Annotated in this window: 59 protein-coding genes; 38 read left to right on the top strand and 21 right to left on the bottom strand. The window is 68.2% G+C overall.

From position 1 onward, the window contains the following. Window positions 1–85 precede the first annotated feature (85 nt). Window positions 86–403 (bottom strand): Bug family tripartite tricarboxylate transporter substrate binding protein, encoded by a 318-nt coding sequence (locus ABD104_RS19585; protein ID WP_343928055.1) that lies wholly within the window; start codon window positions 401–403, stop codon window positions 86–88. Between the two features lie 308 nt (window positions 404–711). Here ABD104_RS19585 and ABD104_RS19590 point away from each other — a divergent pair, with 308 nt between their 5' ends. The 9 genes from ABD104_RS19590 (at window position 712) to ABD104_RS19630 (ending at window position 9,163) form a co-directional block, all read left to right on the top strand. Continuing rightward, window positions 712–1,686: a Bug family tripartite tricarboxylate transporter substrate binding protein gene (locus tag ABD104_RS19590; protein WP_165963361.1), complete on the top strand. Its 975-nt coding sequence runs from the start codon at window positions 712–714 to the stop codon at window positions 1,684–1,686. 34 nt (window positions 1,687–1,720) lie between these two features. Then, complete coding sequence (locus ABD104_RS19595) at window positions 1,721–3,274, top strand: sulfatase-like hydrolase/transferase (RefSeq protein ID WP_087836583.1); 1,554 nt, start codon at window positions 1,721–1,723, stop codon at window positions 3,272–3,274. Window positions 3,275–3,295: 21 nt separating this feature from the next. Next, entirely contained in the window at window positions 3,296–3,694 is a 399-nt protein-coding gene (locus tag ABD104_RS19600; RefSeq protein WP_087836584.1) for a 2Fe-2S iron-sulfur cluster-binding protein, read from the top strand. Window positions 3,695–3,716: 22 nt separating this feature from the next. Continuing rightward, on the top strand, window positions 3,717–4,661 hold the full coding sequence (locus ABD104_RS19605; RefSeq protein WP_087836585.1) for a catechol 2,3-dioxygenase: 945 nt from the start codon (window positions 3,717–3,719) through the stop codon (window positions 4,659–4,661). 163 nt (window positions 4,662–4,824) lie between these two features. Continuing rightward, complete coding sequence (locus ABD104_RS19610; RefSeq protein WP_087836586.1) at window positions 4,825–5,733, top strand: LysR family transcriptional regulator; 909 nt, start codon at window positions 4,825–4,827, stop codon at window positions 5,731–5,733. Between the two features lie 108 nt (window positions 5,734–5,841). Next, window positions 5,842–6,759, top strand: a complete 918-nt coding sequence (locus ABD104_RS19615) for a TauD/TfdA dioxygenase family protein (protein ID WP_087836587.1) — start codon at window positions 5,842–5,844, stop codon at window positions 6,757–6,759. Window positions 6,760–6,766: 7 nt separating this feature from the next. Further along, complete coding sequence (locus ABD104_RS19620) at window positions 6,767–7,966, top strand: alpha-hydroxy acid oxidase (RefSeq protein ID WP_087836588.1); 1,200 nt, start codon at window positions 6,767–6,769, stop codon at window positions 7,964–7,966. Next, on the top strand, window positions 7,954–8,730 hold the full coding sequence (locus ABD104_RS19625) for a fumarylacetoacetate hydrolase family protein (RefSeq protein ID WP_087836589.1): 777 nt from the start codon (window positions 7,954–7,956) through the stop codon (window positions 8,728–8,730). The genes ABD104_RS19620 and ABD104_RS19625 overlap by 13 nt, the downstream gene beginning before the upstream one ends. Window positions 8,731–8,734: 4 nt before the next feature. Next, on the top strand, window positions 8,735–9,163 hold the full coding sequence (locus ABD104_RS19630; RefSeq protein ID WP_165963360.1) for a nuclear transport factor 2 family protein: 429 nt from the start codon (window positions 8,735–8,737) through the stop codon (window positions 9,161–9,163). Here ABD104_RS19630 and ABD104_RS19635 read toward each other — a convergent pair whose 3' ends face one another. After that, window positions 9,164–10,162, bottom strand: a complete 999-nt coding sequence (locus tag ABD104_RS19635; RefSeq protein ID WP_087836591.1) for a Bug family tripartite tricarboxylate transporter substrate binding protein — start codon at window positions 10,160–10,162, stop codon at window positions 9,164–9,166. 131 nt (window positions 10,163–10,293) lie between these two features. On the opposite strand from ABD104_RS19635, the gene ABD104_RS19640 reads away from it, so the two are divergent. The 5 genes from ABD104_RS19640 to ABD104_RS19660 all read left to right on the top strand — a co-directional run bounded on the left by ABD104_RS19640 (window position 10,294) and on the right by ABD104_RS19660 (window position 14,854). Next, window positions 10,294–11,214 carry a LysR family transcriptional regulator gene (locus ABD104_RS19640; RefSeq protein ID WP_132980670.1) on the top strand — a complete coding sequence of 307 codons (921 nt, stop codon included), beginning with the start codon at window positions 10,294–10,296 and terminating at the stop codon, window positions 11,212–11,214. Between the two features lie 68 nt (window positions 11,215–11,282). Next, window positions 11,283–11,885: an NADPH-dependent FMN reductase gene (locus ABD104_RS19645; protein ID WP_176400618.1), complete on the top strand. Its 603-nt coding sequence runs from the start codon at window positions 11,283–11,285 to the stop codon at window positions 11,883–11,885. A 31-nt stretch (window positions 11,886–11,916) separates the two neighbouring features. After that, on the top strand, window positions 11,917–12,708 hold the full coding sequence (locus ABD104_RS19650) for an alpha/beta fold hydrolase (RefSeq protein ID WP_207958700.1): 792 nt from the start codon (window positions 11,917–11,919) through the stop codon (window positions 12,706–12,708). After that, complete coding sequence (locus ABD104_RS19655) at window positions 12,705–13,841, top strand: LLM class flavin-dependent oxidoreductase (RefSeq protein WP_087836593.1); 1,137 nt, start codon at window positions 12,705–12,707, stop codon at window positions 13,839–13,841. The genes ABD104_RS19650 and ABD104_RS19655 overlap by 4 nt, the downstream gene beginning before the upstream one ends. A 26-nt stretch (window positions 13,842–13,867) precedes the next feature. After that, complete coding sequence (locus ABD104_RS19660; RefSeq protein ID WP_087836594.1) at window positions 13,868–14,854, top strand: Bug family tripartite tricarboxylate transporter substrate binding protein; 987 nt, start codon at window positions 13,868–13,870, stop codon at window positions 14,852–14,854. A 34-nt stretch (window positions 14,855–14,888) separates the two neighbouring features. Here the strand turns inward: ABD104_RS19660 and ABD104_RS19665 are convergent, their stop codons facing one another. From ABD104_RS19665 to ABD104_RS19675, 3 genes are read right to left on the bottom strand one after another with little or no spacing between them, the layout of a single operon-like run. Next, window positions 14,889–15,320 carry a MarR family winged helix-turn-helix transcriptional regulator gene (locus ABD104_RS19665; protein WP_132980669.1) on the bottom strand — a complete coding sequence of 144 codons (432 nt, stop codon included), beginning with the start codon at window positions 15,318–15,320 and terminating at the stop codon, window positions 14,889–14,891. A gap of 59 nt (window positions 15,321–15,379) precedes the next feature. After that, window positions 15,380–16,411 carry a Rieske 2Fe-2S domain-containing protein gene (locus ABD104_RS19670; RefSeq protein ID WP_343928056.1) on the bottom strand — a complete coding sequence of 344 codons (1,032 nt, stop codon included), beginning with the start codon at window positions 16,409–16,411 and terminating at the stop codon, window positions 15,380–15,382. 13 nt (window positions 16,412–16,424) lie between these two features. Then, window positions 16,425–17,402 (bottom strand): Bug family tripartite tricarboxylate transporter substrate binding protein, encoded by a 978-nt coding sequence (locus ABD104_RS19675; RefSeq protein WP_087836595.1) that lies wholly within the window; start codon window positions 17,400–17,402, stop codon window positions 16,425–16,427. Between the two features lie 84 nt (window positions 17,403–17,486). Between ABD104_RS19675 and ABD104_RS19680 the strand changes: the two genes are divergently transcribed. Further along, on the top strand, window positions 17,487–18,425 hold the full coding sequence (locus ABD104_RS19680) for a LysR family transcriptional regulator (protein WP_165963358.1): 939 nt from the start codon (window positions 17,487–17,489) through the stop codon (window positions 18,423–18,425). On the opposite strand, the gene ABD104_RS19685 is transcribed toward ABD104_RS19680, so the two are convergent. Continuing rightward, window positions 18,422–19,375: a LysR family transcriptional regulator gene (locus ABD104_RS19685; protein WP_343928057.1), complete on the bottom strand. Its 954-nt coding sequence runs from the start codon at window positions 19,373–19,375 to the stop codon at window positions 18,422–18,424. The two genes, ABD104_RS19680 and ABD104_RS19685, sit on opposite strands and share 4 nt — an antisense overlap. Window positions 19,376–19,473: 98 nt before the next feature. On the opposite strand from ABD104_RS19685, the gene ABD104_RS19690 reads away from it, so the two are divergent. From ABD104_RS19690 to ABD104_RS19700, 3 genes are read left to right on the top strand one after another with little or no spacing between them, the layout of a single operon-like run. Continuing rightward, window positions 19,474–20,451: a Bug family tripartite tricarboxylate transporter substrate binding protein gene (locus tag ABD104_RS19690; protein ID WP_132980666.1), complete on the top strand. Its 978-nt coding sequence runs from the start codon at window positions 19,474–19,476 to the stop codon at window positions 20,449–20,451. A 32-nt stretch (window positions 20,452–20,483) separates the two neighbouring features. Continuing rightward, window positions 20,484–21,254, top strand: a complete 771-nt coding sequence (locus ABD104_RS19695; protein WP_243724693.1) for an SDR family NAD(P)-dependent oxidoreductase — start codon at window positions 20,484–20,486, stop codon at window positions 21,252–21,254. A 9-nt stretch (window positions 21,255–21,263) separates the two neighbouring features. Continuing rightward, window positions 21,264–22,109 carry a DMT family transporter gene (locus ABD104_RS19700; RefSeq protein WP_343928058.1) on the top strand — a complete coding sequence of 282 codons (846 nt, stop codon included), beginning with the start codon at window positions 21,264–21,266 and terminating at the stop codon, window positions 22,107–22,109. Between the two features lie 4 nt (window positions 22,110–22,113). Here the strand turns inward: ABD104_RS19700 and ABD104_RS19705 are convergent, their stop codons facing one another. Further along, entirely contained in the window at window positions 22,114–22,767 is a 654-nt protein-coding gene (locus ABD104_RS19705) for an alpha/beta hydrolase (protein ID WP_243724692.1), read from the bottom strand. 116 nt (window positions 22,768–22,883) lie between these two features. Here ABD104_RS19705 and ABD104_RS19710 point away from each other — a divergent pair, with 116 nt between their 5' ends. Next, window positions 22,884–24,419, top strand: coding sequence for a YifB family Mg chelatase-like AAA ATPase (locus ABD104_RS19710; protein ID WP_132980665.1), 1,536 nt, complete (start codon window positions 22,884–22,886; stop codon window positions 24,417–24,419). 170 nt (window positions 24,420–24,589) lie between these two features. Continuing rightward, complete coding sequence (locus tag ABD104_RS19715) at window positions 24,590–25,717, top strand: GGDEF domain-containing protein (protein ID WP_165963357.1); 1,128 nt, start codon at window positions 24,590–24,592, stop codon at window positions 25,715–25,717. A gap of 14 nt (window positions 25,718–25,731) precedes the next feature. Here ABD104_RS19715 and ABD104_RS19720 read toward each other — a convergent pair whose 3' ends face one another. Continuing rightward, a complete protein-coding gene (locus ABD104_RS19720) occupies window positions 25,732–27,420 on the bottom strand; it encodes a sensor domain-containing diguanylate cyclase (RefSeq protein ID WP_243724699.1) in 1,689 nt (562 codons plus the stop codon). Window positions 27,421–27,691: 271 nt separating this feature from the next. On the opposite strand from ABD104_RS19720, the gene ABD104_RS19725 reads away from it, so the two are divergent. From ABD104_RS19725 to kdgD, 3 genes are all read left to right on the top strand, one after another. Then, a complete protein-coding gene (locus ABD104_RS19725) occupies window positions 27,692–28,189 on the top strand; it encodes a DinB family protein (RefSeq protein WP_087836604.1) in 498 nt (165 codons plus the stop codon). Between the two features lie 80 nt (window positions 28,190–28,269). Further along, the gene (locus ABD104_RS19730; protein ID WP_132980663.1) at window positions 28,270–29,004 is read left to right on the top strand and encodes a FadR/GntR family transcriptional regulator; all 735 of its coding nucleotides are present in this window, start codon (window positions 28,270–28,272) and stop codon (window positions 29,002–29,004) included. A 111-nt stretch (window positions 29,005–29,115) separates the two neighbouring features. Next, window positions 29,116–30,027 carry a 5-dehydro-4-deoxyglucarate dehydratase gene (gene kdgD / locus ABD104_RS19735; RefSeq protein ID WP_343928059.1) on the top strand — a complete coding sequence of 304 codons (912 nt, stop codon included), beginning with the start codon at window positions 29,116–29,118 and terminating at the stop codon, window positions 30,025–30,027. Window positions 30,028–30,031: 4 nt separating this feature from the next. On the opposite strand, the gene ABD104_RS19740 is transcribed toward kdgD, so the two are convergent. From ABD104_RS19740 to ABD104_RS19750, 3 genes are all read right to left on the bottom strand, one after another. After that, entirely contained in the window at window positions 30,032–31,420 is a 1,389-nt protein-coding gene (locus tag ABD104_RS19740) for an APC family permease (protein ID WP_132980661.1), read from the bottom strand. Window positions 31,421–31,514: 94 nt separating this feature from the next. After that, window positions 31,515–32,498, bottom strand: coding sequence for a Bug family tripartite tricarboxylate transporter substrate binding protein (locus ABD104_RS19745; RefSeq protein WP_243724690.1), 984 nt, complete (start codon window positions 32,496–32,498; stop codon window positions 31,515–31,517). A 41-nt stretch (window positions 32,499–32,539) separates the two neighbouring features. Further along, the gene (locus ABD104_RS19750; protein ID WP_087836608.1) at window positions 32,540–33,496 is read right to left on the bottom strand and encodes a 3-keto-5-aminohexanoate cleavage protein; all 957 of its coding nucleotides are present in this window, start codon (window positions 33,494–33,496) and stop codon (window positions 32,540–32,542) included. A 180-nt stretch (window positions 33,497–33,676) separates the two neighbouring features. On the opposite strand from ABD104_RS19750, the gene ABD104_RS19755 reads away from it, so the two are divergent. After that, window positions 33,677–34,201 carry a MarR family winged helix-turn-helix transcriptional regulator gene (locus ABD104_RS19755; protein WP_087836609.1) on the top strand — a complete coding sequence of 175 codons (525 nt, stop codon included), beginning with the start codon at window positions 33,677–33,679 and terminating at the stop codon, window positions 34,199–34,201. Window positions 34,202–34,365: 164 nt separating this feature from the next. Next, window positions 34,366–35,274, top strand: coding sequence for an AEC family transporter (locus tag ABD104_RS19760; protein WP_371696316.1), 909 nt, complete (start codon window positions 34,366–34,368; stop codon window positions 35,272–35,274). Window positions 35,275–35,283: 9 nt separating this feature from the next. Here ABD104_RS19760 and ABD104_RS19765 read toward each other — a convergent pair whose 3' ends face one another. Continuing rightward, complete coding sequence (locus ABD104_RS19765) at window positions 35,284–36,249, bottom strand: helix-turn-helix domain-containing protein (protein WP_343928060.1); 966 nt, start codon at window positions 36,247–36,249, stop codon at window positions 35,284–35,286. Window positions 36,250–36,496: 247 nt separating this feature from the next. Between ABD104_RS19765 and ABD104_RS19770 the strand changes: the two genes are divergently transcribed. The 5 genes from ABD104_RS19770 (at window position 36,497) to ABD104_RS19790 (ending at window position 40,609) form a co-directional block, all read left to right on the top strand. Beyond that, on the top strand, window positions 36,497–37,030 hold the full coding sequence (locus ABD104_RS19770; protein ID WP_087836612.1) for a 2,4'-dihydroxyacetophenone dioxygenase family protein: 534 nt from the start codon (window positions 36,497–36,499) through the stop codon (window positions 37,028–37,030). A gap of 44 nt (window positions 37,031–37,074) precedes the next feature. Beyond that, window positions 37,075–38,286, top strand: coding sequence for an amino acid ABC transporter substrate-binding protein (locus ABD104_RS19775; RefSeq protein WP_087836613.1), 1,212 nt, complete (start codon window positions 37,075–37,077; stop codon window positions 38,284–38,286). 11 nt (window positions 38,287–38,297) lie between these two features. Continuing rightward, window positions 38,298–39,308, top strand: coding sequence for an acetamidase/formamidase family protein (locus ABD104_RS19780; RefSeq protein WP_343928061.1), 1,011 nt, complete (start codon window positions 38,298–38,300; stop codon window positions 39,306–39,308). Window positions 39,309–39,339: 31 nt separating this feature from the next. After that, on the top strand, window positions 39,340–40,101 hold the full coding sequence (locus tag ABD104_RS19785; RefSeq protein WP_279819512.1) for an SDR family NAD(P)-dependent oxidoreductase: 762 nt from the start codon (window positions 39,340–39,342) through the stop codon (window positions 40,099–40,101). A gap of 70 nt (window positions 40,102–40,171) precedes the next feature. Next, complete coding sequence (locus ABD104_RS19790) at window positions 40,172–40,609, top strand: hypothetical protein (protein ID WP_343928062.1); 438 nt, start codon at window positions 40,172–40,174, stop codon at window positions 40,607–40,609. A 42-nt stretch (window positions 40,610–40,651) separates the two neighbouring features. Here ABD104_RS19790 and ABD104_RS19795 read toward each other — a convergent pair whose 3' ends face one another. Next, on the bottom strand, window positions 40,652–41,665 hold the full coding sequence (locus tag ABD104_RS19795) for a LysR family transcriptional regulator (protein ID WP_343928063.1): 1,014 nt from the start codon (window positions 41,663–41,665) through the stop codon (window positions 40,652–40,654). A gap of 149 nt (window positions 41,666–41,814) precedes the next feature. Here ABD104_RS19795 and ABD104_RS19800 point away from each other — a divergent pair, with 149 nt between their 5' ends. From ABD104_RS19800 to ABD104_RS19835, 8 genes are all read left to right on the top strand, one after another. Next, window positions 41,815–42,330: a 4-hydroxylaminobenzoate lyase gene (locus ABD104_RS19800; protein ID WP_338616879.1), complete on the top strand. Its 516-nt coding sequence runs from the start codon at window positions 41,815–41,817 to the stop codon at window positions 42,328–42,330. Between the two features lie 108 nt (window positions 42,331–42,438). Continuing rightward, complete coding sequence (locus tag ABD104_RS19805) at window positions 42,439–43,566, top strand: ABC transporter substrate-binding protein (RefSeq protein WP_343928064.1); 1,128 nt, start codon at window positions 42,439–42,441, stop codon at window positions 43,564–43,566. A gap of 20 nt (window positions 43,567–43,586) precedes the next feature. Further along, window positions 43,587–44,165 carry an NADPH-dependent FMN reductase gene (locus ABD104_RS19810; protein ID WP_130356119.1) on the top strand — a complete coding sequence of 193 codons (579 nt, stop codon included), beginning with the start codon at window positions 43,587–43,589 and terminating at the stop codon, window positions 44,163–44,165. Further along, entirely contained in the window at window positions 44,162–45,076 is a 915-nt protein-coding gene (locus tag ABD104_RS19815; RefSeq protein WP_343928065.1) for a branched-chain amino acid ABC transporter permease, read from the top strand. Before ABD104_RS19810 ends, ABD104_RS19815 begins: the two co-directional genes overlap by 4 nt. 2 nt (window positions 45,077–45,078) lie before the next feature. Next, window positions 45,079–46,029, top strand: coding sequence for a branched-chain amino acid ABC transporter permease (locus tag ABD104_RS19820; RefSeq protein ID WP_343928066.1), 951 nt, complete (start codon window positions 45,079–45,081; stop codon window positions 46,027–46,029). Continuing rightward, window positions 46,022–46,780 carry an ABC transporter ATP-binding protein gene (locus ABD104_RS19825; RefSeq protein WP_343928067.1) on the top strand — a complete coding sequence of 253 codons (759 nt, stop codon included), beginning with the start codon at window positions 46,022–46,024 and terminating at the stop codon, window positions 46,778–46,780. Before ABD104_RS19820 ends, ABD104_RS19825 begins: the two co-directional genes overlap by 8 nt. 37 nt (window positions 46,781–46,817) lie before the next feature. Next, on the top strand, window positions 46,818–47,528 hold the full coding sequence (locus ABD104_RS19830; protein ID WP_130356123.1) for an ABC transporter ATP-binding protein: 711 nt from the start codon (window positions 46,818–46,820) through the stop codon (window positions 47,526–47,528). A gap of 35 nt (window positions 47,529–47,563) precedes the next feature. Next, window positions 47,564–48,214: a flavin reductase family protein gene (locus tag ABD104_RS19835; RefSeq protein WP_130356124.1), complete on the top strand. Its 651-nt coding sequence runs from the start codon at window positions 47,564–47,566 to the stop codon at window positions 48,212–48,214. A gap of 19 nt (window positions 48,215–48,233) precedes the next feature. Here ABD104_RS19835 and ABD104_RS19840 read toward each other — a convergent pair whose 3' ends face one another. The 8 genes from ABD104_RS19840 to ccoN are packed head-to-tail and all read right to left on the bottom strand — an operon-like array spanning window position 48,234 to window position 54,165. Next, window positions 48,234–49,022 carry an urease accessory protein UreH domain-containing protein gene (locus ABD104_RS19840; RefSeq protein WP_343928068.1) on the bottom strand — a complete coding sequence of 263 codons (789 nt, stop codon included), beginning with the start codon at window positions 49,020–49,022 and terminating at the stop codon, window positions 48,234–48,236. A 25-nt stretch (window positions 49,023–49,047) separates the two neighbouring features. Beyond that, window positions 49,048–49,308 (bottom strand): hypothetical protein, encoded by a 261-nt coding sequence (locus ABD104_RS19845; protein WP_130356125.1) that lies wholly within the window; start codon window positions 49,306–49,308, stop codon window positions 49,048–49,050. Further along, the gene (locus ABD104_RS19850) at window positions 49,305–49,487 is read right to left on the bottom strand and encodes a FixH family protein (protein ID WP_130356126.1); all 183 of its coding nucleotides are present in this window, start codon (window positions 49,485–49,487) and stop codon (window positions 49,305–49,307) included. The genes ABD104_RS19845 and ABD104_RS19850 overlap by 4 nt, the downstream gene beginning before the upstream one ends. Before the next feature lie 21 nt (window positions 49,488–49,508). After that, the gene (ccoG, locus tag ABD104_RS19855) at window positions 49,509–50,942 is read right to left on the bottom strand and encodes a cytochrome c oxidase accessory protein CcoG (protein ID WP_343928069.1); all 1,434 of its coding nucleotides are present in this window, start codon (window positions 50,940–50,942) and stop codon (window positions 49,509–49,511) included. Then, window positions 50,939–51,868, bottom strand: coding sequence for a cytochrome-c oxidase, cbb3-type subunit III (gene ccoP, locus ABD104_RS19860; protein WP_343928070.1), 930 nt, complete (start codon window positions 51,866–51,868; stop codon window positions 50,939–50,941). Before ccoP ends, ccoG begins: the two co-directional genes overlap by 4 nt. Next, the gene (locus ABD104_RS19865) at window positions 51,865–52,041 is read right to left on the bottom strand and encodes a cbb3-type cytochrome oxidase subunit 3 (protein ID WP_087836548.1); all 177 of its coding nucleotides are present in this window, start codon (window positions 52,039–52,041) and stop codon (window positions 51,865–51,867) included. The genes ccoP and ABD104_RS19865 overlap by 4 nt, the downstream gene beginning before the upstream one ends. Before the next feature lie 5 nt (window positions 52,042–52,046). After that, window positions 52,047–52,682 carry a cytochrome-c oxidase, cbb3-type subunit II gene (ccoO, locus tag ABD104_RS19870; protein WP_343928071.1) on the bottom strand — a complete coding sequence of 212 codons (636 nt, stop codon included), beginning with the start codon at window positions 52,680–52,682 and terminating at the stop codon, window positions 52,047–52,049. 13 nt (window positions 52,683–52,695) lie between these two features. Then, window positions 52,696–54,165 carry a cytochrome-c oxidase, cbb3-type subunit I gene (gene ccoN / locus ABD104_RS19875; RefSeq protein ID WP_087836541.1) on the bottom strand — a complete coding sequence of 490 codons (1,470 nt, stop codon included), beginning with the start codon at window positions 54,163–54,165 and terminating at the stop codon, window positions 52,696–52,698. Window positions 54,166–54,208: the final 43 nt, after the last annotated feature.

A 54,208-nucleotide genomic window follows, 5' to 3' on the forward strand; every position in this document is an offset into this window, starting at 1 on the left:
TGCTGGAGTTCCTGCTGGAGCCTCCCATCAACATCAACCCGATGCCTTCGGCTGAGGGTTAGGAAGCTCCTGCATCAACAGGCTTTTATGAATACCCTTTCTTTTTCATCACGACGTTGCCGACCATTACCCCGCTCGGCGCCATCAGCAAGGTATGGCCGTCGGCCTGCGCCTTGGCGACCAGGTCCGCGGCGATGATGCCCGACGCCCCGGTCTTGTTCTCGATGACGACCTGCTGCCCAAGACCGTCGCTGAGCTTGGGCGCCATCGAGCGCATGACGATATCCGTGCCGCCGCCGGCGGCCTGGCCGATGATCACCTTGATGGGACGGCTGGGATAGGACTGCGCATGGCCGGCGAGCGGCAGGTGTAGCGCAAGAAGCAGGAAGAGTGTCGCCTTCATTTTGTTGACCCGTGTTGGTTATGGTGGTCTGCCGCCATGCGAAGCGGTGTCTCCAACAAAGTGACGCATGAGCGAGGAAGGTTTTTGCATGCGCTCCACATGGCCGTCAACGTGAGGGCCGAGCCAGCGCGGGGCTGTCCAAGACGCAGTGCGCGGGCAGTCAAGTGCGGGCGCCGGCGCCGCCCCATGTCGTCCGTTTATGCCCCATGCGCAAAACGACTTGCCGGGCCCGCGGCGGACTGCGAAAGTCCCGCCAACGACTTGCCGGGCCCCCCAGGAAGACCACGGTTCAAGCAAAGGAGACATCCATGACCTTCACGTTCGGGAAACTGGCGCTGGCCGCCACGCTCGGCCTGGCCGCCATCGGCGCGCAGGCCGAGACCTGGCCGGCCCGCCCGGTGCGCATCATCGTGCCGTACAACGCCGGCACGCCGCCCGACATCAGCAGCCGCATCATCGCGCAGAAGCTGACCGTCAAGCTGGGCCAGACCTTCTACGTGGACAACAAGCCCGGCGCCTCGGGCAGCCTGGCCGCGGGCGACCTGGACCGCTATCCGGCCGACGGCTATACCGCGATGACGCTGCTCACGCCGGTGGTGGTCGGCCCGGCGCTGTTGTCGTCGTTCAAGAAGGACTTCGCCCGCGACTACGCGCCCGTCGGGCAGTACGACTGGACCTACAGCGTGCTGGTCGTCAGCCCGTCCCTGCCCGTGCACGACGTGAAGGGGCTGATCGAACTGCTGCGCGCCAAGCCCGATACCTACAGTTTCCCCTCGGGCGGCTACGGCACGCCGGCGCACCTGGCGGGCGAACTGTTCAAGCAGCGCTACGGCGTCACGGCCACCCACGTGCCCTACAACCAGTTCACGGCCGGGCTGGCCGACCTGGTGGCGGGCAGGGTGAACTTCATGTTCCTGACCAGCACGGTGGCGACGGCGCAGGTCCAGGGCGGCAAGGTCAAGGCGCTGGCCATCGCCTCGCGCGACAGCCGGCTGCCCGGGCTGCCCGACGTGCCGACCATGGAGGAACAAGGCTTCAAGGGCTTCGACGTGCGCAACTGGGACGGCTTCGTCATGCGCAAGGAAACGCCCAAGGACGCGGTGGCCGGGTTCACGCGGGCGCTGAACCAGATCCTGGCCGATCCCGAGACGCGCAAGGCGCTGGCCGACGCGGGCGCCGACCCCGTCGCGAACACAACGGCGGAACAGTTCGGCGCGCTGATCGCCAGCGAACAGGCCCGGCTGACGGACCTGGTGCGCCAGACCGCCATCAAGATCGACTGATTTCCGAACGACCGACTTTCTTGCGGACACCAGGATGCGCAACGTCCTCTTCATCATGTGCGACCAACTGCGGGCGGACTACCTGTCCTGCTACGGCAGCTCCTGGCTGCGCACGCCCAACATGGATGCCCTGGCGGCGCGCGGCGTGGCCTTCACCCAGGCCTACGTGCAGTCGGGCGTGTGCGGACCGTCGCGCATGTCGTTCTATACCGGTCGCTATCCGTCCTCCCACGGCGCGACCTGGAACTTCATCCCCATGCCCATGAGCGAGCTGACGGTGGGCGACTACCTGTCGCAGGCCGGACGCGCGCTCCACCTGGCGGGCAAGACCCATTTCGAACCTTCGGCCGAGGCGATGGCTGCCTGGCGCGGCGGCGCCTCCGATCGGTCCGCCGCCAGCCTGCTGCAAGGCGGCTTCGAGGTGGTCTGCCGGCACGAGGGCGACCTGCCCACCGGCAAGGAAGACTACCGGCGCTACCTGGAGTCGGCCGGCTACGCGGGCGACGACCCCTGGCTGCAGCATGCCAATTCCGGCCGCCATCCGGACGGCTCCGTCGCCAGCGGCTGGCAGATGCGCCATGCACACCTGGCCGCCCACGTGGCCGAGCCGCACTCGGAAACCGCCTACGTCTCGAACGCCGCCATCGATTTCATCCGCCGCCATCGCGACGAACCGTGGTCGCTGCACCTGTCGTACATCAAGCCCCACTGGCCCTACATCGCGCCGGCGCCCTACCACGACATGTATCGCCGCGCCGAGCAGGCGCCCATCCGGCGCAACCGCGCCTCCGAAGCCGCCGAGCATCCGGTGCTGGCCGCCTACCGCTCGCATGACGAATGCCGCAGCTTCGACCGGGAGGACGTGGCACGCCACGTGCGTCCGGCCTACATGGGCCTGATCCGGCAGATCGACGACCACCTGGGCCGCGTGCTGGAAGTCCTGGAGCAGACAGGGCAGGCGGACCGGACGCTGATCGTCTTCACCTCGGACCACGGCGATTTCCTGGGCGACTACGGCTTCGGCGAGAAGGAGCTGTTCCACGACGTGGTCCAGCGCGTACCGCTGATCGTGGTCGATCCGTCGCCCGCCGCCGATGCCACGCGCGGCACGCACGACGGCCGCTTCGCCGCCGCGGTGGACGTGGTGCCCACCATCCTGGACGCGCTCGACCTGCCCGCGCAGGCCCACCGGGTGGAAGGCCGCTCGCTGCTGCCGCTGGTACGTGGCGAAGCGGCGGACGACTGGCGCGACTGTGTCTTCAGCGAACTGGACTACGCCACGCGTCGCGCCCGCCATGTCCTGGGCCGGCCGCGCGACGCCGACTGCCGGGGCTGGATGGTGCGCACCGCCGACTGGAAGCTGGTGGCCTGGAACGGCTATCGCCCGCAGCTCTTCCACCTGGCCGAGGACCCGGACGAATTCCACGACCTGGGCGCGGACCCCGCGTTCGAACCGGTGCGGCAATCGATGTCCGCGCGGCTGCTGGCGCATCAGTTGACGCTCAAGCGCCGCATCGCCGTCGACCTCGACCGCATCGAGGCCATGACCGACAACCTGCCGCCGGGCATACACATCGGCCAGTGGTAAACCTCTCGCGCAAGGAATCCCATGCATCCGGCCAAGCAGGACCACGAAACGCGGATCGACAGCGCCGCCCCGGCCGGGCAGCGCTTCGAGGTCCATATCCTGGATACGGGCGAACGCTATACCTGCAGCGGCTCGCAGACGCTGCTGGCCGGCATGGAGGCGCTCGGCCGCAAGGGCATTCCGGTCGGCTGCCGCGGCGGCGGGTGCGGCGTATGCAAGAGCCGGATCGTACGCGGCGACTACCACGCCGCGAAGATGAGCCGCGCCTGCGTCAGCGCCGACGAGCAGGCGGCCGGCGTGGTGCTGGCCTGCCGTGTCGTGCCGCGCAGCGACATCGAGATCGAAGCGCTGGACCGGATGCGGCGCTGCGTGACCCGTCATTTGGCGCCGGCGGCCCGGCCGCCTGCACACCTTACCTAGCAACGACAGCAAGGAGACCATCATGGCGATCACAGGAGTGATGCGGCCGGGACACGTTTGCATACGGGTTCTGGAGATCGAGCCGGCGGTGCGGCACTACGTCGATACCATCGGGCTCAGGGAAGTCATGCGCGACACCGCCGCCGACGGCAGCGCGCGGGTGTTCCTGAAAGCCTGGGACGAAGCCGACCACCACAGCGTGGTGCTGCGCGAGGCCGATGAAGCCGGCATGGATTACATGGGCTGGAAAGTGGACTCGGATGCCACGCTGGACAAGCTGTCGGCCGATGTCGAGGCCAGCGGCCTGGCGACCGCGATGAGCTGGGTGAAGGAAGGCGAGCATCCGATGACGGGACGGCGTTTCCGCTTCACCGTCCCGACGGGCCACGTGATGGAACTGTATGCACACCGCGAGACGCCCGGGTGCGCGGTAGGCTACCTGAATCCCGACCCGTGGCCGGACGACATGCACGGCATGGGCGCGCGCCGCTTCGACCACTGTCTGCTGTACGGGGACGACCTGGCCGGCACGTTCAAGCTGTTCACCGAGGTCCTGGGCTTCAGCCTGACCGAGGCGGTCGTGGCCGGGCCGGACGAGCAGATGATAGGCGCCTTCCTGAGCTGCGCGACCAAGGCCCACGACGTGGCCTTCATCCAGCAGCCGGTCAAGAACAAGCTGCATCACGTGTCGTTCCTGCTGGACAACTGGGGCGAAGTGCTCAAGGCAGCCGACATCATCTCCAAGCGGCGCGTATCGCTGGACATCGGGCCGACGCGCCATGGCATCACGCGCGGCGAAACGGTGTACTTCTTCGATCCGAGCGGCAACCGCAACGAGGTGTTCGCCGGCGGCTATACCTGGTACCCGGACAAGCCGGTGATCAAGTGGACGGCCGAGGAGCTGGGCACGGGCATCTTCTATCACGACCGCAAGCTGAACGAGAAATTCCTGAGCGTGTTTACCTGAGTCGCGCGGGCGCGTATCCTCGCCCTCCTGACTGTATCTGGCGCCTGCCCCGCGAGACGATCATGAACCTGGATTCCGCCCCCGTCGCCGCGCCGTCCGCGCTCCCGCATGACTGCTGGGACCAGGCGGGCGGCGCCCGGCCGACGCCGCGTCCGGCCTGAGCATGCAGCTCCACCAGCTCCGGGCCTTCGTGGCGGTGGCCGAGGCGGGCAGCATCAGCGCCGCCGCCAAGCTGCTGGACCTGACGCAGCCCGCCATCACGCGCGCGCTGCAGCAACTGGAGTTGTCGGTGGGCGCCACGCTGCTGACGCGCTCGGCGCACGGCATCGAACTGACCCCCTACGGGCAGGCCCTGCTGGAACACGCCCGCTTCATCGTGCGCGCCGCGGCCGACGCGCACACCCACATCCGGCAACTGGCCGGCGACCTGTCGGGCAAGCTGTCCATCGCTTCGTCGGCGGCGCCGTTCGCGCTGGTGGTACCGCGGGCGATCGAGATCATGCGGCTGCGCTTTCCCGACGTCTACATCCATCTCCAGGAAGCCACCTACCCCACGGTCATGGACCTGTTCCGCGAAAAGGGCCTGGACTTCGCCATCGGCCCGCTGCCCGCGGGCGGCCCCGGCGAAGGCTATCGGCACGATCCGCTGTTCACGCTGGACCTGGTGGTGGCGGTGCGGCAGGGCCACCCCAAGGCGCGGGCGAGGTCGCTGCGGGCGCTGGCCGACGTGCCCTGGCTGGTCACCGGTCCCGCCGACGGACCGGGCATGGTCATCCAGCGGTCGTTCGTCGACACCGGCCTGCCGCCGCCCCAGTGCGTCATGCATTGCGAATCCGTGGGCGGCGCCATCCAGATCATCGAGCACGGCAACATCGCCAGCTTCGTTCCGCGCTACCTGGCCGAGGAAGCCCGGGCCGCGGGCCGGCTGGCCATCGTGCCGGTGGCCGAGACGCTGCCCTCGCTGACCATCTCCGCGTTCATGCCGGCGCAGAAGATCCTGAGCCCGGCGGGGCAGGCGCTGTATTCGGCCATCCACGGCATCAGCCGCAACTTGCGGCCCCAGGACGCCTGACTCCCGGTTGTTTCCGTTCAGGAAATAACAAGTTTGCGCCCGGCGGGATGTCCAAACCGGCCGCCGATGCCTACCATTTCGCCATCGATCAGCCAGACAGGACTCAAGATGACGGATATCGTCCCCACCGGAAAGATACTCGGGGCCACGGTGCGCGGCCTGGACCTTGCCCGGCCGCTTTCGGAGCAGGATTTCGCCGCGCTGCTGGCGGCGCTGGGCGCGCACGGCGTCCTGCGCTTCCCGGCGCAATCGATCTCGCCGGCGCAGCTGCGGGATTTCTCGGCCCGCTTCGGCGGCCTGCAGCGGACCGTATCGGACGCCAACGAACCCGGCATTCCCGAGGTCAGCATTCTTTCCAATATCGTGGAGAACGGCCGGCTGATCGGCATCGCCGACGCCGGCCAGGACTGGCACACCGACATGTCCTACAACCCGACGGTAGGTTTCGTGAACGTGCTGCATGCCCTGAAGGTGCCGCGCCGCGACGGCCGCGCGCTGGGATCGACCAGCTTCGCCAACATGCATGCCGCCTACGAGGACCTGCCCGCCGACGTCAAACGCGAGCTTGAACACGCCACCGCCCTCCACGACTTCAACAAGTTCTGGGAGAACATGCGGGCGCGGCCCGGCAGCGAACGGCCGCCGCTCACGCCCGAGCAGCGCGCCAAGCGGCCCCCGTCGACGCATCCGGTGTTCCTGACACACCCCATCACCGGCCGCAAGGTGCTGTACTGCAATCCCGGCTATGCCATCCGGATCAACGAACTCGATGCGCGCCGCAGCGACGAGATGCTGGAATTCCTGTTCGCGCACCAGCTCCAGCCCAAGTACCAGTACACCCACGAATGGACCGAGGGCGACGTGCTGATGTGGGACCACATCGGCACGCTGCACAACGCCTGGCCCGACTACCTGCCCCACGAGCACCGGCTGATCAAGCGCTGCCAGGTCATGGCCGACCGCATTTTCGATCCGTCCTTCCTGCCGGCCGCGATCCGCCCCGCGCGCGCCGCGGCCGCGCACTGAGCGCGCCATGGGTCTGTTCGATCGCGGCATCGGCCGCGCCCAGTCCATCGATGACCTGCGGGCGGCGGCGCGTCGCCGCCTGCCCAGGCTGGTGTTCGACTTCTTCGACGGCGGCGCCGAGAGCGAGGCCACGCTGGCCGACAACCGCCAGGCCTTCGAGCGCGTGCGCCTGTTGCCGCGCGCCCTGGTGGACGTCTCCCAGGTTTCCACCCGCTGCACCGTGCTGGGCGCGCCGGCCGACTACCCGCTGGCCATCGCGCCCACAGGCGGAGTCGGCTACGGCCGCCACGGCGGCGACCTGGCCATCGCCAAGGCCGCCGCGCGGCACGGCATCCCCTATACGCTGTCGACCAGCGCCACGGCGTCGATCGAGGAAGTCGCGCGCGAGGCGCCCGGCCGCCTGTGGTTCCAGGCCTACGTGCTGAAGAACCAGGACTTCTTCCACGGCCTGATCGAACGCGCGCGGGCGGCCGACTACGAAGCCCTGGTCATCACCGTCGACCTGCCGGTGGGCGGCAAGCGCGAGCGCGACGTGCGCAACGGTTTCCGCACCCCCTTCCGGCTCACGTATCGCAGCTTCGGCGACGTGGCGGCGCATCCCCGCTGGGCGCTGGCGCTGCTGCGCCACGGCATGCCGGTGAACAAGAACCTGATCGGCCTGCAGCGCGACGTGACCTCCGTGGCGGGACTGGCCTCGGCGGTGGGACGCAACTACGATCCCTCGTTCGACTGGGACCGCCTGGCCCGGGTGCGCGACCGTTGGCCGCGCAAGCTGATCGTCAAGGGCGTCCTGCGGCCGGACGACGCCGAGCGGCTGGTCCGGCTGGGCGCCGACGCCGTGGTGGTGTCCAATCATGGCGGACGCCAGCTCGACGGCGCCTGCGCGACGCTGGACGCGCTGCCCGGCGTGGTGGACGCGGTGGCCGGCCGCATCCCGGTCTGGCTGGACGGCGGCGTGCGGCGCGGCGTGGATATCCTGAAGGCCCGCGCGCTGGGCGCCGAAGGCGTGCTGGTCGGGCGCGCGACGCTGTACGGCGCGGTGGCGGGCGGCGAGCCCGGCGCGCACCGGGCACTACAGATACTGACCGAGGAACTGGTGCGCGCGATGAAACTGTGCGGCGCGCCCGGCATCGGGGACATCGACGAAACCCTCCTGGCGCGGCCACCGCGCCGGGCAACCCACGAAGGACGGACATGCGCTGGCTGAGATACACGGATTCGACGGGCACCCACTATGGACTGATCGAGGGCGAACGCATACGCCGGGTCGAGGGCTCGCCCTTCGACGGCCATGTGCCGACGGACGACTGGACCAGCCTGGACCAGGTGCGCCTGGAGGTGCCGGTGATCCCGCGCACCTTCTATTGCGCCGGCCTGAACTACGCCGAGCACGCCATCGAGGCGGCGCGCAAGCGCGGCCAGGAGCCGCAGTTGCCCACGCAGGCCGACATCGGCTATCGGGCCAACAACGCCCTGGTGCCGCACGGCCACGACGTGGTGATGCCGCCCGACGCCCGCACCATCCACTACGAGGGCGAATTGGTGGTGGTCATCGGCAAGCAGGCGCGCCACCTGACGCCCGACAACGCACTGGACTGCGTGCTGGGCTACACCATCGGCAACGACGTCAGCGAACGCAACTGGCAGCGGTCGGACCGTACTTTCTGGCGCGCCAAGAACTCGGACACCTTCAAGCCCATGGGTCCTTGGATAGACACCGAATTCGATCCGTCCCGGGCCCGCACCCAGGTGCGCGTGAACGGCCGGACCACCATCGACTTCGCCACCGCGGCGATGATCTTCGACGTGCCCACCTTCCTGTGCGCCATGACGAAATACCTGACCCTGCATCCCGGCGACGTGGTGTGGATGGGCACCGACGGCCAGTCGCCCGACCTGCATGCCGGCGACGTGGTGGAGATCGAGATCACCGGGCTGGGCACGCTGCGCAACACGTTCGTGCGGGGATGAGGCCATGACCGACCTGGAACGCTGGGCCGCCGTGACCGGCTGCCAACAGGCCATCCATGGCTTCTACCTGGCGCTGGATGGCGGCGACTTCGACGCGGTCGCCGGCTGCATGGCCGGACAAGGCGTCTGGCATCGCCAGGGCCGAATGCTGCAAGGCCCGGCCGAGGTGCGAGCGGCGCTGGCCGACCGGCCCGCCGGACGCACCACGGCCCACCTGGTGCAGAACCTCGTGATCGACCTGGATGGTCCGGACCGGGCCACGGCGCGGTACATGACGCTGGTCTATCGCGTCGATGCGACGGCCCCGCATGCCGGACCGGTTCCGCTGCCGCCGCCCCTGTCCATTTCCCTGCACCGCGAGCGTCTGTCCCGCGCACCGGACGGGCGCTGGCTGGTGGAAGAGAAGCAGGGCCAGCGCCGATTCGGGGGCTGATTACTGCAGCGTGTTCTTGGCCTGTTGCAGCAGGGATTTGTACTGGGTGGTGTCGCGCACCAGCAGGTCGCGCAGCTCGGCCGGCGTAGTGGTCTTCACCTCCATGCCCTGCGCCGCCAGCGTCTCGACGATCTTCGGCGACTTGCCGGCCTTGGCCAGCGCGGCATTCAGCCGGTCGACCACCGGCGCGGGCGTGCCGGCCGGCGCCAGCACGGCCTGCCAGGTCTCGGCCTGGAAGCCCTTGACGCCGCTTTCGTCGACCGTGGGCACGTCCGGCGTGGCGGGCGAGCGCTTGATGCCGGTGGTCGCGATTAGTACCAGCCGGCCGTCGGCCACGTGCTCCATGTTGCCCACCAGCGAGCTGAACATCACGTCCACTCGCCCGGACAGCAGGTCCGCCATGGCCGGCCCCGTTCCCTTGTAGGGAACGTGCACCATCTTGACGCCGGCCGCCTTGGCGAAGGCCTCGCCCGCCAGGTGTTGCGCCGAACCGTTGCCCGACGAGGCGAAGTTCACCTTGCCCGGGTTGGCCTTGGCGTAGGCGATGAAATCCTTGACCGTGCGGATCTTCAGCCCGGGCGTCACCAGGATGCCCAGCGACTGCACGGTGGCCTGGCCGATGGGCTGGAAATCGGCCACGGGATCGTAGGTCTTGGCGTCGTGCAGCAGCGGCGTGATCACGAAGGCGTTGGTACCGAACAGCAGCGTATAGCCATCGGCCGGCGAACGCCTGACGGACTCGGTCCCCACCAGGGTGCCCCCGCCCGCGCGGTTCTCCAGCACCACGGTCTGCCCCAGGCTTTCGGACATCTCCTGGGCGAACATCCGTCCGACGATGTCCGTCGCGCCGCCCGGCGCGTAGGCCACGACCAGGCGCAGCGGATGCGACGGGAAGCCCTGCGCGCCGGCCGGCGCGGCGGCCCAGGAACCGGCGGCGGCGAGCACGAGCGCCAGCGCGGTCAGCCGGCGGCGGGCGGGGGACGATGAGGATCGAGTCATGGGAAGTCTCCGGATTTTCGTATCGAATGCGAAACAATGGATGAGGGCATTATTCGTTCGCCCCGCCAGCTCAACAAGGCGGCGGTGCTAAATTTGAAATTTCCTAAGAAGAAACCGGCAAGGACAAGCACGTGGACCAGCTCAGTTGCCTGCGCATGTTCCTGGAGGTGGCCCGGCGCAACAGCTTCGCCGGCGCCGCGCAACACTTCGGCGTATCGCGCGCCACCTGCACCAAGCAGGTGGCCTGGCTGGAGCGTTCCCTGGGCGTCAAGCTGCTGAACCGCACGACCAAGCAACTGGGGCTGACGCCGGCCGGCCTGCAAGTGCTGGAGAACGGTACCGAGCTGCTGCAGCGCTACGACGACCTGCGCGAATCCGTGCACGACCTGTCGCGCGACGTGGCCGGCGTGGTGCGGGTGGGCGTGCCGCCCGCCTTCGGCACGCAGCGCCTCTTGCCGGTGATCGGCGAATTCCACGAGCGCTATCCCGACGTCCAGATCGCGCTCAGCCTGCTGACGGTGCGCAAACAGGAAACCTTCGTCGAGCAAGGCCTGGACGTCGGCATCATCATCGTTCCCGTGCTCAAGGACGCGAGCTTCATCGCCATCCCGCTGGCAGAAGCGCGCCAGGCGCTGGTCGCCTCGCCGGCCTACCTGGCCAAGGTCCCGCCCGTCACCCATCCCCGCGATCTCCAGCACTGCAAGTGCCTGGTCAACTGGAACAAGTCGCCCACCGCCACGTGGAACTTCACCGGTCCCGAGGGGCCGGTGTCCGTCCGCGTCCAGGGGCCGCTGCGCTCGGACTTCGGCGATGCCCTGAAGGAAGCCGCGCTGGCCGGCATGGGCATCTCCATGCACCCTTATTACATGATCGCCGACGAGATCGAGCGCGGCGAACTGCAGGTCGTGCTGCCGGACTACGTGCCCTCGGGGCTGGACGTCTACGCCATCTATTCGTCGCGCAAAAACCTGCCGATGCGGGTCCAGGTCTTCCTGGAATTCCTGAAGGAGTGGGCCAGGACGCCCAAGTCCTGGAGCAAGGGCATGGAATAACAGGCCCTTGACATTCCGGCCACATGCGCGCCTAATACATAGCTAGCTATGTATTAACGGAGACAGGCATGAACACCTCCCCGCCCCGCGTGGTGGCACTGGGCGGCACCACGCGCCCCGACTCGTCCACCGAGCGTGCGTTGCGACACGCGCTGGACGCCGTGGCCGCCACCGGCGCGCAGGTCGTCCTGTTGGCCGGCGACGACCTGGTCCTGCCCATGTACGCTCCCCACGAACCGGGACGAACCCCGGCGGCGCTGCGCCTGGTGGCCGAGCTGCGCCGGGCCGACGGCGTCATCATCGCCTCGCCCGGCTACCACGGCAGCCTGTCGGGCCTGGTCAAGAACGCGCTGGACTACACCGAGGACCTGCGCACCGACGCCCGGCCCTACCTGAGCGGCCGGGCGGTGGGCTGCATCGCCAACGCCGCCGGCTGGCAGGCCGCGGTGACCACGCTGGGGGCGCTGCGCGACATCGTGCATGCGCTGCGCGGCTGGCCCACGCCCCTGGGCGTGTGCATAGGCGGCACCGAGCCGGCGTTCGCGCCCGACGGCCGCTGCATCGACGCGCGCGTGGACGAACAACTGCGCACGCTGGGCCGCGAGGTGTCCGACTTCGCCCACCGCATGCGCGAACCCCAGGCCGGCGCCGCCATGCGCGCCGCCGCCTGATGCGGCGCCCCTTTTCCACCTAGGAGACATCATGACCGCCATGGATGCGTCCACCCTGCGCATACGCGATACCGCGCTGAGCGTCGCGCGCGCCGGCCAAGGCCAGCCGCTCTTGTTCCTGCACGGCCCCGGCGGGCTGGCCGAATCGCAGGCCTGGCTGCCGGCGCTGGCCGAACATTACGACTGCCACGCCCCCGAGCACCCCGGCTACGGGGGCAGCGCCGTACCCGCCTGGCTGGACAACGTCCGCGACCTGGCCAATTTCTACCTGGACTACCTGGACCAGCAGAAGCTGCGCGGCGTGCACCTGGTGGGCTACGACCTGGGCGGCTGGATCGCGGCCGAGCTGGCGGTGCGTAACAGCCACGCGCTGGCCTCGCTCACCCTGATCTCGGCCCAGGGCATCCACGTACCCGACGTGCCCACCACCGACGTCTTCCTGCGCACCGACGATGATCTCGTGCGCGACACCTACCACGACCCCGCCCGGGCCGCGCGCGTGCTGGAACGCGCGCTTACCGAGGAAGAGCTGGACGTGGCCGTGCGCAACAAGGAAGTCACCGCGCGCCTGACCTGGCAGCCGCGCGGCCACGATCCCGACCTGGCCAAGTGGCTGCACCGCATCGCCGTGCCCACGCTGGTGGTGTGGGGCGCCAACGACCGCATCCTGCCCGCCGAGTATGGCCGCGCGTGGCGCGACCGCATCGCCCGCGCCACGCTGGCCGAGATGGGTGACTGCGGCCACGCGCCCCACCTGGAGCGCACGGCCGAGACCGTGGCCGCGCTGACACGATTCACCGCCTCGACCGGGAGCCCCGCATGAAGTTCTTCAATTTCCACCTGATGCCCTATCGCCATGCGGACCTGGAAGCGATCCAGAAGAACGGTTCGGCGTGGGTGACCTTCTCCAATCGCCACTACGATCCCCGGCTGGGCGCCGAGCTGTACCACGAATACCTGGACCAGATGGAGTACGCCGACCAGCTGGGCTTCGACGGCGTCTGCCTGAACGAGCACCACCAGACGGCCTACGGCCTGATGCCCATTCCCGGCGTGCTGGCCGGCGCCCTGGCGCGCAGCGTCAAGCGCGCGCGCATCGCCGTGCTGGGCCGCGCGCTGCCGCTCCTGAACAACCCGCTGATGGTGGCCGAAGAATTCGCCATGCTGGACAACCTGACGCGCGGCCGCTTCATCGCCGGCTTCGTGCGCGGCATCGGCGCCGAATACCACGCCATGGGCATCAATCCGGCCGAATCGCAGGCGCGCTTCGCCGAGGCCCACGACCTGATCGTCCGCGCGTGGACCCAGCCCGGCCCCTTCTCGTACACCGGCAAGCACTACCAGTTCCAGTACGTGAATCCCTGGCCCCGGCCCTACCAGGACCCGCACCCGCCCATCTGGGTGCCTTCGCAGGGCTCCAGCAGCACCATCCGCTGGGCGGCGGGGCTGCGCTACACCTACTGCCAGACCCTGAGCCCCATCGCCACGGTGAAGAAATTCTTCGACATGTACCGCGAGGAAGCGCGCAAGGCCGGCTACGAAGCGGGCCGCGACCAGCTTGCCTGGTCCAACTGCATCTACGTGGCCGAGACCGACGAGCGCGCCATGGCCGAGGCCAGGCCGCACCTGGAGGCCCTGATGACCCGCCTCTTGAAGATGCCCATGGAGATGCTGCTGCCGCCGGGCTACACCAACATCGAGGCGATGAAGCGCATCAAGTCCACGCGCGCGGTCGGCGCCAAGCCTCAGTCGGTGGAAGACCTGGTGAAATCCGGGCTGGTCATCATCGGCAGCCCTGCCACCGTGCGCGAGAAACTGGCCGAGTACGAAGAGCTGGCGGGCTTCGGCACCACGCTGACCAAGACCCAGTTCGGCACCATGCCCGATAGCATGGTCCGCGCCAACATGCAGGCCATCGCGCAGGAAATCATCCCGCACTTCAAAGACGCCGCCTGATCGGCCAACAAGGAGGAGACAGATACATGGCTTACACGCTATCGCGCACCCTCGCGCCCTGGCTTGCCCTGGCGGGCATCCTGCTCGCCCCCGCCGCCGTGGCCGACACCGCGGCCGGCTACCCCGAGCGGCCGGTCAAGCTGGCGCTGCCCTTCCCGCCCGGCGGCTCGGCCGACACCATCACGCGCAGCATGGCCGAACGGCTCCAGGCCCAGTTGCACCAGCCCTTCCTGATCGAGAACCGGCCCGGCGCGGCCGGCAACGTCGCCACCCGCTACATCGCCAAGGCGCCGGCGGACGGCTACAACCTGCTGGTGGGCGTGACCGGCGCCATGGCCATCAATCCCAATCTCTACACGCTGGACTACGATCCCGCCAAGGACTTCGTGGCCGTCTCGATGGTGGCGCGCGCGCCGGTCGTCGTCGTGGCCGATCCGCAGGCCGGCATCGGCAGCATCAAACAACTGATCGAACAGGCCAAGGCCAGGCCCGGCATGCTGACCTACGCCACCAACGGCGTGGGCACCAGCCACCACCTGGCGGCCGAACTGTTCCGCCAGGCCGCCGGCCTGGACATGCGCAACGTGCCGTACAAGGGCACGCCCGAGGCCCTGCAGGACATCATCGGCGGGCGCGTGCCGCTGGGCTTCATGGACCTGACCGCCTCCATCCCGCTGATCGCCTCGGGCAAGCTGAAGGCACTGGCCACCACCGGCACCAGGCGCTCGCCCGCGCTGCCGGATGTCCCCACAGTGGCCGAGGCCGGCGTGCCCGGCTTCGCGGCCGACACCTGGGTAGGCATCTTCGCGCCCAAGGGCACGCCCCAGGCCATCGTGGAAAAACTCAGCGCGGAGATGAAGACCGCGCTGGCGCTGCCCGAGCTGCGTGCCCGCGCGCAGACGCAGGGCCTGGAAGTGGCAGGCAGCACGCCGGCGGAACTGCAGCGCTTCCTGCAGGAAGAATCGGCGAAGTGGAAACGGGTGGTGAGCGAGGCGGGAATCAAGCTGCAATAACGCGCTGCGCTTGCGAGGGGCGGCGCCGGCCGCCCTACTTTTCCTCTTCCAGGTTCTCGATCATCTTCGCGCCTATCCGCAGGAACTCCGCCACCTCGTCCGGCGTCAGGTCCTCGCACGCATCCTTGTAGACCTCCATCGCCGAGTCGGTCATCAGGGTCAGCATTTCCTTGCCCCGCTCCGTCAACGACACCAGCCGGCGGCGCGCGTCCTGCTCGTCCGATACGCGCGCGATCAGGCCGTTCTTCTCCATGCGGGTCAGCGTGGCAGCCATGGAGGGCTGCTCGACGCCGACCATGCGCGCCAGTTCCATCTGCGTCGAGACCTGCACGTCGCGCAGGCAGCGCAGCACCGGGAACTGCCCGGGCATCACCCCGTGCGGGCCGGTCAATTGCGCCAGGCGCCAGACGATGCGCCGGTTCAGCGTGCCGACGACGAAACCGAGGCTTTGCGTGCGTATGTTCATAAGCGGGGAAAGGGGCGGCGGAGCGGGAAAGTTAGCACAAGTCCGCGCCCTTCCTTCCCCTAGCGGGCGCCGCCCGCCTCCTCCTCCAGCAACTGCCTGACCACCCGCCTGGCCCGCACCGCCGCCGTGTCGATGGGCAGCAGGATGGGCTTCAGGCTCATCAGGTCGGCCGTGCCCATGGCCTGCTGGACCGCCTCCAGCATGGGCTTGTCCTGCTCGCCGAAGCCCACCTGCTGCCAGTGCGCGATGGCCTGGTCCATCTCTTCGTCGGCCACGCGGAAGTTGCGACTGTGGGCAAAGAAGTAGTGCGTGGACGTTTCGGTCTCCGGCGTCACGATGTGGGCGGTGAAGCTCTGCCCTCCTTCGTCCCTGGGCCGCCCGGCGGGCGTGACGCCCGTGTCCAGGCGCAGCAGGCAGGGCGGGTCCCAGCGCATGTCCAGCCATTGGTCCACCGGCGAGCGGCCATCGTAGCCGGGCAGGCGCTTGGCGAACATGGGCGAGGCCTCGCCGTCCGGACACCACAGGTTGCTGTGCACGGTGCGCCCATCCTGCCTGACCTCGTGCCGGCCCTTCAGGATGGCCTCGCTGGCATGGAAGTTGGCATGCACGAACTGGGTGTGGCTCAGGTCGAGCAGGTTGTCGGTCTCCAACAGGTAATTGGCCCGCACGTGCAGATAGCCGTCCACGCGCCGCCGCGCCGGATCGTCCAGGAAGGAGAAGTCCGGAATGATGGACGGGTCGGCCAGCGACGGCTCGCCCAGCCACACCCATAGCAGCGTGTATTTCTCGACGGCGGGAAAGGCCCGTACCTCGGCCGCCTGGGGAATCCTGCCGTCGCCGTGCGGATTGCCCACGCATTTGCCGCCACCGTCGAACCGCAGTCCGTGATAGCCGCATTCGACGACGTCGCCGTCCACACGGCCCCGGCTCAATGGCGCGAAGCGATGGGGGCACCGGTCATGCAGGGCGGCCGGGCGGCCGTCCTGCCTTCGATAGAACACCAGCGGCGTATCGGCGATGCGCCGGGCCAGCATGCGGCCCTCGATCTCGCTCGACCATCCCGCCATGTACCAGGTATTGCGCAAGAACATGCACGGCTCCGTGTCAATCGACCTTGATGCCCAATTGCCTGACGATCGTCCCGTATTCCTCGTACTGCGAGGTAAAGAAGCGCAGGAAGGCCGTCCGGTCCAGCCCGCCGGGCTCGACCCCCAGCTGGGCGATGCGCCGCCGGGTGTCGGGATCGGCCAGCGTGGCCTGGGCCGCGGCGGCCAGCTTGTCCACCGCCGGCCCGGGCGTGGCGGCCGGCGCGAACAGGCCGAACCATTGCGTCATCTGCACCGGCGCGTAGCCCGCTTCGATGGTGGTGGGCAGCTCGGCCAGGAAGTCCGTCCGCTTCTTCGCCGTCACAGCCAGTGCCTTGAGCTTGCCCGAGCGGATATAGGTAATGGTCGACGCGATGGGCAAGATCGAGAAATCGAGACGGCCGGCGACCAGGTCGTTGACGATGGCGGGCTCGCTCTTGTAGGCGATCTCGGTTACCGGCAGCGAGGCCGCGTGCCCGAAGAGCTGCGACACGATGTTGGTCGTCGCCCCCGTTCCCAGCGACCCGAAGTTGATCGGCCGCCCGGTCTCCGCCGCGGCCGCGGTGAAGTCGCGCAGGTTGCCGGCCGGGGTCTCGGCCGACACCAGGAAGACGCTGGGCGAGGACGCCACGTAGGCCACTGCCGCGAAATCCTTCCTGGCATCGTAGGGAACGCTGGCATACACGTGCGGGTTGATGGCCATCACGCCCGAGCTGCCCAGCATGACCGTATAGCCGTCGGCCGCTGCCTGTGCCGTGGCCCGCGCCGCGATGAATCCGCTGGCGCCCACCCGGTTCTCGACGATGACGCTTTGCCCCAGGCGCGCGGCCATGCCCTGCGCCAGGATCCGGCCCAGCAGGTCGGCCTGGCTGCCCGGCGCATTGGCCACGTAGATCGATACCGGCCGCGACGGAAATTCGTCGGCGCGCACCGGGCCGGACAGCGCGCTCGAACAGGCGGCCGCGCACGCCGCATACACCATGCTTCGTCTCCACATGTCTCCAACCCCTTCTTGTCGGCTTCTATCGGGTGAGAAAACATGCTATTGATACGGCCAGAATTGCTCAAACAAATTCTCATCATGGCCACTATTGATGATGTAGATGTTCTGGCGGGCCGGCTGGACTTGAACCTGCTGCGGGTCTTCATGGCCGTGATGCAGGAACGCAGCATCACCCTGGCCGGATCGCGGCTGGGCCTGACCCAATCGGCCACCAGCGCGGCCGTCAATCGCCTGCGCCAGCAGTTGAACGACCAGTTGTTCGTGCGCACGCGCCAGGGCATGGAGCCGACCAGCCTGGCCATCGCGCTGGCCACGCCGGTAGGCAACGCGCTGGGATTGATCCGCGATGCGCTGGAGGAATCGCGCGGCTTCGATGCGCGGACGACCATGCGGGAGTTCCGGCTGTTGATGACGGACGTGGGCGAACTGATGTTCATGCCGCGGCTGACGGCCTGGGTGCACGAACATGCCCCTGGCGTGCGCCTGAGCTGCCGGCAGGCGCCGCGCGACCGGTACGGCGCCGAACTCGAGACCGGCGGCGCCGACCTGGCCCTGGGCATGCTGCCGCTGGGCGAACGGGACTTCGTGCAGCAGCGGCTCAAGGACGAGACCCTGGTCTGCCTGGCCTGCGCCGGCAACCCGGTCGCGCGCAAGCGGCTGACGCTGGAGGCCTTCCTGTCGCTGCCGCACGTGGTGATCCGCGCGCCGGCGATGGGCGACCGGTTCGTCGTCAAGGCCCTGGGCGAGCATGCCGGCCGGCGCAAGGTCGTGGCCGAGGTCCAGCACTATCTGTCGGTGCCCATGATCCTGCGCGACAGCCCTTTCCTGGCGGTGGTGTCGACCTCGGTGGCGGCGGAACTGGCCGGGCCCAACCGGCTGGCGGCCCTGCCGCTGCCCTTCAAGCTGGAGCCGCTGGCGATCCGGCAGTTCTGGCACAAGCGCTGGAACAACGACCCGGGCCACCGCTGGCTGAGGAACGGCATCGTATCCCTGTTCGGCAGGGCGACGCGACGCTAGCCCGTGCCTTTCCGGCCGCGCTTGCCTTCCTTGTTTCCAAACAGTTCGACCAGGCTCTCGCGCAGCCAGGTCAGCGCGGGATCCGCGTGATAGCGGTGGTGCCAGTACATGTTCAGGTCGAACACCGGAAACTTCACCGGGGATTCGCAGATTTCGAGGTTGGATTCCCGCACGGCCAGCCGGCCGAAGTTGCTGGGCACGGGCGCGATCAGGTTGGTGTCGGCCACGATGGGAAGCACCGACAGGAAGCTGCGCACGCGCAGCGCGATCTCGGCGCGCACCGCGCGGCTGAGCAGCACGCCCTCGACCGCCGCCAGGTGATGCGTCGCCGGCGGAGCGGCAAGGATGTGGCGCAAGTTGCGCAGCTGGCCCAGCGTCAGGGGCTTTCCCTGCGTGGCGCGGTCTTTGCGCCGCACGTAGACGAAGTGCTCGGGAAACAGCGTCTGCTGGTGTATCTGCTTGCCCAGGCCGGGAATGAAACCCATGGCCATGTCGATGTCGCCCGAGGCCAGGCCCTCGCCCAGTTCCCGCAAGTCCGCCGAGAGGCTTTCCACCGTGATGCCGGGCGCGTGCTCGCCCAGGTAGGCCAGCAGCTTGGGCAGGAAGTAGCGCTCGCCGGCATCGCTCATGGCGATGCGGAACGAGCGGTGGGCATCCTGGGGCTTGAACTCCGTTCGTTCTATGGTGGTCCGCACGGTTTGCAATGCGGACGCGACGGGTATCGCCAGCTGTTCGGCAAAGGGCGTCGGCACGACGCCCCGCTGCATGCGCACGAACAGCGGGTCGCCGTAGGTCTCGCGCAGCTTGGCCAGCCCGTAGCTGACCGCCGGCTGCGACAGGCCCAGACGTTGCCCGCAGGCGGTCAGGTTGCGCGTCTGGTAGATGGTATCGAACAGCTCAAGCAGGTTGAGGTCGATCTGCCTGGTCAGGGGCCGGGCCGTCGGGCGCATGTTCAGTCATCAGCGGATTCGATATCACAAATCTTATCTTTTAATTTCTCAAATGAGTACCCGTCCCCTAGAGTAGCAGCGCCAAGGGAGGCAATACCATGAACCTGCACATACGACTGGCCGTCCTAGCCGGCATTCTTTCCATGGCCGCCACGGCGGCGAACGCGCAGTCCTTTCCCACGAAGCCCGTCCGCATCCTCACCCCCTCTTCCGTGGGCAGCGGCCCCGACGTCGCGCTGCGAGCCATCGCCGAGCAGCTCGGCAAGAAATGGGGACAACCCGTGCTCGTCGACAACCGCCCGGGCGGCAACGGCTTCGTCGCCACCGGCCTGTTCAAGCAGGCCAAGCCCGACGGCTACGAACTGATCGCGCCGGACAGCAGCCACATCGCGACGCATCCGCACACCTTCCGCAAGCTGCCCTACGACCCGCGAAAGGACTTCGAACCGATACGGCCGATCCTGAATACCGCGTTCTTCGTCGTGGTCGGCGCGAACAGCCCCTACAAGACGCTGGGGGACATCATCCGGGCCGCCAGGGAGCAACCCGGCCGGGTGACCTATGGATCGTGGTTCGTGGGCAGTCCCGGACACCTGGGCGGACTGCGGCTGCAATCGCTGAAAGGCATCGAGATGCTGCACGTGCCGTTCAAGGACATGGGCCAGTTGATGGCCGCCGTCGCCGCCGGGGAAGTCGGGTGGACGCTGGGCAGCGACGCCAGCGCTGGACCGTTGGAGAAGGCGGGCAAGCTGCGCTATCTCGCGATCGCCGCGCCCACGCGCTCGCCCATCCATCCGCAGGTGCCTTCGGTGGACGAAAGCCCGGACACGAAGGGGTACGACGTGCAGGCCTGGGTCGGCCTGTTCGCGCCGCCCGGCACGCCCGAGGCGATCAAGCAGCGCATCAGCGACGACGTCGCCGCCGTCCTGAAGTCGCCGCAGATCGTCGAACGCTACCGGCTGCTGGGCTACGAGAACCCGGACCTCGATCCCGGGCAGTTCGCCGCCCGCATCCAGCGCGACACGGACGCCTGGGGCGCCGTCATCAAGCAGGCCGGCCTGCGGCTGGACGACTGACCGCCACGCGCAACCAGAAGAGGAAGCTTTTCATGCAATCGAAGCCAAGGCCGGGAACGATGGATCGATACCGGGTGCAAGGCCAGCTTGCCGTCGTGACCGGCGGCGCCCACGGCATCGGCCTCGCATGCGCCGGACTGCTGCGCGAAGCGGGAGCCCGAGTGGTGATCGTCGACCGCGACGGCCCCGCCGCCCGGGCCGCCGCGCAGGCGCTGGGCGACGGCGACGCCCGGGAACTGGATGTCCAGGATGCGGGCGGTATCGGCCCCGTGTTCGCTTCCATCCGCGCGCATCACGGCCCCATCGGCATCCTGATCAACAACGCCGGCATCTCGATCCGCAAGGGCGCCCTGGAACTGGAGCTGGAGATGTGGAGGCAGGTCCTGGACGTCAACGTGACCGGCGCCTTCCTGTGCGCGCGGGAAGCGGTGCGCAACATGGGCGCGGCGGGTGGCTGCATCGTCAACACCGCATCCATCATGGGGCTGTCCGGCGGAAGCCTGTATCCCAACGCGGCCTACCATACCGCCAAGGGCGCGGTGGTCAACATGACGCGGTCGCTGGCGATCGAGTGGGCGCCGCGCCGGATTCGGGTCAACGCCGTGGCGCCGACCTGGACCCGCACCTCGTTCATCGGCGAACTCTCGGCCGACGTCCGTACGCGCATCGATGCCCTGACTCCGCTGGGAAGGCTGGCCGAACCCGAGGACGTGGCCGAGGCCATGCTGTTCCTGGCCAGCCCCGCCGCCTCGATGATCACGGGGCACATCCTTCCGGTGGACGGCGGCTACCTCGCCCAGTAGATTCCGTCCATGCCTCCCGTTGCCATTGCCTGCGCCATCCTCGCCCCGCTGATCTGGGGCGCCCAACTCGTCGTCATCAAGATCGGCCTCGCGGCGTTCCCGCCGCTGTTCTTCGTGTCGCTGCGCTTCGCCATCCTCTCGGCCATCCTGCTTCCCTTCGTGCCCCGGCCACGGCGCGACCAGGTGTGGCCTGTCATCCTGATCTCCATCTTCATGGGCGGCCTGAACTTCTCGCTGATCTTCATGGGACTGGGGCAAGGTCAGGCCAGCCTGGCCGGCGTGGCCATCCAGCTGGCGACGCCGTTCACGGTGCTGCTGGCCTGGCCGCTGCTGGGCGAACGTCCGCCGCTGCGCGTCCTGCTGGGCGTGGCCATCGCGTTCGGGGGCGTGGCCCTGGCCACCGTCGATCCCGGCGCGCAGGTCGCGCTGCTGCCCACGCTCATGTTCGTCGGCGCGGCCTTCGGCCTGGCCATGGGCGGCGTGCTGACGAAGCGCTACGGCCCCTTCGATCCGTTCATGCTGGTCGCCTGGATGTCCACCCTCGCACTGCCGCAGATTTTCGTCATGTCGCTGGCGATGGAAACCGGCCAGATCGACGCGCTGCGATCCGCCCCCGGCTCGGCCTGGCTGGCGCTGGCCTACACCGTGCTCCTGGGAGGCATCGCCGGCTTCGGACTCTGGTTCTGGCTGATCGGCCGCTATTCGATGGCGCGGGTCGCGCCGTATGGCCTGCTGCAGACGGCATTCGCCGTCATCACCGCCACCATCTTCCTGGACGAACCGCTGACCGTCACGCTGGTGGGCGGCATGTTCCTCTGCATCGCGGGGGTGGCCATCACGCAGCGCCGCACCTGACCGCTCAGCCAGCCAGGTGCGCCATCACCAGCGAACGCAGCACCGGCAGCCGCCCCGAGAAGAAATGGTCGGCGCCCGGCACCACGACCACCGGCTGCATGCGAGGCCGCGCCCAGTCGAATACCAGCGGCAAAGGAACACGGTCGTCCAGTTCGCCGTGGACCACCATCGCATCCGGAACGTCCGCGGGCGGATCGTAGCGGCGCCTTCCCGGGATGTCGCCAGCCGGCATCCCGGCCAGGCACACGCGCCAGGCCGGATCGCCGCGATCGGCCAAGGCCCGCGCCACCCGGGCCTGCACGAACGCGCCGAAGGAAAACCCGACCAGCGCCAGCCGCGTGCCGGGACGAGCGTCGCGCAGCGCGTGGCATAGCGCCAGCACGTCGTCGGTCTCGCCCTCGCCTTCGCCATGCGGACCGGTACTGTGTCCCACGCCACGGAAATTGGGCCGGGCGACCAGCCAGCCCGCGTCGCACAGCGCCCGCGCCAGGAACTGGGGAATCTTGTGCCGGGCGTTCCCGCCCTGCAGCGGATGAGGATGAGTGACAACCGCGAGACCGGTCACGGCGCCGCCGGGCAGGTCGAACACGACCTCCAGGTCTCCCGCCGGACCGTCCAGCAACGCGCTGCCGCTCTGGGTCAGATCGAGTGGTTTCATGGTGGGAATCATACGCGGTCATGGCGGGTGGCTTCGCTGGGACACCTTTGTCCCGCCCGGCCGCCGGGCGCGCCGCGTTTGGACGGATACTGCGGCTTTCCTTTCCCCCTGCCGCCATGACTCTTGCCGTCCTTGCCAGCTGCGCCCTGACCGGCATCGACGCGCCGCCGGTGCGCGTCGAGGTCCACCTGGCGCCGGGCCTGCCTTCCTTCACCATGGTCGGCCTGGCCGATACCGAGGTGCGCGAAAGCCGCGAGCGCGTGCGTGCCGCGCTGCTCAGTTCCGGCTTCGACTTCCCGGCGGGCCGGCTGACCGTCAACCTGGCGCCCGCCGACCTGCCCAAGGAATCCGGGCGCTTCGACCTGCCCATCGCGGTGGGCGTGCTGCTGGCATCCGGGCAGATCGCCATGCCCTCGCTGGCCGGCCGCGTTCGCGCGCGGGACGCCGTCCCGCCGCTGGCCCGGCTGGTGCTGGCCGGCGAACTGTCGCTGACCGGCGCGCTGGTGCCCGTCGCGGGTGCCCTGGCCATTGCCCTGTCGTTGTCGCGGCGCCAGCCGGGCGCCGAACTGCTGCTGCCCGCCGGCAGCGCCGGACAGGCGGCGCGGGTGCCGGGACTGCGGGTCTACGGCGCCGCCACGCTGCGCGATGTCGTGGCGCACCTGGAGGAAAAACAGGTGCTGACCGCCACGGCCGGCCACGCCGATGCCGCCGCCGGCCTGCCGCCCTGCCTGTCCGACGTCAAGGGCCAGTACGGCGCACGCCGGGCCCTGGAGGTCGCGGCGGCCGGCGGCCACAACCTGCTGATGCTGGGGCCGCCGGGTTCGGGCAAGAGCATGCTCGCGCAGCGCCTGCCCGGCCTGCTCCCTCCGCTGCGGCATGACGACGCGCTGGAAGCCGCCGCCATCGCCAGTCTTGCGCCCGGCCCCGCGCCCCCCTTCGGCCTGCGGCCGTTCCGCGCGCCGCACCATTCGGTATCGGGTGCCGCGCTGGTGGGCGGAGGCACTCGGCCCCGGCCCGGGGAAATCACCTTCGCCCACCTGGGCGTGCTGTTCCTGGACGAACTGCCCGAGTTCGGCCGGCACGTGCTCGATACCCTGCGCGAACCGCTGGAAACCGGCCGCGTCTCCATCGCACGCGCCCAGCACCGCACCGACTATCCGGCGCGCTTCCAGCTGGTGGCCGCGATGAACCCCTGCCGGTGCGGCTGGCACGGCAGCAACGTGAAGGCCTGCGCCTGCACGCCCGACCAGGTGGCCGCCTACCGGGCACGGCTGTCCGGCCCGCTGCTCGATCGCATCGATCTCCAGGTCGAGGTCCCCGCCGCCGGCGACGACTGGGCCGACCTGCCTCCCGGCGAACCCACCGCCGCCGTGCGCCAGCGAGTCGAGACCGCCCTGGACCTGCAGCATCGCCGGCAGGGCTGCGCCAACGCGGCCCTCGCACCGGGGCAGGTCGACGCCTACTGCCGTCCCGATGCCGCCGCCCGAGCCTTGTGGAAACAGGCCATGAAGCAGTTCGCGTGGTCGGCGCGCACGGCGCACCGGGTATTGAAGGTGGCGCGGACGGTGGCAGACCTGGCGGGCGCGGCCGAGATCGGCAGCCCGCACATGGCCGAGGCGGTGCAGTTCCGACGGCCATTGAGGGAACGATAGGCACGGCCACGCCGGGTCCATCAACAATCGACCATTCCGTATCGACCATCCTCCTCGATGGCCCCTACAATCACGGTCGCTCAAACATGCGCCCGGGTTGCTCATCCCCCTATGACCGCCTGTCCTTCTGCCCGACGAGATCCGATACGCCCCACCCCGACCGGTGCGGCATGAGCGTTGAATTCGTCATCGGGGTGCTGAATACCTCCATGTCGGCGATCTTCGGCGCAAGCTTGCTGGCCCTTTGGTACTACCAGCGCGAACTGGGCTATATCGCCATCCTCGTAGGCTCGTACGCGGTAAGAATCCTGTCCTTCGGCAGCCTGTATGCCGCCTTCGCGCTGGACATGCTGGCACTGCGCATGGCGGCCAATACGCTGATCCTGATAGCAACGATGCTGCTGTCCATCGCGATTTCCAAGCGGCTGCGGATCCGGCCGCACTACGGCAGCCTGACGGCCATGACGGCGATATCGCTGGTGGGCGGAGGCTTCTTTCTGCTGGTACAGGACAACCTGCCGATGCGGGCCGCCATCATCAACCTGGGGCTGGCCTCGATCTGCTTCGTGATGCTGGCCGACCTGGCCACGCGCCGCCAGCGGACACCGGTCGAACAACTGCTGTTCGCCCAGATCGTCATCGCGCTCCTGAGCTTCGCCGTACGGCCCCTGACCTTCCTGATTTCCTGGATCGGCCCCGCGCAGTCCGAAGCCGTCTACTGGATCGTGGTGTCGATCTCCGACACGCTGATCTGCTCGACACTGGCGGCAGCCATTTTCGCGGTCATCGCCGTCGACGTGATGGACCGGTTCAAGGCCGAAGCCCAGATCGACATGCTGTCCGGCCTGTTCAACCGCCGCGGCTTCGAATCGCGCGCCATGCCCCTGCTGGCTCGACAGACCGGCAGCGCGCCCGCCGCCCTCATCCTGACCGACCTGGATCACTTCAAGGCCATCAACGACCGCTTCGGGCACCTGGACGGCGACAAGGTCATCCGGGCCTTTTCCGACATCCTGAAGGACAAGGCGCCGCGCGACGCCGTCGTGGGACGCATAGGCGGCGAGGAATTCGCGGTCCTGCTGCCGCCGGGACTGGCCGCTGCGGCCCACGCCATGGCCGATACCGCCCGGTCCGCGTTCAAGGCCGCGGCACCTGGCATCTTCGCGCACGCCTGCCACCCCACCGCGAGCTTCGGGATCGCCGTCGCTCGTGCGGGCGACAACCTCCTGGCCCTGATGGAGCGTGCCGACCGCTCCCTGTACCAGGCGAAGAACGACGGGCGGGACTGCATTCGATAGGCGCGGCGCCTTCGCTATGCAAGCGTCGCTCGTTCGCCCCGAAGAGTTCCGGACGCGGCTATTGACCTGACGGCAGTCCGGGTTCGATTACGCCCCGCGCTCTTGGCTTCGTAAAGCAGCTTGTCGGCCCGTTCATAGAGCTTCACGAAGCCTTCATCGTCCAAGGCCCTCGCCACGCCCATGCTGGCGGTAACGGGTCGTCCGAGCCCCGGAACCCTATCGGCAACGATTGCGGGGATCGCCTGTCGCCGCCGCTCGGCCTCGATACCGGCATCCTCGCCACGCAGGAAAAGCACGAACTCTTCGCCGCCAAGGCGATAGGCCACAACGTCCGGACCGGCCTCGATGGCGCTGGCCACGGCCTTGAGCACCGCGTCTCCGACCGCATGCCCGTTCAAGTCATTGATCGCCTTGAAATGATCGAGATCGATGACGGCCAGCGTGTCGAAGCCTTCGACTCGAAGCCGCGCGAACTGTCTTTCGATCGCCCGCCGGTTGAACAATCCCGTCAAGGGGTCGGTTTCGGAAAGCCGTTCAAGCAGATAGGCTTCGGTGCGCGCACGATCCCGCTCTCGCTTCATCGTCATGAAGCGGTCCGCCACGCCAAGCGTCGTGAAGAGGACTTCACACAGGCAACCCGCGTAGAACATGAGCATGGCGTCAGCGCTGTGGAACCAGGGCGTCACCCCCGTCACCAGGCGGGTCAGCCCGACGAACACCATGGGCGTGTATCCGACTGTCTGGAACTTCGCGGCACGGCTTCCACGGCGCAGCGCGTCGATCATCGACAGGATGAAAACGATAAGGATCGGCGCGAACGCCGCCGTGTAGGCACTCGATTGCACGGGCCGCGCAACGAACGGGAACGCCGCGTGCAATGCACTCAGGAATATTGCCCACACCGCGCAATACGGCAGCATGCGCCGAAGAACGGGATGCATCAGTCCGGACTCGATGAAGCTGTAGGTGAACATCGTGCCGGAAGCGACGGTTGCTCCGAAGATCACCGTCGTCATCCAGCTCAGCGTCATCGCGGGCGGATCGAACAGCACGACCGAGATGTTCGACGAGACCAGCAGGGTCATCAGCAGCGACAGCGTGAGCGCCGAATGCCAGAGCACGAACGGTTTGCGCAGTACCTGATAGAACGCCGCATTGAAGATCAGCGGCATGACGAGCATGCCCGCAAGCGCGGAAACGATGACCAGGAGCCGCGAGGCACCGGCGCCGTCGCCCGCGGCATCCTCGGACGCCAGATAGGCTTTCTCCAGCGTCATCCGGTGGCTGGGCAGGTCAATGGCGACGACGATCTGCTTCGTCACGCGCGTTACCTCGGGCAGGGAAGCCTTGAAGTACCCGCCGACCATCGAACTGGACAGGGCGGCGGCGGGAATGGTGCTTTGCCGGACCGTGCCGTCCTGGTCGATCGCAAGCAGATGCACCGCCTCGAGTGCGCTGCGCCGCGAGAGAAAATACCGGGGAAGGGGGCCGTCCGGGCCAAGATCGAAACGAAGCAGCGCCCGCTCCGCATCGATGGAAAATTCTCGATCGGCACAGGACCATCGCTCGTCCGACCTGGCCATCGCGACGAGGTCATCCGACAATCCGCCGGATGCCCAGCAAGCGCTGCGAATGTCGGCGAAATCGGCCGCGATGGCCGGCACTGCGCCAAGGTACGCCAGTATCGCCATGAGCAGCGACACCGCCAAGACACACTTTCGAAAGCGACCCCACGCCATAACGCCTCGACAGCGCAACAAGATTTCGATGCAGTCAAGCGCGTCCGATATCAGCTTGGCAGAGCAGTCGCCCGATAGGCCGGAAGCAGGGCGGCAGGGCGCTGGGCTGCTAAACGCGGCAGTTTAGCAAACTGCCCGCGCCAGAATGGGCCCGAATCGCCAGGGGAAATAGGGCTAGTTCGCGGTTTCACCTTGATATCCTGCCGTCAGTCAGGAACGTCAAGGAACTCGCGACATGCTCACGACAGAAACGGCCACCATGCTGGCGAACTACGGCAACTGGGCGGACCAGGTACTTTTCAAAGCGATGCGGGCACTGCCCGAAGGCGCGGTCACGCAACGCCGCCAGACGCTGTTCGGATCGATGATCGGGACGTTGAACCACAACTACCAGGTGGACCTGATCTGGCGCGCCCACCTGCTGGGGGAAAAACACGGCTTCTCGACCCGCCGCGATCTGCTGCATCCCGACCTGGACACCCTCGTGGTGGAGCAGTTGAAGGTCAACCAGTGGTACATCGACTGGGCCGCCAGCCAGACCCCGGACAGCCTGGGCGAGCGGTTGAAGTTCAATTTCGTATCGGGACAGGCGGCCGAGATGGCCCGGGGCGGAATGTTCCTGCACATCGTCAACCACAAGACGTACCACCGCGGCTGGGTCTGTGAGATGTTCTTCGATGCCGGCGTCAATCCTCCGGAAACCGATCTGTCGGTCTACCTGACCGAAGGGTGAGCAAACCGGTAGTACCATGCACGCTTGCCGGCCGCCCGCCGCGTCCGGTCCTCAATCCGTGCAGGGAAGATCCACAGCGCATGCGTTCCATAGGCCGCACACGAAGTCTGTCCGAAGAACTCGTGCAGCTCATGTCCGAGAAAATCCACGGCAAGATGTGGAAGCCCGGCGACAAGCTGCCGACGGAAGCCGAGATCATGCAGGAGTACGGCGTCAGCCGCACGGTGGTGCGCGAGGCGATCTCGCGCCTGCAGGCTGCGCGCATGGTCGAGACCCGGCACGGCATCGGCACCTTCCTGCTGGAGCCGCCGGTGGCGCCGCTGCGGCTCGATGCCCGGGACGCGGTCACGATGCTGGACGTGATGGCGGTGCTGGAACTGCGCATCACGGTCGAGACCGAAGCCGCCCGCCTGGCCGCCGAGCGGCGCACCGAACAAGACTTGGCCGAACTACGCCGCGCGCTGGCGGCCTTCGAGGCGCAGATCGAGCCGGGCGGCGACACCGTCGCGGCGGACCTGGCCTTCCACCAGCAGGTGGCCATCGCCACCGGCAACCGCTATTTCCACGAGATCCTGGCGCAGATGGGGGCCACCATCATTCCCCGGACGCGGGTCGATACCGCGGAACTGGCGCGCGATGACCGGCGGGCCTACCTGGCGCGGGTACATCGCGAGCACCAGGCCATCTACGAGGCCATCGCCCGCCAGGACCCGGACGCCGCGCATGCCGCGATGCGTGCCCATCTGGCCCGAAGCCAGGAAAAGCTGCGGCAGGCCTATGCCGCCGGCCAGGGCGACGAGAACCCGGCCACCTAGCGTCTCCGCGAGCGTCCACCGATGTCAGGCCACCATTGCCTTCCCTCGGTTTAAGTTGTACGATGACTGACGACATATCACTTGCCGCCCCTTTCATCACCGGATGCCGCCATGACTCCTCAAGAACTGAAGGCCACGATTTCCCAGGGATTGCTCTCGTTTCCCGTCACCGATTTCGACCAGAACGGCGATTTCGCGCCCAAGGGCTACGCCGCCCGACTGGAATGGCTGGCCCCCTACGGGGCGAGCGCGCTGTTCGCCGCGGGCGGCACGGGCGAATTCTTTTCGCTGACGCCGGCCGATTATTCGGCGGTGGTGAAGACGGCGGTGGACGTGTGCGAGAAGCGCGTTCCCATCCTGGCGGGCGCCGGCGGCCCCACCCGCACGGCCATCGCCTATGCGCAGGAAGCGCAGCGCCTGGGCGCCAAGGGCGTCCTCCTGATGCCCCATTACCTGACCGAGGCCAGCGAAGCCGGCATCGAGGCCCACGTGGAAGAGGTCTGCAAGTCGCTGGACATAGGCGTGATCTTCTACAACCGCGCCAACTCGCGGCTGGGGCCGGCGGCGCTGTCGCGCCTGGCGGACCGCTGCCCCAACCTGATCGGCTTCAAGGACGGCATGGGCGACATCGAGGCCATGGTGCGCGTGCGCCGCGGCCTGGGCGACCGCTTCGCCTACCTGGGCGGGCTGCCGACCGCGGAAGTCTACGCGGCGGCCTACAAGGCGCTGGGCGTGCCCGTGTATTCGTCGGCCGTCTTCAACTTCATTCCCAAGACCGCGATGGCGTTCTACCAGGCCGTGGCCAAGGACGACGCGCAGACCATCGGCCGCCTGCTGGACGAGTTCTTCCTGCCCTACCTGGAAATCCGCAACCGCCGCGCCGGCTACGCGGTCAGCATCGTCAAGGCCGGCGCCCGCCTGGTCGGCCACGACGCGGGCCCGGTCCGCGCGCCGCTGACCGACCTGGACCAGGACGAGATGCAGCGCCTGGCAGCGCTGATCGAGAAGGTGGGCGGGCAGTAGGCGGTCAGCCCAGGCTTTCCGGATCCAGGCGCGCCGCTTCCCTGCGCCGCGCCAGGTAGGTCACGCCCCACATCACCACGCCCAGCGCCAGCAGCCATCCCGCCACCTCGTACTGGATGGGATCGCGGCCGGTGAAGGGCGTGACCATGAACAGGCACACCACCGCTCCCAGCACGGCCAGCGGCGTCCAGGTGCGGAAATGCGGATGCCCGACGCGGTCGCCGCGCAGCAGCAGCACCGCGACGTTGACGAACGCGAACACGCCCAGCAGCAGCAGGGCCGTGGTGCCGCCCAGCGCGCGGATGGCCTCGGAGTCGCTGGCCGCGGACACCAGCACGATCAACCCCACCGCCAGCACGGTGGTGAACAGGATGGCGGTCCACGGCGTCTGCGTGCGCGCGTGCACGTGCGAAAGAAAGGAAGGCAGCACGCCCTGGCGCGACATGCCGTACAACAGGCGGCTGGCCATCATCATGTTGATCAGCGCCGAGTTGGCGACCGCGAACATGGAGATGACGGGCATGATCACTTCCATGGGCAGGCCGGGCGCGGCGCGCTTGACCACCAGCACCAGCGGCGTGGAGCTGGAGGCCAGCTCGCCCACGGGTATCAACGCCACGGCGCAGATGGACACCAGCACGTAGATGGTGGCCGTCAGCCCCAGCCCGGTCAACAGCACCTTGGGGAAGATGCGGTTGGGGTCGTGGGTTTCCTCGGCCATGTTGACCGAGTCCTCGAAGCCCACCATGGCGTAGAAGGCCAGCGCGGTGGCCGAGGTGATGGCCAGGAAGACACTCTTGTCCTCGGGCGTATCGAAGGCCACCACGCGCGAGAAGTCGGCCTGCCCGCCCGCGATCGCATAGAAACCCAGCAGTATCACCAGCAGCAGGCCGCTCAGTTCGACCAGGGTCAGCACCACGTTGGTCTTGACGCTTTCGGACACGCCGCGCAGGTTGACGCACATGACCAGCAGCATGAAACCCACCGCGCCCAGCGTGGTCAGCGTGGGACTGGCGTCGATGCCCAGGGACACGAGCAGGTTGGCGGCGAAGGCCTGCGAAGCGGTCGAGGCCGAGGTCAGGCCCGAGCACATCACGGTGAAGCAGATGATGAAGGTCAGGAAGTGCAGGCCGAAGGCCTTGTGTACGTACAGCGCGGCGCCCGCCGCGCGGGGATACTTCGTGACGAGTTCGAGATACGAGAAGGCGGTAAGCAGCGCGATCAGGAAGGCGGCCAGGAAGGGCGCCCAGGCCGCCCCGCCCACTTCGCCGGCCACCTGGCCGGTCAGGGCATAGACGCCGGTGCCCAGGATGTCCCCCACGATGAACAGTAGCAACAACTTGGGCCCCATCACGCGTTTCAGGGGAGTGCCGCCCTCTTGCGCTGCCGCCATCGTGAGCCTCTTCGCGGGTATGCCGATGGATCGATTCTAGTGGGCACGCATTCCGTGCGTGTGTTGCTCATGCAACCGAATGTCTCGGCCCGGCTCAATCTACCCTGGCGTTGGACCGCCGCACCGCATCTCCCCAGGCTTGCAGTTCCGCTTCTACGTGGGTGCGGAATTCGGCGGGAGACCCACCGGCCGCCTCGACCGCGCGCTCATTCAGCGTCTGCCGAATCTCCGGCGTGGCCAGGGCACGGTTCACCGCTGCGTTCAGGCGATCGACGATGGCGACCGAGGTGCCGGCGGGCGCCCACAGGCCGTCCCAGGCCATGACGCTGAAGTCCGCGACTCCGCTCTCGGCCAGGGTGGGAAGCTCCGGTACCTGGGGCGAACGCACCGGACTGCTGACGGCCAGGCCGCGCAACCGGCCGTTCCTGACCATGGGCAGGGGAATGGGCATGACATCGATCATCAGCGATATTTGTCCGCCCATCAGGTCCTTGAGCGATGCCGCGTTGCCGTTGTACGGCACGTGCACCATCCTGATGCCCGCCTTGGCCGCCAGCATCTCGGCGGCCAAGTGCGACGTGGTGCCATTGCCGCCCGAGCCGTAGACATACTTGCCGGGGTTGTCCTTCAGGAGACGGAGCAGCTCGGGCATGGTGGTGGCGGGGAAATCGGAGCGCACCACGACGATCAGGGGCAGTTTGGTGAATTGCGCGATGGCGGCGAAATCCTTGACCGGATCAAAGCCCGTAGCGGCGCCGTAGAGGGACTTGTTGATAGCGTGGGTGCCGTTGGTGCCATACAGCAAGGTATAGCCGTCGGCTGCCGCACGCGCCACGTACTGCGCGCCGATATTGCCGCCCGCGCCCGGCCGGTTCTCTACCACGACCGTCTGCCCCAGCTCCTTCTGTAGCATGGTTCCCAGCAGGCGTCCCTGCACGTCGCCGCCACTACCGGCCGGGAACGGAACCACGAGATGAATGGGTTTGGCGGGATAAGCTTCCTGCGACAGTGCGAGGCCCGGCGCCGACAGCGCGCACGCCAGGCCGGCGACGGACAGGCTGGACAACATGGTTTTCATGGGATGCCTCCTGGGAGGCGGCCGCCTTGGCCGCCGACTGTTCATGGCTTGGCGGGCAGCCCGACGAGCGCCCGGTATTGGTTGGCAGAAGCCGGCGTGCGGCCCAGCAGTCCCGCGATGTCGCGAGCCATGCCGAACATCTCCAGATTGCTCTTTAGCCGCTCGTCGCGATGCGGGTGTTTCCACGGCGTGTCCTCGGTGCCGACACGGATGTGCAGTCCCATCATCGTGGCCAGCGTGGTCATGTAGAGCGACGCGCGCCCCGCGGCACATACGGTGATGACGCTATCCGGGTCGATCTTGCGGATCTGGTCAACCATCAGGAACAGATGTCGGCTCATGTCCTGCGCGTCGCTTACCCAGGTGCCGGAAATGAGCGTCCTGCCCACGTCGAAGGGCAAGCCGTACAGCACGATCCAGTTGTACGGCTTCTTCAGAATGCCCGTGTCGATCAGCTTGCGCTTGGCCAGCTCGATCTCGCCCGAACTATGAATGGCGATTTCCGGTTTGACGCCATGTTCCTCCAAGGCCTGGACGGCGGGAATCATGAAGGCATCCGGATGTCCCGAGGCGCATGGCGCGACCTCGGCCAACCCCGCGCGGGCCGGACTGACGCATACGTCGAAGGATTCGCCGTTCAGGATGTTCAGATTGGGGACGAAGTCGGTGCCAAAGCGCCGACGCAGCGGATCGAGCACGAGCGAGTAGGCTTCGACCGGTGGAATGTCCCGATCCAACCGCCGGCCCCGCTCGTCCACCACCCACGTAAAGTCCAGATGCACGCCGCAGGCGCCGGCCTCGATGACGTCGGACGCGGCATCGACATAGTGCTGGATGGACGAATGGCCCGCCCCCTCGTCCAGGCGCGCCGCCACCGCGGTGTTGATGGCGATCGTGGCGGGAATATCCCACCGAGGCTGGACACTGGCGTCCGCAACAAAGCGGTACTCCTCCATCTCCCGGCGCGCGGCCTCCCACAACGGCAAACGTTCCTGCATGACAGCCTCCGATCCGTGTCGTGAATTAATTCGTTCTAGATCGAATTAATTCACGACACGGATCAAAAGACAAGGCCCCTAGGGAAAATACCGCCTGTTTCGACAACGGCGTTTTTCATTGCGCCGGGTTTGCAGGCATCATTGCGGCAGACGCCGGCAGCCGGCCAGGAAACCGTTTGCATGAAACCAGCTAGTACGAAGAAGACCGGGACCCGATCGACATCCACGAAGCGCAGAGCCCCCCCGGGACACGAGCATTTCGATGAGCGCGACCGCACGATCGCCTGGGTCATCCGCACACTGCACCGCCTGTACACCGCCAAGGCCCAGGACATCTTGGACGAGGACAAGATCACCATCGCCCACTGGTATTACCTGCGCGTCCTGGCCACGCATGGCCAGCTCACCCAGCTCGAACTGAGCCGCCGCGTGGGCATCGCCTCGAACACCGCCGTACCCGCGCTGGAGAACATGGAAAGAATGGGCCTGGTCACCCGGGCCCGCGACCCCGACGACCGCCGCAAGCACCAGGTCGAATTGACCGAACGGGGCCGGGCACTGGTCGACAAGCTGCTGCCGCGCATGGTCGACATGCTGGAAGAGTCGATCACCGGCGCCACCGTCGACGAGGTCCGGACGTTCTGGAAGGTGCTGCTCCTGGTCGAAGGCAACCTTCGCGACGAGGCCGACGGCGGCTTCGATTGACGCCGGGTGCGGATCCGGAGTTTCGCGCTATCCTTGCGGGGACCCGCGGCCGGCCCCGGCCTCCGCTCTGTTACACCCTTTGCCCGCCGCCCCGTGCCCCCACGCGCCGCAATGCACCGATCCCCGCCGTCATTTCCCGCCATCCCGCTCCCGCAAGGAGCCGCCTGATGGGCGTCTTCCACATCTATTTCTCCATCCTCAGCCTGCTGGCCCCGCTCATGGTGGTCATCGGCGTCGGCACCACCTGGGGGAAGCTGGGACACGCATTCCCCGCCCAGTTCGTCACGGTGCTGGCCACTACCGTCACCACGCCGGCGCTGGTGTTCAACACCCTGGTCACGACCCAGCTCAGCAACGAGATCATGGCCACGGTGGCCGGCGCCACGGTGCTGGCGCTGGGGCTGTGCATGGGCGTCTCGGCGCTGGCGCTCAAGCTGTGCAAGCTGCCGGTGCGCAAGCTGCTCCAGACCACGTCCTTCCCGAACGCCGGCAACCTGGGGCTGCCCATCACGCACCTGGCTTTCGGCGACGCCGGACTGTCGACCTCGATCGCGTTCTTCGCCGTGTGCTCGTTCATCCAGCACACCGTGGGCGTGCGCACGCTGCCCAGCGCGGACGGCATGCCGGCGGCCTGGAAAAGCCCCATCCTGATCGCCTCGGTGCTGGCCGTGGCCTGCCGGGTCTTCAGCTACACGCCGCCGCAGTGGATCATGGAGTCGGCCCAGCTGCTGGGCAGCATGACGGTGCCGCTGATGCTGCTGGGGCTGGGCCACGCCCTGGCGCTGATTCCCGCGGCCGGCCTGAAGCTGGGCGGCATCGTCGGCGCCATCCGGCTCGTGGCGGGCCTGGCCACGGGCGCGGCGGCGGCATGGCTGGTGGGGCTGCCGGCCGACATGATCGGCAACGTGGCCTTGCAAATGGGCATGCCGTGCGCGGTGGTCAGCTATATGTACGCGCGCCGCTATACCGACATGGGCGACACCGCGGCGGGCGCGGTACTGATTTCGACCGTGGTGTTCCTGATCCTGGCGCCTTTCCTGCTATGGCTGCTGGGGTCGCCCGTGGCGGGCTGAACCCGGCGTTCAGGCTTGCCCGGCGCGCCGGTGCTGCATGGGCGTCATGCCGTAGCGGCCACGGAAGGCGCGCGAGAAATGCGCCTGGCTGGCGAAGCCCCAGCGATAGGCGATGTCGCCGATGGACAGCTTGCGGCTGCCGTCGCCCGCCAGTTCCTGGTGCGCGCGTTCGAGCCGCTTGTCCCAGATCCATTGGCTGACGCTGCGGTCCCGGTGTGCGAACAGGCGGTGCAATTGCCGCACGGACAGGCCCAGGGCGCGCGCCACCTTTTCTGCATCCAGCGCGGGATCGTTCAGGTGTTCGGCGATGAAGGCCTCGGCGCGCAGCAGCCGCCATGCGGCCATGTCGTTCAGTTCCCGCGCCGCGCCGGGATCGACCGCCGCGCGCAGCAGGTGCCGGGCCTGGTCGGCCACGCCCGGCACGGCGTCGGCGTGCGGCCGCTCGACGAAATCCACCGCCATGGTGCGCAGCGTGTTGGCCAGCAGCCGGCCGGTGCGCAGCCGGTTGTCCACCTGGATGGGCGCCGCGGGCCGCATCTCGCGCCGGCCCCGGAACAGGCGGTCGGCCTCGACCTCGACGATGATCTGGCGCATGTCGCCGGTAAAGCCGTACAGGTAGGGAATCGCGTTGGAATAGACGATGACGTCGCCGGCGCGCACGGTGTAGCACTGGCCCGACTGGAACAGGAAGGCGTCGCCTTCGAGCAGGATGCAGGCGAAGATCGAATCCTTGGGATGGGTCTTGAGCAGCGAGCGCGTCCGTTCGATGACGTGCTGGTTGCCCCGGATCTCGGTGAAGGCGACGTCGTCCGCGTCGAACACGCGGCCCTGGGCACGCAGGCCGTGCGGGTCGTAGGTCGAACAGGTCAGGCCGATCAGTTGCGAGGCGTTGTACGACTCCCAGAATGCCAGCCGCTGGGAAGACGGCACCTGGTCGGTCGATGCCTGCGCGCGAGGGGACAGGGTCGTGCTCATGGTCGTGCCCGTGGGAGGACCGCCCGGCGACGGGGCGGATGGCGTCCAACATGGCGGCGGCGCCGCGGCTTATGGCGATGCTAGCACGGGCCGCCCGGCCCTCCGGCCCGGGTTGACCCTAGGGTACGGACCGCGCCCGTGGCCGCGGCCATGTCGCGCCCAGTCAAATTCGCCGTCCCGCCGGGTCAAGCGGCCGGACGGCGCGCTCGCTACATTGACACGATCCATCGAAGACCAGGAGGCCCCCATGCTCAAGACCGCCGGCAACGAGTTCTGGCGCGACATCGCACCCATCGCCGACGTGTTCAAGCCCGATGCCAAGCCCGAGGTGCACATCGGCAACGCGCCCACCGACGACAGGAAGTGGTATGTCCCCTTCACCGACACGGTGGCCTCGCGGCCGCTGTGGATCTCGCCTTCCGAGAACCGCTGGTGCGACATCCTGCGCGCCGATGCCGCCGGGCTGGTCAACCGCCACTACCATCCGCACGAGGTGTTCGCCTACACGATCTCGGGCAAGTGGGGGTACCTGGAGCACGACTGGATCGCCACCGCGGGCGACTTCGTCTACGAGACGCCGGGCGAAGGCCACACGCTGGTGGCCTTCGAGCACGAGCAGCCGATGAAGGTCTTCTTCATCGTGAAGGGGCCGCTGATCTGGCTGGACGAGAAGGGCCAGTCCACCGGCCATTTCGACGTGCACGACTACATCGCGATGTGCCGCGCGCACTACGAGAAGATCGGGCTGGGCGCCGCCTACGTGGATACCTTGTTCCGCTGAAACAGGCCCTGCGGGGCCCGATAACGACAACCAGGAGACGACACATGCAACGCAGGCAATTCGCGACCTTGCTCGCGGCGGCGGCCGCCACCGCGCTGGCGGCGCCGGCACTGGGCCAGTCCAAGGCCCCGGCCGAGATCCGCATCGGCTACGCCATTTCCAAGACCGGCGCCTACGCCGGCGGGGCCAGCACCACGGTGCTGCCCAACTACCAGATGTGGGCGGCTGACGTGCAGCAGGCCGGCGGCATCGAGATCGGCGGCAAGCGCGTGCCGGTCAGGTTCTTCGAGTACGACGACCGCAGCAATTCCGAAGAGGCCGTGCGCGCGGTGGAACGGCTCATCAACCAGGACAAGGTGGACTTCATCCTGCCGCCCTGGGGCACAGCCATGAACCTGGCGGTGGCTCCCATCCTGCACAAGCACAACTACCCCCACCTCGCCACCACGATGATCTCGGACCATATTCCGCAATTGCGCGAACGCTGGTCCAATCTGTTCTTCTTCACGCTTACCTCCACGGACTACGCCAACGGCGTGGTGGACGTGCTGACGCGGCTGCGCGAGGAAGGCAAGATCAAGGGCAAGGTCGCCATCGTCAACGTGGCCGACCAGTTCGGCCTGGAGCTGTCGAAGGCCGCGCGCGAGGGCCTGAAGAAGGCGAAGTTCGACATCGTCTACGACCAGAGCTACCCCCTGGGTTCGCAGGAGTTGCAGACCATCCTGAACGAGGTGCGCCGGCGCGAGCCGGAGGCCTTCCTGGCCTTCAGCTATCCACCCGACACCATGGCGCTGAACGACCAGGCCAAGGTCGTGGGCTTCAACCCCAAGGTGTTCTACACCGCGATCGGCACGGTGTTCCCGATGTTCAAGAACCGCTTCGGCGCCAATGCCGACGGCGTCATGGGCCTGGGCGGCGTCAGCGCCGAACTGCCCGTCACCCGCGACTACCGCGAGCGGCACCTTGCCATGTTCAAGCAGGAGGCGGACTACAACGGCAGCGCCGTCACCTACGCCACCCTGCAGATCCTGCAGCAGGCCATCACACGCGCGGGCTCCATCGACCGCAAGGCCGTGTCCGAGCAGATCCGCACCGGCAGCTTCGAGACCGTGCTGGGCCCCGTCAAGCTGACCAACCGCCTGTGGGCCGAGGCGTCCAGCGTGGGGCAATGGCAAGGCGGCGTGTTCCAGCCCATCTCGCCCAAGACCGCCATCGGCGTCAAGCCCGCCGTCTTTCCCAAGCCCGAATGGAAATGACGGCCGGGAACATGGTGGCCGATCATGTGCTGCGCTGCGGTCCCGGCACGGTGGTGTGGGGCTTCCTGGGGCCGGACGTGCCGCCCGCGCTGCGCATACGTCCGGGCGACACGGTACGCATCGACACGGTGAACGCCGTGGGCGTGCCGCTGCCGCCCGACGAGGCGCTGGCCTTCTTCACCCATCATGGCCTGCCCCTGGAGGGGCCGGTGGCCGAGATGCTGGAGATCATGCGCACCGTGCCCAAGGACGTCGGCCCGCACATCCTGACCGGCCCGGTCAGCGTGGAAGGCGCCGAGCCTGGCGACGTGCTGGCGGTGGAGATCCTGGCCGTGGCGCCGCGCGAGCCCGCGTACGGCGTCAACTTCGCCCGCCCCGGCGCGGGCGCGCTGCCGGGACTCCTGAAGGAACCGCGGCTCAAGCTGATGCGCCATGACGTGGCGGGCGGCGTCGCCCGCTTCGACGAACGCATCGCCATCCCGCTGGCACCGTTCATGGGCACCATGGGCGTGGCGCCCACCCGCAAGGTGTCCTCGATCCCGCCCGGCCCCTTCGGCGGCAATCTGGACCTGAAGGATCTGCGGCCGGGGGCGGTGCTGTACCTGCCCGTGCAGGTCGCGGGCGCGGATTTCTTCGTCGGCGACGGGCACGCGGCGCAGGGCCACGGCGAGGTCAACCTGACCGGGCTCGAGACCTCGATGACCGGCGTCTTCCGCTTCGCGCTGCACAAGGCCCGCGGCCTGCGCTGGCCCATGGCCGAGACCGACGAGCACTACATCGCCATGGGGCTGGACGAAGACCTGGACGCCGCCGCCGAGCTGGCTGTCTTACAGGCGGTGGCGGTACTGCGGCATTTCGGTGAATTGCCCGATGCCGATGCCTACGCGCTGGCCAGCCTGGCCGTGGATTTCGAAATCACCCAGCTGGTCGACGGCGTCAAGGGCGTCCACGGCCGCATCCCCAAGCGGCTGCTGGCCGCCTGCCCGCGCGCAACGGGCTGCCGGTGGGGCCCGCTGCCCTGAACGCCTTCCTCCTTTTCACCGGACACGACTCATGAACATGAAAGACCAGGTCTGCATCGTCACCGGCGGTGCCGGCAGCCTCGGGCTGCACAGCGCGCTGGCCATGCTGGAACAGGGTGCGCGCGTCCTGCTGGTGGACCTGCACGCCGACGCGCTGGACGCCGCCCGCGCCCAGGCGGCCGGCCACGGCGATCGGGTGGCGACCTTCGCCGGCGACGTCACCGACCCGGGGCAGGCCCGCGCCTACGTCGACGACGCGCTGCGGCGTTGGGGGCGGCTGGACGTGCTGGTCTGCAATGCCGGCATCAACGGCGCCATCCGGCCCATCGCCGACTACCCCGACGACGTGTTCGACGCGGTCATGGCCGTCAACGTCAAGGGCACCTTTCTGGCTTGCAAGCATGCCCTGCCCCGCATGGCCGACGGTGGCAGCATCGTCATCGTCTCCAGCGTCATGGGCGTGACGGCCGACCCCGGCGTGTGCGCCTACGCCACCTCCAAGCACGCGCTGATCGGCCTGATGCGCGTGGCCGCCAAGGAAGCCGCCGGCCGCGGCATACGCGTCAACGTCGTCGCTCCCGGCCCCATCGCCAACGACTTCCAGGCGGACATCGAACGCCGGCTGGGCGAGGTGCTGGGCCTGGACGCCACCCGGATGCTGGACGAGGCCATTCCGCTGGGCCGCCACGCGCGTGTCGAGGAAATCGCGCAGACGGTGCTGTTCCTGGCTTCGCCGCAAGGCAGCTTTTCCACCGGCAGCGTCTTCATGGCCGACGGCGGCATGCACGTCTGATGCGGTGTTTGCCTCAAGTCCCGGGTAGCGGGGCCGTTAATCCGGCCATGCTCCATCCGAACCCGATGCCATGCCGCCCGTAACGCCCATTTCCGCTTCGCTGTCGAACTCGCACCTGCGGCTGTCGGGCGACATGAATGGTCAGGCGAACGCCCCTGCGGCCGATGCCTCGGCCGTCCTGCGGGGCCTGGGCGCGCCGGCCGGCGAAAAGGCGAAGGCCAAGGCCGCCGAGGCGGACAGCGGCGACAGTAGCGACTCCTTCGCGGTGAAGGCGCTGAAGAAGCGCATCAAGGAGCTGCAGAAGCAACTGGCGCAGGCCCAGGCGGAAATGGAGCGCGTGCGCGCCAGTTCGATGTCGGCCGAAGCCAAGGCTCGGGCCATGGCCTCCGCGCAGTCACGCATCAACAGCCTGGCCGGCGCGCTGCAGACGGCGATGTCCGAGCTGGCCAGGGAACTCGAGCGGTCCGGCTCCGGCGCCGCCGGCTCGCTGGTGGATACGCGGGCCTGAAGCCTAGGGCCCGCTCCCGCTGAAAGGAGGCCCGCACAGGCCCTAACAGCGGTCGGCGCCCCTGCCGGCCGCCTCCACCGACGTCAGCGCGGCGCCGACGGCACCCTGCCCGTTCCCCGCTGGCGGCAGACCGCCGGCCGGCCCCGGCCATGGCGTCCTGTCGCGCATGGCCGGATCGGCCCTGAGCAGTTCGGCGATGAACTCGATGACGACGCGCGTGCGCAGCGGCAGGTTGCGGCGCGACGGATAGACGATGTAGAGCGGCAGGCGCGCGGGCGGAAACTCCGGCAGCAGCGAGACCAGCCGCCCCGCGTGCAGGTCGTCCGCCACCATCAGGTGCGACAGGATGGCGATGCCGTTGCCGCCCAGCACGGCCTGGTGCACGGCCGAGGCATTGTTCGCCCGCAACCGGCACGGCACGTTCACCGAGAACTGCCCCTCGGCCGCCTCGAACCACCAGGTATCGTCCTTGCCCCAGCGGCTGTAGACCACGCATTCGTGATGGCGCAGGTCCTGGGGAGACCGTAGCGCGGGCCGGCCGGCCAGGTAGGACGGCGCGGCCACCAGGAAGGCCGAGGTCATGCCCACCCGCCGCGAAATCAGCGAACTGTCGTCGATGGGCCCAAGGCGCACCTCGAGGTCCAGGCCATCCTCGATCAGGTTGCTGGTGCTATCGCGCACCACCATGTCCAGGCTCAGGTTGGGATGGCTGTCGAGCAGGCCGCGCGCGTGGTTGCAGATGTGCAGGGCCAGCGGCGCGGGCAGGCTGAGCCGGACCTTGCCGGTGGGCCGGGCCTGGTCCGGACTGGCGGACACGCTCAGGCTCTCGGCGGCCTCGACCAGGCTGCGGGCGGCGGGCAGCAGGTTGCGCCCTTCCTCGGTCAGCACCACGCCGGTCGTGCTGCGCTGGACCAGCCGCATGCCGACGTGTTCTTCCAGCGCGCGCACCTGCCGGGAAACGGCGGGCTGGGTGACGCCGCGTTCGTTGGCGACCACCGAGAACGAGCCGGTTTCCGCGACGCGCAGGAAAGCGAGGAGCGAGGAAATCAGGTCCATGGCGAGCTTTCCAGGATACGCCTGCGGCGGGCCGCGCTTCCATACTTTTTCTACGAACGATTATACGGTCGGCGCTCCTAGTGCCGCGGGTCGATAGTGCCTAGCATTCGCTCGACATGAAGGTGGACCCACACGTACAGGTAGCATCGATGAACACGCAATCGGAATTGCCCACCGGCCCCAGCAAGGCCGAGATGATGCAGGCGGTCAGGGAACTGCTGGACTTCATCGGCGGCCGCCCGCTCGGCCCCGAGCTGGAAGCGGCCTTGAACGAGCGCTACGGCGCGCACACCGAAGGCTATGCCCGCCTGCTGGCGCTGCTACGCCGCGGCATAGGCGAAGGCTGGTCCTGCTATGCGGAGATAGACGGTCCGGACTACCGGCGAGGGCGGATCGCGCATGCCTCGCCCGACACGGATGGATTCACGGTGGAAAGCGGCTGCCTGCGCAACGTGCCGGGCCACTACCACCGGCACCCGCTGGGCGAGATCAACATGATCGGCCCGGTGGACGAGACCGGCCGCTTCTGCGGCGCCGGCGCGGGCTGGAAGGTCTTTCCCCCCGACAGCTCGCACTTCCCGACCGTTACGGGCGGCATGGTCACCATGCTGTTCTTCCTGCCCGACGGCCAGATCGAATACAGGAACCCGCCTTCGGCGCCCTGAGCGGCGCTTCTCCTGCAGCACCCCGGTTCCCATCTCAACCTTCCACATCCAGGGGTATCCATCATGCACGTCAAATGGCTCGCATTGCCGCTCGCAATGCTATTGGGAATGTCCGCCCAGGCCGCGGACAAGGTGAAGATAGGTTTCATCAGCACGCTGTCGGGACCGCTGGCCGCGCTGGGGACGGAAATCCGCGACGGGTTCCGGCTCGGCCTGGACGAGACCGGCAACCGGATCGGCGGCCTGCCCGTCGAGGTGGTGGAAGGCGACGACCAGGCCAACCCCGGCGTCGGCAAGCAACTGGCAGACAAGTTCATCAAGCGCGACAAGGTCGATTTCATGACCGGCGTGGTGTATTCGAACGTGATGATGGCGGTGGGCGCCCCCACCTTCGCGGCCCGGACGTTCTACATCAGCGCCGCGGCGGGCCCGGCCTCGCTGGCCGGCGCGCAGTGCAACCCGTACTTCTTCGGGCTGGCCTGGCAGAACGACGGGCAGAGCGAGGCCATGGGCCGCCACATGAGCGACAAGGGCTACCAGCGCGTGGTCATCATGGCGCCCAACTACACGGGCGGCAAGGAAAACCTGGAAGGCTTCAAGCGCACTTTCAAGGGCACCGTGGCCGACGAGATCTACGTCAAGCTGGGCGAACTGGACTTCGCCTCCGAGATCGCCAGGATCCGCGCCCAGAAACCCGATGCGCTGTTCTTCTTCCTGCCGGGCGGCATGGGCATCAACTTCATCAAGCAGTTCCAGGCCGCGGGACTGGCGCGCGAGGTGCCGTACTTCGTGCCAGGCTATTCCGCCGACGAGGACACCATCCAGGCATTGGGCGACGCGATGGTGGGACTGCAGAATTCGTCGCACTGGGCATGGGACCTGGACAATGCCGCCAACCGCAACTTCGTCGCGCGCTTCCAGCAGCGCTACGGCCGGCTGCCGTCGATGTACGCCTTCCAGGGCTATGACGTGGTGCGCCTCTTGGACCGCGCGGTGGCAGACGTAAAGGGAAAGATCGAGGACAAGCGCGCGCTGCACGACGCCATCGCCGCGGCCCGGTTCGAGTCCGTGCGGGGCGCCTTCAAATTCAACACCAACCAGTTCCCGATCAACGACTTCTATCTGCGCGTGGTGCAGAAGGACGAGTCCGGCCGCGTCACCAACAAGACGATCGGCAAGATCATGACGGCGCATACCGACAGCTATGCCGGCGCCTGCAAGATGAAGAACCCCTGACAGAATCACGAGGACCAATCATGGCAGCTCCCAAGATACTTGCTTTCGCCGGCAGCTCGCGCGGCGCGTCGCTGAACAAGCTGCTGCTGGCGGTGGCGGCCGACGGCGCCCGCGCGGCCGGCGCCGACGTCACGCAGATCGACCTGCGCGACTATCCCATGCCGATCTACGACGGCGACGACGAGATGCAGTCCGGCGTGCCCGACAACGCGCTGGTCCTGCGCGGCCTGATCGCCGAGCACGACGCCCTGCTGGTCGCCACGCCCGAGTACAACGGATCGGTCACGGCCCTGCTCAAGAACGCGCTGGACTGGTGCTCGCGCCCGATCAACGGCGAGGACGGCCTGCTGCCCTACCGGGGCAAGATGGTCGCGCTGCTGGCGGCCTCGATGAGCCCGTTCGGCGGCATCCGCGCGGTTACCCACACGCGCGGCATCTTCAACAAGATGGGCGCGATCGTGCTGCCCGACGAAGTGCTGCTGCCGCAGGCCCAGCATGCCTTCGACGCCGGCGGCAACCTGCTGAACGAAACCGCGCGCCAGCTTGCCCGGCAACTGGGGGCGGCGCTGGCCGCGAAGGCGGGGCGAGGCGGCTCATGAGCGCGGTCATCGAGTCCGCGCTGAACGGCATCCAGTTCGGCCTGATGCTGTTCCTGCTGGCCGCCGGCCTGACGCTGGTGTTCGGCATCATGGACATGATCAACCTGGCCCACGGTTCGCTGTACATGTTCGGCGCCTACCTGACGGCCGCGCTGGTCGAGCCCACCGGGTCGTTCCTGCTGGCGATGCTGGTGGCGATGCTGGCCACGGCGGCCATCGGCATGCTGCTGGAGATGACCGTGCTGCGCACGCTGTACCAGCGCGATCACCTGTCGCAGGTGCTGGCGACGTTCGCGCTGATCCTGATCGGCAACGAAGTCGTGCGCATGATCTGGGGCCCGCAGCCGCGCCGGCTGGCGCTGCCCGAACTGTTCTCGGGCCCGGTCGACCTGGGGGCCGGCATCCAGTATCCGTCCTATCGCCTGCTGGTGATAGCCGTGGGCCTGGCGGTGGCCTTGCTGCTGTACCTGGTGGTGGCGCGCACGCGCGTCGGCATGTGGGTGCGGGCGGGTGCCTCCAACCGCGAGATGGCGACCGTCATGGGCGTGGACATCAGGCGCCTGTTCACGCTGGTGTTCGGCCTGGGCGCGCTGCTGTGCGCCGTGGCCGGCGCGTTGCTGGGGCCGCTGCTGTCGGTGCAGGTGGGCATGGGCGAGAGCATCCTGATCCTGGCCTTCGTGGTGGTCGTGATCGGCGGCATCGGCTCGATCCGCGGCGCGCTGGCCGGCTCGCTGATGGTGGGCATGGTCGATACCGTCGGCCGCACGCTGGTGCCCGACGCGCTGGGCACGGTGTTCTCGCCATCGGTGGCCTCGAACCTGGGGCCGACGCTGGCCTCGATCCTGATCTACGTCCTGATGGCGGCCGTGCTGTTCTGGAAGCCGCAGGGCCTGTTTCCTGCACGAGGGTAGACATGGCACCACTGGACCAAATCCTGGGCCGCCGTACCGGCGCCGTCCTGCTGGCGCTGGCCGTGGCCTTTCCGCTGGGCGCCGACTGGCTGGGCCAGGGCTTCTACGTCGACCTGGCCGCGCGCATCATGATCTTCGCGCTGGCGGCATCCAGCCTGAACCTGGTCATGGGCTTCGGCGGCATGGTCTGTTTCGGCCACGCGGCATTCCTGGGCATAGGCGCCTACACGGTGGCCATCCTGATGGACGCCGGCGTGGACGCGGCCTGGATCGCCTGGCCCGCGGCGACGGCTGTGGCCGCGCTGGCGGCCTGGCTGATCGGCGTGATCAGCCTGCGCACGCGCGGGGTGTACTTCATCATGATCACCCTGGCCTTCGCGCAGATGCTGTACTACGTGTTCGTTTCGCTGAACGCCTACGGCGGCGACGACGGCATGCCCCTGCCGACCCGCTCGGTTCTGCCGTTCGGCCTGGACGCCTCGTCCGACCTGACCTTCTATTACGTCGTGCTGGCCATCCTGGCCGTGGCCATGTGGTTGATGCAGCGCCTGGTCAACGCCCGCTTCGGCCGCGCGTTGCAGGCCATCCGTGAGAACGAGACACGCATGGAGGCCATCGGCTATCCGGTGTTCCGCATCAAGCTCGCGGCCTTCGTCATCGCCGGCGGGGCGGCGGGGCTGGCGGGCGCGCTGGTCGCGAACCAGGCCGGCATGGTCAGCCCCGGCCTGATGTACTGGACCCAGTCGGGCTCGCTGATGATCATGGTCATCCTGGGCGGGGTGGGCTATCTGTACGGCGGCGTGGTGGGCGCCGCGCTGCTGCTGGCGGCGGAAGAATACCTGTCGGGCCTGACGCTGTACTGGCAGTTGCCGCTGGGCATCCTGCTGCTGGCCGCCGTGCTGTACGCCCGCAACGGCGCCTTGAGCCTGGCCGCGAGGTGGCGCCATGGCTGATTCCTGCAAGCTGCAAGTCTTCGGACTGGTCAAGCGGTTCGGCGGGCTGACCGCCACCGACCAGGCCAGTTTCGAGGTCAGGACCGGCGAGATGCACGCCCTGATCGGCCCCAACGGCGCGGGCAAGACCACGCTGATCCACCAGATCTCGGGCGCGCTGCGGCCGGACGCGGGCCGGATCTCGATGGACGGCGCCGATATCACCCAACTGCCCATGCACCGGCGCGTGCGCCTGGGGCTGGCGCGCTCGTACCAGATCACCAGCGTGTTCAAGGCCTTCAGCGTCCTGGACAACGTGGCGCTGGCGGTGCAGGCCCGCACGGGCGGGGCCGCCGGCTGCTGGCGCCCGGCGCGGCGCGAGGCGGACGTGTATGCGCAGGCCCGGCACGCGCTGGACCGGGTCGGCCTGGCCGCCCGCGTGGACGCCCCGACCCACAGCCTGTCCCATGGCGAGCAGCGCAAGCTGGAGGTGGCCCTGGCGCTGGCCACATCCCCCAGCCTGCTGCTGCTGGACGAACCCATGGCCGGCATGGGGCCCGAGGAATCCGAGGCGATGGTGGAACTGCTGCTGGGCCTGCGCGGCGAGGTCACCATGCTGCTGGTCGAGCACGACATGCACGCCGTGTTCCGCCTGGCCGACCGCCTCTCGGTCCTGGTCTACGGACGCGTGATCGCCACCGGATCGCCCGAGGCGATCCGCCGCAACGCCGACGTGTGCCGGGCCTACCTGGGCGACGAGGCCACCGTATGAGCGGCATGACGAACCGCATGGAAAATGGAGAAGCGCCATGGAACCGGTACTGGAAGTGAAGGGCTTGCAGGCCGCCTACGGCAGCAGCCAGGTCCTGTTCGACGTCTCGCTGGACATCGGGGCGGGCGCGATGCGCACCCTGCTGGGCCGCAACGGCATGGGCAAGACCACCACGGTACGGACGCTGCTGGGCCTGACGCCGTCGCGCGGCGGCGAGGTGCGCTTTCTGGGCCAGCGCATCGACCGCCTGTCGCCGCACCGCATCGGCCGCCTGGGCATCGCGGTCGTTCCCGAGGGCCGGCAGATATTCCCCAACCTGAGCGTGCGCGAGAATCTGACGGCCTTCGCCGCCAACCGCAGCCGCCAGGCCGAGCCCTGGACGCTGGAGCGCATCTACGCCCTGTTCCCCCGCCTGCGGGAACGCGAGCGGAACATGGGCAACCAGTTGTCGGGCGGCGAGCAGCAGATGCTGGCCATCGGCCGCGCCCTGATGACCAACCCGCACCTGCTGATCCTGGACGAGGCCACCGAGGGCCTGGCGCCGCTGATCCGGCAGGAAATCTGGGACTGCCTGGCCGCGCTGCGGCGCGCCGGGCAGACGCTGCTGGTGATCGACAAATATGTCGAGCGCCTGATCGGCATCGCGGACCGGCACACTATCATCGAACGCGGACGCGTGGCGTGGGAAGGCAGCTCGGCGGAGCTCGATGCCGACCCGGCCATCTGGCAACGCTACGTGGGTCTCTGACCCCGCGCTTCGCACATGGCACCTGGAGCAATCGCATGAAACACGTATCGATGGCCGGACTGAGCGAGATGCAGCGCTACTGGCTGATCACCGGCAGCGTCGGGCCCCGCCCCATCGCGCTGGTCACCAGCCTGGATGCGGACGGCCTGTGCAACGCCGCGCCGTTCAGCGCGTTCAACTACATGGGCGAGGATCCGCCGCTGTTCGCCATCGCCGTGGTCGCCTACGGGCAGGAAAGCCACCGGCCGGGCGAGGCCAAGGACACGCTGCGCAACATCCGCGAGCACGAGGAGTTCGTGGTGAACATGGTGGACGAGTCCATCGTCGACCAAGCGGTGCAGTGCGGCAGCGATTTTCCCGCGCACGTCTCGGAGGCCGAGGCGGTGGGCTTCACGCTGGCGCCCTGTACCGCCGTGCGGGTGCCGCGCATCGCCGAGGCGCCCATCTCGTGGGAATGCCGGCTGTTCCGTATCCTGGACATCTCGACCCAGCGGGCCATCGTTTTCGGCGAGATCCTGGCGATGAACTTCCGCGACGACCTGCTGGACGAAAAGGCGCTGCGCGTGGACGTCGGGCGCTTCGCCCCGGTGGGCAGGCTGGGCGGGCCGAACTACTGCCTGACGGGCGAGCGGCGCCGCATCCCGGTGCCGACCTACATGCCGGCCACGGGGCAGCCCCGGGAATGATGCCGGCGCGCGGCCCGCGCTACCAGACGACGCAGAAACCCTGTTCCAGCAGCGCCGAAGGCAGGGTGGCGGCGCGCACCAGTCCCACCGCGCCGAAGGCCGCGACCACCACGCCGCCGGCGACGCGCCAGGCCGGCCGCCGCGCGCGGCGGCGCAGCCAGCCGGCGGCGCCGGACAGCGCGACCAGGTTGGGCAGCGTGCCCAGGCCGAAGGCCGCCATCGTCAGCGCGCCGGCCGCGGCGCTGCCCGCCACCAGCGCCACCGCCAACACGCCCAGCGACATGCCGCAGGGCATCCAGCCCCACGCAAGGCCGGTCAGGAAACGCTCCAGCAGCGGCCGGCCGGCGATGCGCGCGCGCACGTGGCGGCTGGGGGGCGAGCGGACGATGGCCGCCACCGCGCCGGTCCAGCCGCGCACCAGCGCGGCCCGCCACGCACCGGCCGCCGGGCCGCCCGCCGCCGCGCGGGGCCAGGCCGCGCGCGCCACCAGGGCCAGGCCGTAGACGCACAGCAGCGCCGCCCCGAAGGCCAGCGCGCCGCGCTGAAGCGGCAGCCAGTCCCGGCTCCAGATGTTGCCCCCCAGGCCACCCGCCACCGCGCCCAGCAGCGCATACGAGGCGATGCGTCCGGCATGCATGACCAGGGCCTCCAATCCCAGCCGCCACGGCGCCGCGCGCCGCAGCACCGCCAGGCGTTCGCCGTGCCGGTGCTCGACCGCCATCACCAGTCCGCCGCACATGGCGGCGCAGTGCACCCCGCCCAGCAGGCCGAGCAGGAACACGCCGGCAAGCGCCGGCCAGCCGCTCACGCCACGCCCCCACGGCCGATCCGCGTCATGGCAGATCGTCCACGTCGTTGCCGTCCGGCCCCGCGCCGCCGCCCGCCAGGTATAGCGTAATGGCGCTGGAGACCCCGGCAATCGCCCACAGAAGGAAGAAAGCCGCGGTATAGAACGCCTGGCGCGACATCTCGACCGGGCGCCCGACGATGGTCAGGCCGCGCGGATCGAGCAGGGTGAAGACGACCAGCGCGGCGCCGGCGCTGGCCAGGAAGGCCGGCCACAGCACCCACATGCCGACGCGCCGCCATTTCATGGCGCGCGCTCCACCACCAGCCCGCGCTTGACCACCTTATCGACGACCGGGGGATCGTCATGCGCGACCGCCAGCACGATGGTCACGATGCAGCCCAGCATCGCCACGGCCGGCCCCGCCATCAACAGCCAGGGCCAGGGTTCCTTCCACCAGGGTCCGGCATCTTTCTGTTCCTGCATCCCGCACCTCGCTTTGTCCATTCAAGGAACGATGAAACTCGACGTCTCGCGCAGCCCGTCCGCGTCCCGGCCGTCGCGCACGATGAACTCGATCCGGTGCGTGCCCGGCCGCGCCTCGTCCACCGGCAGCGACACCCGCACCGGCCACAGGCGGTTCGAGGCGGGCGCCAGTTCGATGTCCGTACCGCCGTCGGCCCCCTGTACCCGCAGTTGCGGCAGGCCCTGCACCTCCAGCCGCACGCGCATGGCGCGCTCGGTCGCGTTCATGAGCTGCAGCTGGTAGACGTTCTCGATCATGCCGCCCTCGACCTCGCGCGCCAGCACCGAACGGTCGCGTATCACGTCCACGCGCAGCGGCTGCCGCGCCGCCAGGAGGCCGACGAACACCGCCGCCAGCGCCAGCCAGATCGCGCCGTACACCAGCACGCGCGGGCGCAGCACGCGGCGCCGCGCCTGTCTGGCATCCAGCCGCAGCTCGATGGCGCGTTCGGACGCATAGCGGATCAGGCCGCGCGGATACTGCATCTTGTCCATGACCTGGTCGCAGGCGTCGATACAGGCGCCGCAGCCTATGCACTCGTATTGCAGGCCATCGCGGATGTCGATGCCGGTTGGGCACACCTGCACGCAGATGCTGCAATTGACGCAATCGCCCAGGCCCGCCTCGCGTGGATCTATCCTGCGCGACCGGCTGCCCCGCGGGTCGCCCCGCACCGAGTCGTAGGTGACCACGTAGGTGTCGGAGTCCACCATCACGCTCTGGAACCGCGCGTAGGGGCACATGTATTTGCAGACCTGTTCTCGCATGAAGCCTGCGTTGCCCCAGGTGGCGAAGCTGTAGAACACCAGCCAGAACCATTGCCAGGGGCCCAGTGCACCCTGCCACGCCAGGCCCGCCAGCTCGCGGATGGGGCTGAAATAGCCGATGAAGGTGAACCCGGTCCAGGTCGCCACCGCCAGCCACAACGCGTGCTTGGCGCCCTTGCGCCCGAGCTTGCGCCAGGACCACGGCGCCGCGTCCAGCCGGATGCGCGCGAACCGGTCGCCTTCGGTCAGGCGCTCGATCCACATGAAGATCTCGGTGTAGACCGTCTGCGGGCACGCATAGCCGCAGAACAGCCGGCCCGCCACCGCGGTGAACAGGAACAGCGCCAGCGCGCTCAGGATCAGCAGCAGCGTCAGGTAGATGATGTCCTGCGGCCACAACACCATCCCGAACAGGTAGAACTTGCGCGCGCCCAGGTCGAACAGCACGGCCTGCCTGCCGTTCCAGGTCAGCCACGGCAGGCCGTAGAACACCGCCTGCGTCAGGAACACCAGCGCCACGCGCCAGTGCGCGAAGACGCCGCTGACCGAACGCGGATAGATCTTGCGCCGGACCTCGTACAGCGCCTGCTCCGAACCTTCCTCGTCGCCGCCGGCGGCCGGGCAGGCGCGCTCGCGCGGGGAACTCATTTCGCCTCTTCGGCGGGCCGGGTCAGGCCCCAGACGTAGGCGGTCAGCAAGCGGATCTGCTGCGGCGTGAACACGTCCTCGTGTGCCGGCATCTGGTTGTTGCGGCCCTTGGTGATGGTCTCGGCGATGACGGCGGCCGAGCTGCCGTACAGCCAGACCTTGTCGGTCAGGTTGGGCGCGCCCAGCAGCGGGTTGCCCTTGCCCTCGACGCCGTGGCAGGCCGCGCAGTTCGCGCGGAAATCGGCCCGGCCGCGAGCGGCCTTGATGGGGTCGGCGGCCAGGCCCGACAGCGAGCGCACGTACTGGGTCACGTCGCCCACCGCGCGCGAGTCCAGTTGTTCGCCGAACGGGGGCATGATGCCGTGCCGCCCCTTCGCGATGGATTCGCGGATGATGTCGGGCGAAGAACCGTACAGCCAGTCGCCGTCGGCCAGATTGGGAAAGCCCTTGCTGCCGCGCGCATCCGACCCATGGCACTGCGCGCAGTTGTTCAGGAACAGCCGCTGCCCGATCTCCCGCGCCTGGGCATCGTCGGCGATGGCCGGGATCTCCATGTCCTCGAAGCGCGCGTACAACGGCTGGACCTGTTCGCGCAACTGGTCCTGCTGCGCGGCCAGCGCGCCCGTGCTGGACCAGCCCAGCCAGCCCTGGACCTTGCCCAGGCCGGGATACAGGACCAGGTAGCCCAGCGCGAAGACACAGGACAGCAGATACATCCACATCCACCAGCGCGGCAGCGGATTGTTCAGCTCGCGCAGATCGCCGTCCCAGACATGGCCGGTATCGTCGACCTGGCCGCCTGGGGCGGCCTTGGAGGATTTCAGGAAGGCCCGCTGCGAGAACAGCAGCCAGACGCACCAGGCGATGCCCGCCAGCGCGATCGCGCCGATGTAATAGCCCCAGAAATCGGTAGTGAAATCGCTCATTGCCCGGCATCCTTGCCTTGCGCCGCAACGGCGCTTTCGTCGGGGAGCGCGAACGGCAGCATGGCCGATTCGCGGTTGGCCTCGACGCGGGCGCGCGACCACGCCCACGCCACGATGGCCAGGAAGGTCGACAGCGCCAGCGCCGTCGCGATCGATGTCATCCAGGCGATCATGTCCATCACCGCCCCTGCTTCTTCATCGCCAGCCCCAGGCCCTGGAGGTAGGCCACCAGGGCATCCTCCTCGGTCTTGCCGGCCAGCTCGGCGGCCGCGCCCGCGATCTGTTCGTCGGAGTACGGCACGCCCAGCGTGCGCAGCGCGCGCATGCCCGCCTGGACCGGGTCGCTCGCGACCGGCGTCTGGCGCAGCCACGGATAGGCCGGCATGTTGGACTCGGGCACCACGTCGCGCGGATTGTTCAGGTGGACGCGATGCCAGTCGTCGCTGTAGCGGCCGCCCACGCGCGCCAGGTCGGGCCCGGTGCGCTTGGAGCCCCAGAGGAAGGGCCGGTCGTACACGCCTTCGCCCGCCTCGGAGTAATGGCCGTAGCGCTGCACCTCGGCCGCCAGCGTGCGGACCTGTTGCGAATGGCAGCCCACGCAGCCTTCGCGGATATAGACGTCCCGCCCCGCCAGGCGCAGGGCGGTATAGGGCTCCACGCCCTGGACGGGAGCGGTGGTGGAGTGCTGGAAGAACAGGGGCACGATCTGCACCAGTCCCGCGATGCTGACCACCGCGATGGTGGCCAGGATCAGCCAACCCACGTTCTTTTCCAGCGTCTCGTGGCTGAAGAAGGAAGCGCGCTTCGATTTCATGGCGGTGCGCTCCTCAGGCCAGTTGCGGCCGGGCCGCCACGGATACGGGTGCCGGCGCCGGCACCGGCGCGTCGAACGGCCGCCGGCCGCGCGCCGTCATGACGAAGTTCCACGCCATCAGCAGCATGCCGCCCAGGAAGCACACGCCGCCCAGCAGGCGCACGACGTAGAACGGATACGTGGCCTTGACCGATTCGACGAAGGTGTAGGTCAGGGTGCCGTCGGGTTCCACGGCGCGCCACATCAGGCCCTGCATCACGCCGGCGATCCACATCGCGGCGATATAGAGCACCACGCCCAGCGTGGCGATCCAGAAATGGAGTTCTATCATCCTGGTGCTGTACATCTGCTTCTGCCCGAACAGACGCGGGAACAGGTAATAAAGCGAGCCGATCGTGATCATCGCGACCCAGCCCAGCGCGCCGGAATGCACGTGGCCGATGGTCCAGTCGGTGTAGTGGGACAGCGAGTTGACGGTCTTGATGGACATCATCGAGCCCTCGAACGTGGACATGCCGTAGAAGGACAGCGCCACCACGAGGAACTTCAGGATGGGATCGGTGCGCAGCTTGTGCCAGGCGCCCGACAGGGTCATGATGCCGTTCAGCATGCCGCCCCAGGACGGCGCCAGCAGGATCAGCGAGAACACCATACCCAGCGACTGCGCCCAGTCGGGCAGCGCCGTGTATTGCAGGTGGTGCGGGCCGGCCCACATGTAGGTGAAGCTCAGCGCCCAGAAGTGGACGATGGACAGCCGGTACGAATAGATGGGGCGCTCGGCCTGCTTGGGCACGAAGTAGTACATCATGCCCAGAAAGCTGGTGGTCAGGAAGAAGCCCACCGCATTGTGCCCGTACCACCACTGCACCATCGCGTCCTGCACGCCGGCATAGGCCGAGTACGACTTCCACATCGTGGCCGGCCATTCCAGGTTGTTGACGATGTGCAGCAGCGCGATCGTCAGGATGTAGGCGCCGAAGAACCAGTTCGCCACGTAGATGTGGCGGGTCCTGCGTTTGACGATGGTGCCGAAGAACACGACGGCGTAGGCCACCCATACCAGCGTGATCAGGATGTCGATGGGCCACTCGAGTTCGGCGTATTCCTTGCTGCTGGTGTAGCCCATCGGCAGCGTGATCGCCGCCGCGACGATGACGGCCTGCCAGCCCCAGAAGGTGAAGGCCGCCAGCGGCGCCGAGAACAGCCGCGCCTGACAGGTACGCTGCACCACGTAGTACGAGGTGGCGAACAGCGCGCTGCCGCCGAACGCGAAGATGACCGCGTTGGTGTGCAGCGGCCGCAGCCGCCCGTAGGTCAGCCACGGCACGTCGAAGTTCAGCGCCGGCCAGATCAATTGCGCGGCAAGCAGCACGCCCACCGCCATGCCCACGATCCCCCACACGACCGTCATGACGGCGAATTGGCGGACGATCTTGTAGTTGAATGTTTCGCCTGAAAGCGCGCCGCTAGCGCTGTCGCCCATGGCTGGTTCCCCTGATTCTGAATTCCCGCGCCCATCATGCGCA

The organism is Pigmentiphaga daeguensis, assembly GCF_039523035.1.
GTDB classification, from domain to species: Bacteria; Pseudomonadota; Gammaproteobacteria; order Burkholderiales; family Burkholderiaceae_B; genus Pigmentiphaga; species Pigmentiphaga daeguensis.

Coding starts and splice junctions, on each gene's coding strand:
- ABD104_RS19585 (WP_343928055.1), bottom strand. CDS start 403: ATGAAGGCGACACTCTTCCTGCTTCTTGCGCTACACCTGCCGCTCGCC.
- ABD104_RS19590 (WP_165963361.1), top strand. CDS start 712: ATGACCTTCACGTTCGGGAAACTGGCGCTGGCCGCCACGCTCGGCCTG.
- ABD104_RS19595 (WP_087836583.1), top strand. CDS start 1,721: ATGCGCAACGTCCTCTTCATCATGTGCGACCAACTGCGGGCGGACTAC.
- ABD104_RS19600 (WP_087836584.1), top strand. CDS start 3,296: ATGCATCCGGCCAAGCAGGACCACGAAACGCGGATCGACAGCGCCGCC.
- ABD104_RS19605 (WP_087836585.1), top strand. CDS start 3,717: ATGGCGATCACAGGAGTGATGCGGCCGGGACACGTTTGCATACGGGTT.
- ABD104_RS19610 (WP_087836586.1), top strand. CDS start 4,825: ATGCAGCTCCACCAGCTCCGGGCCTTCGTGGCGGTGGCCGAGGCGGGC.
- ABD104_RS19615 (WP_087836587.1), top strand. CDS start 5,842: ATGACGGATATCGTCCCCACCGGAAAGATACTCGGGGCCACGGTGCGC.
- ABD104_RS19620 (WP_087836588.1), top strand. CDS start 6,767: ATGGGTCTGTTCGATCGCGGCATCGGCCGCGCCCAGTCCATCGATGAC.
- ABD104_RS19625 (WP_087836589.1), top strand. CDS start 7,954: ATGCGCTGGCTGAGATACACGGATTCGACGGGCACCCACTATGGACTG.
- ABD104_RS19630 (WP_165963360.1), top strand. CDS start 8,735: ATGACCGACCTGGAACGCTGGGCCGCCGTGACCGGCTGCCAACAGGCC.
- ABD104_RS19635 (WP_087836591.1), bottom strand. CDS start 10,162: ATGACTCGATCCTCATCGTCCCCCGCCCGCCGCCGGCTGACCGCGCTG.
- ABD104_RS19645 (WP_176400618.1), top strand. CDS start 11,283: ATGAACACCTCCCCGCCCCGCGTGGTGGCACTGGGCGGCACCACGCGC.
- ABD104_RS19650 (WP_207958700.1), top strand. CDS start 11,917: ATGACCGCCATGGATGCGTCCACCCTGCGCATACGCGATACCGCGCTG.
- ABD104_RS19655 (WP_087836593.1), top strand. CDS start 12,705: ATGAAGTTCTTCAATTTCCACCTGATGCCCTATCGCCATGCGGACCTG.
- ABD104_RS19660 (WP_087836594.1), top strand. CDS start 13,868: ATGGCTTACACGCTATCGCGCACCCTCGCGCCCTGGCTTGCCCTGGCG.
- ABD104_RS19665 (WP_132980669.1), bottom strand. CDS start 15,320: ATGAACATACGCACGCAAAGCCTCGGTTTCGTCGTCGGCACGCTGAAC.
- ABD104_RS19670 (WP_343928056.1), bottom strand. CDS start 16,411: ATGTTCTTGCGCAATACCTGGTACATGGCGGGATGGTCGAGCGAGATC.
- ABD104_RS19675 (WP_087836595.1), bottom strand. CDS start 17,402: ATGTGGAGACGAAGCATGGTGTATGCGGCGTGCGCGGCCGCCTGTTCG.
- ABD104_RS19680 (WP_165963358.1), top strand. CDS start 17,487: ATGGCCACTATTGATGATGTAGATGTTCTGGCGGGCCGGCTGGACTTG.
- ABD104_RS19685 (WP_343928057.1), bottom strand. CDS start 19,375: ATGCGCCCGACGGCCCGGCCCCTGACCAGGCAGATCGACCTCAACCTG.
- ABD104_RS19690 (WP_132980666.1), top strand. CDS start 19,474: ATGAACCTGCACATACGACTGGCCGTCCTAGCCGGCATTCTTTCCATG.
- ABD104_RS19695 (WP_243724693.1), top strand. CDS start 20,484: ATGCAATCGAAGCCAAGGCCGGGAACGATGGATCGATACCGGGTGCAA.
- ABD104_RS19700 (WP_343928058.1), top strand. CDS start 21,264: ATGCCTCCCGTTGCCATTGCCTGCGCCATCCTCGCCCCGCTGATCTGG.
- ABD104_RS19705 (WP_243724692.1), bottom strand. CDS start 22,767: ATGAAACCACTCGATCTGACCCAGAGCGGCAGCGCGTTGCTGGACGGT.
- ABD104_RS19710 (WP_132980665.1), top strand. CDS start 22,884: ATGACTCTTGCCGTCCTTGCCAGCTGCGCCCTGACCGGCATCGACGCG.
- ABD104_RS19715 (WP_165963357.1), top strand. CDS start 24,590: ATGAGCGTTGAATTCGTCATCGGGGTGCTGAATACCTCCATGTCGGCG.
- ABD104_RS19725 (WP_087836604.1), top strand. CDS start 27,692: ATGCTCACGACAGAAACGGCCACCATGCTGGCGAACTACGGCAACTGG.
- ABD104_RS19730 (WP_132980663.1), top strand. CDS start 28,270: ATGCGTTCCATAGGCCGCACACGAAGTCTGTCCGAAGAACTCGTGCAG.
- kdgD (WP_343928059.1), top strand. CDS start 29,116: ATGACTCCTCAAGAACTGAAGGCCACGATTTCCCAGGGATTGCTCTCG.
- ABD104_RS19740 (WP_132980661.1), bottom strand. CDS start 31,420: ATGGCGGCAGCGCAAGAGGGCGGCACTCCCCTGAAACGCGTGATGGGG.
- ABD104_RS19745 (WP_243724690.1), bottom strand. CDS start 32,498: ATGAAAACCATGTTGTCCAGCCTGTCCGTCGCCGGCCTGGCGTGCGCG.
- ABD104_RS19750 (WP_087836608.1), bottom strand. CDS start 33,496: ATGCAGGAACGTTTGCCGTTGTGGGAGGCCGCGCGCCGGGAGATGGAG.
- ABD104_RS19755 (WP_087836609.1), top strand. CDS start 33,677: ATGAAACCAGCTAGTACGAAGAAGACCGGGACCCGATCGACATCCACG.
- ABD104_RS19765 (WP_343928060.1), bottom strand. CDS start 36,249: ATGAGCACGACCCTGTCCCCTCGCGCGCAGGCATCGACCGACCAGGTG.
- ABD104_RS19770 (WP_087836612.1), top strand. CDS start 36,497: ATGCTCAAGACCGCCGGCAACGAGTTCTGGCGCGACATCGCACCCATC.
- ABD104_RS19775 (WP_087836613.1), top strand. CDS start 37,075: ATGCAACGCAGGCAATTCGCGACCTTGCTCGCGGCGGCGGCCGCCACC.
- ABD104_RS19780 (WP_343928061.1), top strand. CDS start 38,298: ATGGTGGCCGATCATGTGCTGCGCTGCGGTCCCGGCACGGTGGTGTGG.
- ABD104_RS19785 (WP_279819512.1), top strand. CDS start 39,340: ATGAACATGAAAGACCAGGTCTGCATCGTCACCGGCGGTGCCGGCAGC.
- ABD104_RS19790 (WP_343928062.1), top strand. CDS start 40,172: ATGCCGCCCGTAACGCCCATTTCCGCTTCGCTGTCGAACTCGCACCTG.
- ABD104_RS19795 (WP_343928063.1), bottom strand. CDS start 41,665: ATGGACCTGATTTCCTCGCTCCTCGCTTTCCTGCGCGTCGCGGAAACC.
- ABD104_RS19800 (WP_338616879.1), top strand. CDS start 41,815: ATGAACACGCAATCGGAATTGCCCACCGGCCCCAGCAAGGCCGAGATG.
- ABD104_RS19805 (WP_343928064.1), top strand. CDS start 42,439: ATGTCCGCCCAGGCCGCGGACAAGGTGAAGATAGGTTTCATCAGCACG.
- ABD104_RS19810 (WP_130356119.1), top strand. CDS start 43,587: ATGGCAGCTCCCAAGATACTTGCTTTCGCCGGCAGCTCGCGCGGCGCG.
- ABD104_RS19815 (WP_343928065.1), top strand. CDS start 44,162: ATGAGCGCGGTCATCGAGTCCGCGCTGAACGGCATCCAGTTCGGCCTG.
- ABD104_RS19820 (WP_343928066.1), top strand. CDS start 45,079: ATGGCACCACTGGACCAAATCCTGGGCCGCCGTACCGGCGCCGTCCTG.
- ABD104_RS19825 (WP_343928067.1), top strand. CDS start 46,022: ATGGCTGATTCCTGCAAGCTGCAAGTCTTCGGACTGGTCAAGCGGTTC.
- ABD104_RS19830 (WP_130356123.1), top strand. CDS start 46,818: ATGGAACCGGTACTGGAAGTGAAGGGCTTGCAGGCCGCCTACGGCAGC.
- ABD104_RS19835 (WP_130356124.1), top strand. CDS start 47,564: ATGAAACACGTATCGATGGCCGGACTGAGCGAGATGCAGCGCTACTGG.
- ABD104_RS19845 (WP_130356125.1), bottom strand. CDS start 49,308: ATGAAATGGCGGCGCGTCGGCATGTGGGTGCTGTGGCCGGCCTTCCTG.
- ABD104_RS19850 (WP_130356126.1), bottom strand. CDS start 49,487: ATGCAGGAACAGAAAGATGCCGGACCCTGGTGGAAGGAACCCTGGCCC.
- ccoG (WP_343928069.1), bottom strand. CDS start 50,942: ATGAGTTCCCCGCGCGAGCGCGCCTGCCCGGCCGCCGGCGGCGACGAG.
- ccoP (WP_343928070.1), bottom strand. CDS start 51,868: ATGAGCGATTTCACTACCGATTTCTGGGGCTATTACATCGGCGCGATC.
- ABD104_RS19865 (WP_087836548.1), bottom strand. CDS start 52,041: ATGATCGCCTGGATGACATCGATCGCGACGGCGCTGGCGCTGTCGACC.
- ccoO (WP_343928071.1), bottom strand. CDS start 52,682: ATGAAATCGAAGCGCGCTTCCTTCTTCAGCCACGAGACGCTGGAAAAG.
- ccoN (WP_087836541.1), bottom strand. CDS start 54,165: ATGGGCGACAGCGCTAGCGGCGCGCTTTCAGGCGAAACATTCAACTAC.